We start from the raw sequence: 57523 nt of genomic DNA, 5'->3' as shown, positions 1-57523 counted from the left end.
ACCGGTCCAGATCCTCCAGATCGGAATAGAATTCCAGGCGGCAGTAGCCGGGATGCTTGAGATCGCGATGAGCGGCGTACCAGGGCACGTCGCGCTCGAGGAATGTGACGTCATGCCCACGGTCCGCAAAGGCCCTCAGCAAGGCGCGAAAGGTCGTCGCGTGACCGTTTCCCCACGAAGAGGACAGACTCAATCCCAGGACAACGACACGGAGCTTGGTCACGCCACGCTCCTCTCACGTTTCTGAGAAGCTTCCTCCCGCAGGATGACATCCACCTCTGCGCCGCGCCTTGTATAGGTGTGCTCGGCCATGATCCGTGCACGTGCGGCATCGCCGATGGCGCGGGCACGTCCGGGAGTCAGCGCCTCGACATGGTCGGCGACATCCTTGCCGTCGCGTGCCACCAAAACCTCCTCATCCTCCTTCAGGAACAGCTCGAGGCCGATCCAGGCATCGGTAATGAGACACGCGCCTGCTCCTGCAGCCTCGAAAACGCGGGTCGCGGGCGAGTACCCGGTGCTTGCCATGGAATCGCGCGCGATGTTGAGAACGGCCAGCGGGCTCGTGTTGAAGGCATTATGGTCGCGCGTGTAGACATGGCCGATATGCCGCACGTTCGACGGCATGCCTTTCGTCTCCCAACCGTTGCCGCCGATCAGGAAACTGCGGTTCGGCAAACGCCCGGCCGGCTCCAGAAAGAACTGCTCCACTCGCGCCTCGCGGTCAGGCAGGCGATTGCCGAGGAAGGACAGATCGGCCCTGAAGCGTCCATCGGCCGGAACAGGATGGTGGGTCGTCGGATCGCAGGCATTGTAGATCGGGACGCAGCGACGCGCGCCAAAACCCTCATAGGCTTCGATCACCGGAGGGCCGCCGCCATAGGTAAGCACGAGATCGAGTGCCTGCATGGTGCGATGAAGCGGATGGTCGGGACTCTCGCGCAACTCGGCCAGGGTGGCAGGTGCGTCCACGTCCCAGAAAATCCGAACGGCATCGCTACGCGAGGCCGCCATGATTCCTTCCAGCAGTTCGTTGTCGAACACACCGACACCGGAAGCTTTCACCACGATGTCGGCCTTCGCTGCCTCGGCCACGACGCCGCGCATGGCCTCTTCCGTCGCCGGATAGACCTTCACCTCGGCCCAATCCGGCGGATCGATATCCCGGTGTTTCTGACGATCGAAAGCATCCGGCTCATAGAAGGTGATGCTGTACCCGCGGCGCGCCAGATCGCTCAGCAGGCCGCGATAATAGGTGGCGGCCCCATTCCAGTACGAAGACAGAAGGCTGGAACCATAGAAGGCGATCTTCATGCAGACATCTCCATCGGCACTGAAGCGCCGTGACTTTCAAGAATGGCGAGGAGCTGATCGGCCCGATGGAAGCAGGAGTGGCGGGTGCGAATTGCCTCAAGACCGTTCTTCACCAAGGAGCGGCGCAGATCGGCATCGTTGAGGATGACCGTCATATGGCGCTCCATCTGCGCCTCGTCCTGAGCGACCAAATAATCCATCCCCGGATTGAAAAGCCCCTCCGAGTCGTTCCAGGGCGCGGAGATCAGCGGGATGCCGCAGGCGAGAGCCTCGAAGACCCGGATCGTGGGAATGCCGGGGAGCATATCGACATAAAACCGCCTCGGCACGTGCACGGTCGCAAGATGCTTCGCGAACACCTCGGGCGCGCGGGCATTCGGCAACCAGCCGCGATAGGTCACGCGATAGCGGGCAAGCATATCAAGGGCTGTTTCCGGGTAACGGACACCATAGATGTCGAGAGGAAGGCCGACCGTCTGCGCGGGGCGAAGGAGAAAGCTTTCCAGTTCTGCGCTTCTTTCGTCGTCCCCCCAATTGCCGATCCAAACGAGTCCCTCCCGATCCGTTTCTTGAATCGGAGGATGGAAAAGCCGCGTATCGGCAGCTTCGTGCCAGACGTGAACTCGCGTGCCCCAGCCCCAGCGGCGATAGACCTCCGCGAGCGTCTCACCAAAGGCGAGGACGCCGTCATAACCGTCGAGATCGAACTGGCGGATGGCATCGGGATCGCTCACCGCCCTGTGGTGCGTGTCATGGAAAAGAAGCATGAACCGCCCACCCTGTCGCCGCACCTTGCCGATGGCGGCAACGAGCCAGGGATCGTTCCATTCGTGGACGATCACCACATCCGCATCGGAGAGGGTCTCTCCAAGGTCGATATCCGGATCGAAGACCGTTGAGGACAGTTCTGGGTAAAGGCCACGATAAGCGTCCAGCCCGGCCTCTCCGTGATCCCTCAGGAGATTTTCCAGGCTCCAGGCGCCGCGTGGCTCATACGCCATGACCTCATGGCCGCGGTGAACGAGCTCGCGCAGGACTCCACGCAGGAAATGCGCATTGCCGTGATTCCAGCAGGAGGCGAGGGAATGCGTGAAATAGATGAACTTCATGCAGCGGCTCCCTCGAGGGATGATCCCTGAGATTTCATAGGCAGGACGGAATGGTAGGCGCTCAGAACGCCCGCGCTCATGGCATCGACGGTGTAAGCAGCGGCCCGCTCTTGCGCGGCGCGCCCCATTGCGGCGCGGGATTCCCGGTCCTGCAGAAGCCGGTCGATCTCCGCAGCCGCCGCCCTCTCATCATCGGGCGCAACGAACGATGCGGCGCCCCCCCACAATTCACGGAATGTCGGGATATCGGATAGAACAAGCGCGCATCCCCGTTGCGCGGCTTCAAGGACCGCAAGGCCGAAAGGCTCATATCGGGCCATCGAGAGAAAGATCGGCTCCCTGTTCAGGTGCCGGGCAACCTCTGAATCGCTCAAACGGCCAAGTGGCCTCGCATGAGACACGTCAACGTGCGTTCCGTTCGGACCGTCGAGCGGACCGGCCGCAAGGACCGGCACCGTGAGCCGGGATGCGATCCGGTCGATGGCGGCGAAATTCTTGCCCTCGTCCCAGAGGCGGCCTGCCGTGAAAACGAAGTCTTCACCGGGTGCCGATTTGCTCGCCATCACGGAGCGTCTGCCGTTCCTGACGACATGCGGCGCCTGAACGAGACCATAGACCTGAGCCGTCGCCTGCGCGAAGGCCAGGGTCGGCGCGAGCAAACGGTCCGCGGAAGCATAACTTTCTGCCACGAGTTCCGTACGCCACACGAACTCCTCCGGCAAAGGTCCACCCTTGACGGCCTGCCACCACGTCGCGACGCAGGAATGACAGACCGCCACGACAGGGATGTCGAACGAGGTATGGGCTGCAAGTGCCGGAGAATTGAGATGAATGATGTCCGGCCTGATCTGTGCCGCGATGCGAGCGATTGCCAGCCCGGTCTCCTCGACCTCGCGCGCATTGCCAGCCGTCCAATCGAGAGGAAGACCTGTCAGGATAAGCCTTGCACCAATGGCATCGGCCATGGCCTGCTGGTCTGCCGAGGGAGACGGCCCCAGCACTGCCATGGTCGTCCTGACGCCCTCCGAGCGCAGGCCTTTCGCGAGATCCAGCGCGTATTGCCAGACTCCGCCGACCGCATCTGCCGTCATGAGCACATGCAGACCTGCGGCTTTGTCAGACCATTCCATGGCTGACCTCGATTCTCCGCAACGCGGAGGCGCCATGACCTCTCATCACAAGGCCTCTGCGTTCTGCAGACGTGAAGGCAACGCGCCCGAACGTGCGAGCCCCCGCTCCTCCTGCAGCCACTGTGCCAAAGCAGCAACGCCCTTGAGCCAGCTGATCGGCTGCTTCAACCCGAGTTCTCGGGTTGCGAGGCGCGCATCGGAAACATAGTACCGCTGATCGCCGGCGCGCCAGTCGTTGTAGATCGTCTCGACTGGATGGCCAACGACCTCTTCGATGTGAGTGATGAGCTGGCGCAGGCTGATGGCATTGGACGGACCGCCGCCAAGATTGAAGGCCCTGCCTTGGACTGCATCGATGCGCTTCCATGCGGAGGCATAGGCGGAAACGGCATCGGATATATCGAGCACGTCGCGAACTTGGCAGCCATCGCCGTATATGGTGATGGGTTCACCGTGAAGAGCACGGATCAGGAAATGAGCCACCCACCCCTGATCCTCGGTTCCCATCTGTCGCTGGCCGTAGATGCAGCTCATCCGCATCACGCAGGTCGGAATTCCGAACGAGCGGGCATAATCCAGCACGTACTGATCGGCTGCGCCTTTCGAACACCCATAGGGCGTGTGAAAGTCGAGAGGACGGTCCTCGCCGATCCCGGCACTTCTGATCGTAGGATCGCGCGGCTTGTAGGCGTCGTTGGTCTTCTCCAATTCCACGTCCGCGAGATCGCCATAGACCTTGTTCGTGGAAGCGAAGATCAACGGAACCCGCTCGCCGCGCTGTCGGAGCGCATCGAGCACGTTCAGCGTCCCGCGAATATTGATCTCGAAATCCTCGCGAGGGTCGACGAGACTGGTCGTCACGGCGACCTGCGCGGCCATGTGGAACACGGCCTGTGCGTCCCGAACGGCATCGCCGACGGCCGCCTCGTCGCGGATGTCACCGACAACGCTGGTAATCTTGTTGGGATGGCGTCTTTTGAGCCATTCGAGATTCCGGTCGACGCCGGAGCGTGCCAGAGCGTCATAGATCAAGACATCGTGGCCCTCGCTCGCGAAACGATCGGCGAGGTTGGAGCCGATGAAGCCCGCGCCTCCTGTCACCAGGACGGGGCGGCGACGGAGCACGGCCGGCGCGGCCGCCGATGCGTCAGACGCCGTCATGCCACCAAGCCTCGGGCTTCGAGCTCCTTCCGAGCCTCGTTGACGAGATCCTTGGCTTCCTGCTTGGCAACCCATTCGGCGAGTTCTGCCAAGCCCTCCGCAAAATCCCTCCTCGGCTTGTAACCCAGTTCCTGCTGGATCTTCCCGATGTCGGCGATGCAATGGCGAATATCGCCGATGCGAGCCTTGCCGGCGATCTCCGGCGCCATCGGGCGGTTCATCGCCCGGGATAGAAGTTCCGCCACTTCGGATACGGTACGGTCCTGCCCGCTTCCGACATTGTAGACTCCGCCTGGAGCGTTCTCATGTTCAAGCGCCAGAACGAATGCCTGCGCCACATCTTCCACATGGACGAAATCGCGCCGTTGCTGGCCATCCTCGAAAATCATCGGCGGCTGCCCGTTGTGAAGCCTCGATGCGAAGATCGCGAGGACGCCGGTGTAGGGATTGGACAGGGCCTGTCCAGGACCATAGGCATTCCACAATCGAAGCGCCACGCCCTCCATTCCGTAAGCCGGACACAGGGTCAGTGTCAGCCGCTCCTGGACATATTTTGACAGTGCGTAGACCGAGGCCAACGCGGGCTTCTTCCACTCGGGCGTCGGAACAGGAATGAGCGGCCGTCCGTGCTCGTCCAGCGGATCCCAAGGATCGTTCTCGCTCCTGCGAGGCGTCCGAACGACATCCTCATGGATTCCACCTTCCGCGTCCTTATACAGACCTTCGCCGTAGATGCTCATGGATGAAGCAACGACCACCCGCTGCACCGGATTGTCGATAAGTTGCTGAAAAAGCACGGCCGTGCCGTAGTCATTAACGGAGACATAGCGATCTACAGCATACATGCTCTGGCCGACACCAACCTCGGCAGCAAGGTGGACGACTTTCGTGGCCCCCTTCAAAGCTCGAAGAAGCGCAGCCTCATCACGCACGTCGCCGACGATAACCTCCACATCAGGATCGAGACCCTCGCTCTGAGTTCTGTTGCCGTGAACCTGCTCGATGAGGCTATCGAGTACGCGCACCTTGTGGCCGCGCTCCAAGCACGCCTGCGCAACATAGCGTCCGATGAAGCCTGCACCGCCCGTAATGAGGATCGTATCCGTCACAAGATGTCTCCAGATTGGTTTCTGGTCTAAGCGCCGATGGATCAGACAGGAGACGGCAGCCCATCCCCAAACTGGAAATGCGACGCGAAACATTCACATCTTCCAGATTGGGAACAGGCCCTGAAGCGGACCTCGCCAAACGAGGCCTGCGCTATATATCCCCTTCGAAAGCTTGAGTTTGCGTAGAGGAAACTACGCATCTTCATCTTTGTTCCTGAGTTGAACACAGTAGTTTAGGCGCCTGGCGGGGAAGACAAGAGTCACAGACCCGGAATCCGGGCGGAACAACAAACCTTCTTCAAACGTTGAAAGCCACGCTTTGGAAAATGGTCGAGGCCGGATGCCTGCGGCCGGCAGATGCGCTTTGCCTGAAAAGAAAACACCCAGCGGGCCATACAAGGGAGTTTAATCATGGGTACGAGGAAGGTCCGCGTCGGCATCGTGGGCGTCGGCAACTGTGCCTCGTCCTTCGTGCAGGGCCTCTCTTATTACAAGGATGCAAAAGGCAATGAGCCGGTGCCCGGCCTGATGAACGCCGAGCTGGGCGGTTATCATGTCAGCGACATTGAAGTTTCCGCTGCCTTCGACGTGAACGTCTCGAAAGTGGGACGCGACGTCTCCGAGGCAATTTTTGCCCAGCCGAACAATACGCAACGTTTCGCTGCCGTTCCCTCGAGCGGGATTATTGTCCATCGAGGCAAGACACTCGATGGGCTTGGTAAATATCTCCACGACGTGATCGATGAATCTCCCGATGACGAAGCCGACGTGACGGAGATTCTGCGCCAATCGAAGACGGATGTTCTCGTCTCCTATTTGCCTGTCGGCTCGCAGAAGGCAACGGAATGGTACGCCGAGCGCGCACTCGAAGCCGGCTGCGCCTTCGTGAACTGCATCCCCGTCTTCATCGCGTCGGACCCGGAATGGCGCAGGCGGTTCGAAGAGCGTGGCCTGCCCATCGTGGGCGACGACATCAAGAGCCAGGTGGGCGCCACCATTGTTCATCGGGTCCTCGCCAATCTCTTTCGTGAGCGTGGCGTGCGTCTCGACCGCACCTATCAGCTGAATTTCGGCGGCAATACCGACTTCCAGAACATGCTGGAGCGCGAGCGTCTCGAATCGAAGAAGATCTCCAAGACGCAAGCCGTCTCGAGCCAGTTGGATATCCCCCTTCCCGCAGGCGATATCCATGTGGGGCCAAGCGACCATGTTCCGTGGCTTACCGACCGCAAATGGGCCTACATCCGCTTGGAGGGGACTACCTTCGGCGGCGTTCCGCTGAACATGGAAGTGAAGCTCGAGGTCTGGGATTCGCCGAACTCCGCCGGCATTGTGATCGATGCGGTGCGCTGCGCGAAGCTCGCCATGGATCGTAAGATCGGGGGCGCCCTCACCGGTCCGTCCAGCTACTTCATGAAGTCGCCGCCGCAGCAATTCACCGACAACGAGGCCCGCGAGAGGACGATCCGTTTCGTCAACGGTGATGAGGAATAGGGCGCGGGAGGGCCGAGGTGACCACCACGTTCTTTCTTGTGCGCCATGCGATCCATGATCGGGTGGGAACCGTTCTCTGCGGCCGCATGGCTGGCGTCCATCTCGGATCCGCAGGGAGAGCCCAGGCGGAGCGTCTGGCCCATCGCTTTGCCGACGAGAGTGTCGCCGGCATTTACACAAGTCCTCTTGAGCGTGCCTTGGAAACGGCGCAGCCTATTGCATCCCGCCTCGAACAACCTTTTCAAGTTTGCGATGCGATCAGCGAAATCGAATTCGGCCGCTGGTCCGGCATGAACTTTGAAGCTCTGGGCCGAGATCCGCTCTGGTCTTCCTGGAACGCTTCGCGTGGCACCAATCGCGCTCCCGAAGGCGAGACGATGCTGGAGGTTCAGGGGCGCATTGTCGGAGCGATGGAACGGATGCGCGGCCGTTATGTGGATTGTTCGATCGTTCTCGTAAGCCACAGCGACGTCATCAAGGCTGCGCTCCTCTTTTACCTCGGCATGCCTATCGACGCCTATGCCCGCATCGAGGTGGAGCCCGCCTCGGTCAGTACTCTCGTCGTGGGCGAATGGGGCTCAAAGCTTCTCCGATTGAACGAAGTGGTGGCCGCATGAAGATCGTCATATTCGGCCTGACCATCTCCTCATCCTGGGGCAACGGCCACGCAACCTTGTGGCGCGGTCTGTGCCGGGCGCTCACCAAACGAGGGCACAGAATTGTGTTCTTCGAGAAGGACGTGCTCTACTACGCTGAGAACCGGGACCTTGCCGGAATCCCCGGCGGCGATCTCGTTCTCTACAAGGACTGGGAGGGTGTTCGCGCTCGCGCCAAAGTGGAACTCGACGATGCGGACGTAGCACTCGTCACGTCCTACTGCCCCGACGGCATCGCGGCCGGCGATCTCCTGCTTTCTGCACCGCGCGCCGTTCGCGCATTCTACGATCTCGACACGCCGGTCACCTTCTCGCGCCTCGATGCAGGCGAGCCGATCAGCTACATCGGCTCACGAGGGCTCGGAGATTTCGACATCGTCCTGAGTTATACAGGCGGCCGGGCTCTTGAGAGGCTGCGCACGGACCTCGGCGCAAGACGCACTGCTTCCCTCTATGGTCACGTTGATCCTGATGTGCACCGGCCTGTGCCTTCCATCCGACATTATGTTTCCGATCTGTCCTATCTCGGCACCTATGCGGAGGACCGCCAGGATGCTCTGCAGCGCCTCTTCATCGAGCCTGCCGCTTGCCGTCAAGATCGGCGCTTCCTGATCGGCGGTGCACAGTATCCGGCGGATTTTCCATGGCGACCCAACATTCATTTCGTCCGGCACCTGCCGCCGCAGGAGCACCCCGCGTTCTTCTCATCCTCGCGCCTCACGCTCAACATCACGCGGCAAGCCATGGCCGAGATGGGATGGTGCCCCTCGGGACGCCTGTTCGAGGCGGCAGCCTGCGGCGCGCCCATTCTCTCGGATTGGTGGGAAGGACTCGATAGTTTCTTCGCGCCCGGCAGGGACATCCTGATTGCAGGACACGCGGATGAAGCCGTCGCGGCCCTCGATCTGACGGACGCCGAGTTGACCCGAATTGCCAAGGCGGGTCGTGAGAGGACACTCGCGGAGCACACGTCGGAGCACAGGGCGAAGGAGCTTGAGATCCTGCTTGAGGGCTCCACTTCCTCTATGCCCTCGACCGGCGGCTCCGCTGCCATGATGGAGGCCTGACCATGTGGGGAATCATACCTGCTGCGGGCATTGGCAGCCGCATCCAACCCCTCGCCTTCTCGAAAGAGCTTCTGCCCGTGGGAAGCCGCCTCGATAACGGTATCGAGCGCCCCTGTGCCGTCAGCGAATATCTCGTCGAGCGGATGATTCACGGTGGAGCGGACAAGATCTGCTTCGTCATCTCTCCCGGTAAGTCGGACATCATGGAATATTACGGTGCGAGCTATGGCAGCGCTTCCATCGCCTATGTGGTTCAGCCGGCGGCTCGTGGCCTGTGCGATGCGATTTTCCAGGCGGTTCCGCTCATTCCAGCCGATGAGAGCGTGATCGTCGGCCTGCCGGATACGGTCTGGTTTCCCGAGAAGGCTCTGGCGGAACTGCCGAATGGCTCTCTCTCATTCCTACTCTTTCCCGTGGACAATCCGGAAGTCTTCGACGCGGTGATCCTGGACGAGACGATGCAGGTTCAGCAGATCCAGGTGAAACAGGCCGATGCCGCTTCGCACTGGATCTGGGGCGCGTTCAAGATGCCGGGCCACGTCCTGAAGGCGCTGCACCAGCTCTGGATATCGCGCAATCGCGACGATGAATATTTCGGCACGCTCGTGAATGCCTATTTGGCCAAGGGCGGCAAGGCCATCGGCGTGAGAGCAGGTGAATCCTATGTCGATGTGGGGACCTTGCACGGCTATCGCGCCGCCATCGGCCTGCTGAGCGATGCGGCCCAGCATGAAACCGTTACCGGTGCACGCGTCGCTCTCGGCTGGCCGGCTGGTCGGCTGCCACGTGGACTTCATGACTTGAACAGGGAGTAATCGTCACGATGAATGCCATCGATCCCATTCCACCTGACGAAATCCGCCGTAAGGCCGAAGCGCTCGGACCCTGGTTTCACAATATCGAGCTGAAGGGCGGCGTCTGGACTGCGCCGAACCATTTTCTCGGCAATTACCCTGCCGTTAAATGGCAGCGATTTTCCGACGCGATACCGCACGACCTCACAGGAAAGAGCGTGCTCGATATCGGCTGCAACGGCGGCTTCTACTCCATGGAGATGAAGAAGCGCGGCGCGGAGCGCGTGCTCGGGGTCGACTTCGACGAGACCTATCTCGCTCAGGCGCGCTTTGCCGCGCAGACGATGGGCTACGACATCGAGTTCCGCAAATTATCCGTCTACGACCTGGGACAGCTCGGCGAGCGCTTCGATGTCGTGCTCTTCATGGGCGTGCTCTATCACCTGCGACACCCCTTGCTGGCACTCGATCTCATTCACGAGCACGTCGCCAAGGATCTCCTCGTGTTCCAGTCGATGCAGCGTGGGTCCACGGAGGTCATGCCTGTCGAGGAAAACTACACCTTCTGGCAGACAGATCACTTCGATGACCCGCGCTACCCGAAGATGCACTTCATCGAACATCGCTATGCCGACGATCCCACCAACTGGTGGGCGCCGAATTCCGCCTGCGTCGAGGCCATGCTCCGCAGTGCCGGGTTCGAGATTGTCCAGCATCCTGAAACCGAAGTTTACATCTGTCGCCGTGTCGATGCTCCACCCGGTGCGGGTGCGGTCTACCCGGCGCAAGGGAGACATGCATGATCGAAGCCGCAATGATCTGGAACGAGCCCAATAACAAGTCTCATTGGGACCCGGAAATCGATCCGGATTGGAAGCTCTTCTCCGACATGGTGATTGCCGCCGGTCAGGCGATCAAGGCCGAGAATCCAAACCTTCCGCGCGTCCTCGGTGGCATCTCGCCCATCGACCCCGGCTTCATCAGGAAGCTGGAAGAACACGGCGCTCTCGATCACCTGGATGTCGTAGCCGTTCATGGCTTCCCTCTGGATTGGAACCTGTGGCAGATCCATGAATGGCCCACGAAGATCGACGAGATCCGCGCCGTGACGGACAAGCCCATCTGGGTCAGCGAAGTCGGCATCTCGACCTTCGGAGCCGAGGAAGTGCAAGTCTGGGGCTTGAATAGGACCGCCGAGCTCCTGATCGGCAAGGTGCCGAAGATCCATTGGTACAGCCTCTACGATCTTCCCCGTGCCTGGGAAGCCACGACGCGGCACAGGGAAGCCGAGGGCTCGTCCTATTACCGGCACTTCTACATGGGCCTCCTGCGTGAGGACGGCACGCCGAAGCCTTCTCTCGAGGAATTCGCCAAGTACACGCCGCAGATGGGCCTGTGCCAGTGGTTCCATTATGAGGACCACCGACTCGACGATGCCGTGGCATGGATGAAGCGCCTGGGCGTCAAGTACCTCCGCACCGGCTTGTCATGGGCCGACAGCTTCCGCCCGAATGCGTTGGATTGGTTCGACCGGCAGATGGAGGCGCTCGCGGATTTCGACGTGACGGTGACCTTCTGCTTCACGCCGGAGCATCGCGGGATTGCGCCGCACCATACCAGTGCGCCTCAGGTGAAGGAGGAGTTCGCGGAGTTCTGCGCCAGCATGATCCGCCGCTATGCACCTGCAAGCCCATCTGTTCAAGCGAGCAAGGTTCTAGAGGTTCTCTGAGGCGGAATTTGTTTTCGGAGATGACGCTCTCCCACGTCATGGCGGGCTTGTGCCGGCCATGACGTGGGGTGGGATCGTCCGAACCGCCGATGACGACAGCGCAATTCTCTATCTGATTTTATCGGCCATAAATCCGATCGAGCACCTTTGCGACGTCGACCAGTTGCTCCGCGGCAGGATCGAAACGCTCCCCCGCCGCCAGGCGTGAGGCCCAGTCGGCCGCCGCGCGCCCGCCCCATTCATCCGGCGGCACGGTCAACGTCTCGCGCGACGTGCCCCAATACCGCTCGGCCGTAAAATCATAGAACGAGCCGTTGACGTTGCGCAGGGACAGGCCGCCCTGTGTTCCGTAGAACGTGGCGGAGATGATGGCGTCGCATCCTGCCTGGAGGCGCCAGGAACAGGCGAGCTGCACCACGGTGCCTGTCTCCAGCTCGACGGTCGCGACGGCATAATCCTCCACCTGCGACGCAGAGTCCTTGAGTGGAGCGCCACCGGCAAAGAGCTTGCCCGTGACGCTCCCGATGCCGGGGTTGTTCAATGTCCAAAGGGCGAGATCGACCAGATGCACGCCGAGATCCATCACGCAGCCGCCGCCGGACAGTGCTGGATCGTAAAACCATGGCTTGTCCGGGCCATAAGCGTTGTGAAAAACGAGATCCACGGCATAGATGTGTCCAAGTTCGCCCGAATCGATGATATCGCGAATGCGCTGCATGCCCTCGGTGAAGCGGTAGGAGAGATCGACGCTCAGCAGCCGGTCGGCCCTTCGCGCTGCATCGACCACCGACTCTACCTCTGCCGCCGTTCGCCCAAGCGGCTTCTGGCAGAACACGGCAACACCGCGCTCGAGGGCCTGGATCGACTGTTCGGCATGCATGGCACTGGGAGTTGCAATCACGACGCCATCGACACCGAGGGCAAGGATATCATCAAGACTGGAAACCAGCTGCGCGTCGGGCGCCAACTTCCCGGCCTCGGCGGCCGTTTCCGGCGACGGATCTGCGATCGCTACGACTTCGGTGGCTCCGGTGCCGAGAATCGCCTGCATGCGATGCCGGCCGATCCAGCCGACACCGAGAAAACCGATACGCGGGCGTGCGAGTGAGGTTTCGGAATTCGTCTTGAGCACAGCCTGTCGCACCATCAATACGTCACCAGGGCCTTGAGAAAACCGTCGGGGCGGTCACGGGTGGCGTTGAGCGCTTCGTCGAGCCGGTCCAAAGGGTAGGTGTGGGTGTAAAGAAAGCTCGGATCGAGGCGCCCCGACGCGATGGCGTCCACGGCCTCGCGCAATCCCTGCACGTAAATCTTCGGATCACGTTCATGCGCGTTGATCACATCGATGCCGCGCCAGTTCCAGAGCCACATATTGACCTGCCGCGGACCGTCCTGGTGGTAGCCGGCGACGATCAGCTTGCCACGCTCGCGGGTCAGTTCGCCTGCGAGATCGAGCGGCCATTGCTTGCCGACCGCCTCGATCACCCGATCGCATAACGTACCGCCGGTCAGTTCCTTGACCCGCTCGATGATCCCTTGGTGATCCTCCATGGGGATCGTCTCGGCCGCGCCCATGCGGCGCGCGAGGTCGAGCGAGAATGGCCGTCGCGAGATCGCGATGACCCGCGCACCGGCATCGGAGGCGAGCTTGGTGAGAATGGCGCCGAGAAAGCCGATGCCGATGATGGCGATCATCTGCCCGGGCTCGATATCGCTGCGTTGAAAGATGTTCATGGCGCAGCCGAGCGGCTCGCCGGGAAAGGGCTGGCCCGCCAGGGCGTCCGGCAGGGGCACGACGGCCTCGGCCTCCGCCAGATCGTATTCCGCATAGGATTTGTAAGAGAGAGCCGCGACCCGGTCTCCGACCGACAAGCCTTCCACGCCCTCGCCGACAGCGTCGACGAAGCCCCAGGCCTCATGTCCGAGTGCGCCCGGCTCGGTAGGGTACTGCATCCATTCAGGGCCAGCCCACGGGGTCAGGTTCGAAGCGCACACGCCGCAGCCTTCCAGGCGGAGCCGCACCTGTCCCCGCCCCGGCACCGGACGTGCAACGTCGCTGATCTCGATCTGCCCGGGTCCCGTGAGGATGGCGGCCCGCATGGTTCCTGGAGCCCTGGATCGCTCATCGCTCCCCTTTGTCAAAGAAGCGGAAATATCGCTGCTGGCACCATTCTCGTTCAGCAATTTTCTCCCTCCACCATACCGCCCGAGCAACTAGAGACGGGGGAGGAGACTTCAAGGCTTGGCTATTTGTGGCGGGCGCTTCCGGCTCACGCTGATATCCGGGCGCATATTTCCGTGGCGTATGTCGTGCGCGCCTTGCTGTCGGGCTCCAGGCCCTGTTCCTCGCACCACGTCGCGAACACATCGGGCTCGATCATGATGCGTTCAATCCGAAGTCCCGCCTGCTGACCGACGAGCTCGTTGTTCACGGCCGAGGCCAGCCAGGCCTCATAGGTCGAGGCGAGATTGTGCCGGTCGGTCATCATAGCGCGGATGCGAGGATAGTCCTCCCGGCTGTACCAGGGCAGTCCGATCCGGCGAGGCGGCGCATCCGTCATTCATCCAATCTCCGAACGATCGGCACCGGGCCCGCTGATCAGGAGGCTCGGTGCCGCAGGATTCTTTCAGCTCAGCAGGTAGAACACTGCCGGGGCGGCTGTGAGCAACCCGGCTGTCGTGAACAGCATGAGCCGATGATCGGGGTTCGCGATGCGATGGACCTTCCGTGCCGTGGAGCCAGCTTCCATGCTCCAGCCGTTCATGCAGGAGCAGAGAAGGCGATGGGAGGCGCCCTCCGACAATTCGAAAAAGTCCATGGCGTCCCCGAGCGTGTCGCCCTTCAGGCCGGCAGCGCGCAAGACCGGATCTTCGAACGCGACCGTGATGGGGGATTCGTCCGACCTCATCTCCGGCCGCTTGTCCTTCGGGACGAATTCGATCTCACCCAGCGACCTCAAGCGCCGTTTCGGCTGGCGCTCCAACACTTCGGCCCAACGCTCGAGGCGTTCGCGCCGCGACAGGAAACCTTGGCTCAACTCATGCACTTCAGCGACGCTACGCAGCTTCTCTACAGGCTTGTGTTCCATAGGTATTCTCCTGCAAGGGAGCCGACCCTCGAAACCAGGGCCGAGCCCAGGGAACCCTATGGTCGCGTGAGTCCCAGGCTTTTTTGCGTCAAAGTATCTTTTTTAGAAGAGGGTCTCGTGTGGGTGCGCCACGTGCTCCTGGAAGATCGCCCCGGTGGCCGGCTCCACCTCTTTCAGCACCACCGCATAGCCCCAGAGATTGGCCACCATCTGAAGAACCCGCTGGGCGTCGTCCTTGTGGAGCAGGGTCCGGTTGAGGACGTGATGGTGCAGGATCAGGCGCCTGTCTCCGGCGAGATCCACATCGACCACCTGGATGTCGGGATCGCTCCAGCCGACGTCGTAATGGCGAGAGAGCGAGCGCCGCAGGCGCCGATAACCCCGCTCGTCATGAATCGCCTCGATCATGAGCTCAGGCCGCTCCGGGTCATCGACGAGATGGAACATCCGCCATTGCCGGATCAGATGCGGGCTCAGAAATTGCGAGATGAAGCTCTCGTCCCGGTAGTTCGCCCAGACGTCGCGCAGCACCGCCATGGCGTCACCGCTGCCCGCGATATCGGGGAACCAGTCCCGATCCTCCGCCGTCGGCTCGGTACAGATGCGCTCGATGTCCTGCATCATGCCGAAGCCGAGGGCATAAGGGTTGATGCCGCCGTAATGCGGATCGTCGAATTCCGGCTGCCGGGTCACGTTCGTGTGCGACTGCAGGAATTCCAGGAACGAACCGTCGCTGATCTGCCCCGTCTCGTGCAGGCGGGTCATGATGCGGTAATGGCAATAGGTGGCGCAGCCCTCGTTCATCACCTTGGTCTGGCGCTGCGGGTAGAAATACTGCGCAATCTGGCGCACGATGCGCAGGATCTCGCGCTGCCAGGGCTGTAGGCGCGGCGCCGACTTTTCCAGAAAATACAGGATGTTTTCCTGCGGCAATTCGAGCAGGGCACGGCGACGCTCCTCACTGAGCTGCGGCTTGGCGGCCGCCCCCTTGGTCGGCACCGTGCGCCACAGGTCGTTGAAGGTCTGCTCCTGGTGAAGATGGCGCTCCCGCTCCCGGCGCTCCTCCGAGCGAAGGTCAGGGCGCTTCTTGCGTGGATAGCGGTGCACGCCGTGGGACATCAGGGCATGGGCAGCATCGAGAACGCGCTCTACGGCCGCATGTCCGTAGCGCTCCTCGCAGCGCGTGATGTAGCCCTTGGCGAATTCGAGATAATCGAGGATCCCGTCCGCGTCGGTCCATTCCTTGAACAGGTAGTTGTTCTTGAAGAAATGGTTGTGGCCGAAGGCCGCGTGGGCAATGACGAGGGTCTGCATCGTCGCCGAGTTCTCCTCCATGATGTAGGAGATGCACGGGTTCGAGTTGATGACGATCTCATAGGCTAGGCCCATGAGCCCTTGACGATAGCTCGATTCATGCAGGGCAAAGCGTTTGCCGAAGGACCAGTGCTTGTAGAACAGGGGCATGCCGATCGACGCATAGGCGTCGAGCATCTGCTCGGCGGTGATGACCTCGATCTGGTTCGGATAGACGTCGAGCCCCAGCTCGCCGACTCCGACGGCCTCGACGGCGTCATGGATGCGCTGGATCGTGCCGAAATCCCAGTCGGCTCCATGGAAAAGCAGGTTATCGTGCAGGGTCACGCTCATGGAACCCTCGCTCCTGCTTCCGCATCGCGCCGGCGGAAGAGCTCGCGGAAGACCGGATAGATCTCGCGGCGGTGGTTCACCTTGCGCATGGCGAGGTTCGCTCCCTCCTCCAGGAGCGCCTCGTAGGTCTGCCACAGGGACGTCTTATGGTTGATGAACCCGGTCTGCATCCGGTCGCTGTCGCTGCCGACCTCGAGATAGGCGTAGTACTGGCAGACCGGCAGGATCACGTCCCGCAGCAGGGCGGCGCTGGTGGTGCCGTCGTTGGGCGAGTTGTCGCCGTCGGAAGCCTGGGCCGCGTAGATGTTCCACGCGTCCGGCGAATAGCGTTCCTCCACGATCCGCTGCATTTCGCGCAGGGCCGAGGACACCACTGTTCCGCCGGTCTCGGGGCTGTTGAAGAAGGTCTCCTCGTCCACCTCCTTGGCCTCGTGGGTGTGGCGGATGAAGACGATCTCCACGTGCTTGTAGCGCCGCGTCAGGAAAATGTAGAGCAGCATGTAGAAGCGCTTGGCGAGGTCCTTCATGTGCTCGGTCATGGAGCCCGAGACGTCCATGAGGCAGAACATGACGGCCTGGGCGACGGGTTTCGAGACCGGCTCGAAACGGCGATAGCGCAGGTCGATGGGATCGATGTAGGGGAAGCGCTTGGTCCGCAGTTGCAGCTGCTCCAGCTCCTCGCGCAGGGCGGTCAGCCGCTCGGACGGGCCTTCCTGCTCCTCGAGCCGGGCGATCTCCTCCTGAAGGCGGATCAGGTCCTCGGATTTCGGCCGCCGCATGGCGATGCGACGGGAGAGAGCGTTGCGCATGGAGCGCAGCAGTGCGAGGTTTACGGGGGATCCGGTGACCGTATATCCGGCCCGCCGCACCCCTTGCGTCTCCACCGTCGCGACGCGCCGCTTGGCAAGATCCGGCAATTCCAGATCGTCGAGGAAAAGGTCGAGAAACTCGTCGCGGGTTAGGACGAAGCGGAAATCGTCCTCGCCCTCGCCGCTGTCGCCGCCCGCCGCGCTGCCGCCCCCTCCAGGCGGCCGTTCGATGGTATCGCCTTCCACGAAGCGCTTGTTGCCTGGTAGGATGTGATCGTGCACTCCGCCCTCACCGGATCGCCGGAAGCTGGGCTCGCGCACACCATCAGCCGGGATCGAGACCTCCCCTCCCCGTTCGAGATCGGTGATGTCCCGATCGCCTGCGGTCTGGCGTACGGCCCGCTGGATCTGCGCCTTGGCTCGGCGCAGAAAACGTTGGCGGTTGGCCAGACTCTTGCCCCCTGGGTTGAGGCGCCGGTCGATGATGTACATAGGAACGCCTGATATGCCTCCGTCTTCCGTCAGCCCGCCTGCTTCACGCGCATGTACCATTCCACCAGACGCCGTACTTGGCGCTCGGTGTATCCGCGCTCCATCATCCGCTCCACGAATTCTCCGTGCTTCTTCTCGGTCTCGCTGTCCTTCTTGGAGCCGAAGCTGATCACGGGCAGCAACTCCTCCACCTGCGAGAACATGCGGCGCTCGATCACGTCCCGGATCTTCTCATAACTCGTCCAGGACGGGTTACGGCCCTGATTGCCGGCCCGCGCACGGAGAGAGAACTTGACCACTTCGTTGCGGAAATCCTTCGGATTGGCGATGCCGGCGGGCTTCTCGATCTTGGTCAGCTCCTGGTTCAGGAGCTCCCGGTTCAGGAGCTGGCCGGTATCGGGATCCTTGAAGTCCTGATCCTCGATCCAGGCATCCGCATAGGCGACATAGCGGTCGAAGAGATTCTGGCCGTAATCGTGGTAGGATTCGAGATAGGCCTTCTGGATCTCGTGACCGATGAAATCCGCATAGCGCGGCGCCAGCTCGGCCTTGATGAACTCCAGATAGCGCCGCTCCATGTCCTGCGGCAGTTGCTCGCGCCGCAGGGATTGTTCGAGCACGTACATGAGATGGACCGGATCCGCGGCAACCTCGATGGTATCGTGGTTGAACGTGGCGGACAGGACCTTGAAGGCGAAGCGGGTCGAGACGCCGTCCATGCCTTCGTCGACTCCGGCCGAATCCTTGTATTCCTGCAGGCTGCGCGCCCGAGGATCGACTTCGCGCAGGCTCTCGCCATCATAGACGCGCATCTTCGAGTAGAAATTCGAGTTCTCGTGTGCCCGCAACCGCGACAGGACCGAAAACCGGGCCAGCATTTCCAGCGTGGCCGGGGCGCAGGGCGCCCCTGCGAGTTCCGAGCCTCGGATCAGCTTCTCATAGATCTTCTGCTCCTCCGTGACCCGCAGGCAGTACGGCACCTTGATCACGTAGATGCGATCGATGAAGGCCTCGTTGTTTTTGTTGGTGCGGAAGGTTTGCCACTCCGCCTCGTTGGAATGCGCCAGGATGATGCCGCTGAACGGGATGGAACCGATATTCTCGGTACCGACATAATTCCCCTCCTGCGTGGCAGTGAGCAGGGGGTGCAGCATCTTGATCGGCGCCTTGAACATCTCGACGAATTCGAGAATGCCCTGATTGGCGCGGTTGAGGCCGCCGGAATAGCTGTAGGCGTCGGGGTCGGCCTGGGACAGGGTCTCGAGCTTGCGGATATCGACTTTACCCACGAGGGACGAAATGTCCTGATTGTTCTCGTCGCCGGGCTCCGTCTTGGCGATGGCGATCTGCCGCAGGCGGGACGGGCTGATCTTCACCACCCGGAACTTGGAAATGTCGCCCTTGAACTCGTCGAGCCGCTTGATCGCCCAGGGGCTGAGCAGGTTGGTCAGGCGCCGGCGCGGAATGCCGTACCGCTCCTCGAGCATAGGCCCCATCTGTTCGGAGTCGAAGAGGCCGAGCGGGCTCTCGAAGACGGGGCTGATCTCGTCGCCCGCCTTGAGCACGTAAATCGGGTTGACTTCCATGAGCGCTTTCAGGCGCTCGGCAAGGGAGGATTTTCCGCCTCCAACGGGGCCGAGCAGGTAGAGGATCTGCTTGCGCTCCTCCAGTCCTTGGGCGGCATGGCGGAAGAAGCTCACGATCATCTCGATCGTCTCTTCCATGCCGTAGAATTCGGAAAAGGCCGGGTAAACCCGGATCGTGCGGTTCATGAAGATGCGGCCGAGGCGGGCATCCTTCGACGTATCGACAAGCCGGGGCTCGCCTATGGCCGCCAGGATGCGCTCGGGAGCGCTCGCATACATCATGGGATCGGTGCGGCACCCTTCCAGGTAGTCCGCCAGAGACATCTCCGCCTCGCGGCGGGTTTCATAGGTCTTCAGGAAACTCGAGAACAGGTCGTCGGAATGAAGCATGGCGCCACCGAAATCCAATCCCTCTCAGAGACAACTATTGTGCACCGCTAAGGTTGCTCAGACCAGCGATACTCGCGATGCGGTCAAATGATGCGGCGTACTCCTTTTGTCATGGCGGGATAAAAAGCAGGTCGTGACAGGTTCGGCTCTGTCCGGGTCAACCCGTTCGACTTGAAGATAGGCCCGCCCTCGACATCTAGCCTCGCGGATTGCGGGCAGGACAGCAAGCTAAAGTTTCTGGCAGCCATCCGAAAATCCACTGTGCCGCATTCCCACCTGCACATGATGTGGTGGTCGGCCATGCATTCCTGCAAGGCTTTCAACCGCAGGCAGCCCATCAATTGAGCGTTACCGTCATTTAATCGCGGTGGTTCTTAACCGAGGCTGAATCCGCTTCCGATCCACGAGCGGCACAGCATCCATGTCTCTGGCCGGGAGAACGTCTCGAACAAACATCTCGTTCATCGGTTGACGCGGGCTCGGTCGAACCTATCGTCTGTTGCGCTTGAGTGCATTTCGGTGTCCTTGCGCCGTGGCAGGACCTGCTCTTTTCGACGATCGAGAACTCGGAGAACTTTCCCGTGATCAAAGCTTTCGGCTATGCCGCCCAGGATGCGGCCACCCCACTTGCCCCCTTCAGCTTCGAGCGCCGGGAGCCCCGCGAAAACGACGTCCAGATCGAAATTCTCTATTGCGGCGTCTGTCACTCCGATCTGCACACCGCGCGTGAAGAATGGGGTGGCACTCTCTATCCCTGTGTGCCAGGCCACGAGATCGTCGGCCGCGTCACGCGCGTCGGACCGGGCGTACAGAAATTCAAGGAAGGCGACCTTGTCGGCGTAGGCTGCATGGTCGATTCCTGCCGCACCTGCCGCAGCTGCCGCGAAGGCTTGGAGCAGTACTGCGAGGTCGGCTTCACCGGCACCTATAACGGCCCCGAGCAGGGCACGGGTGCCAATACCTATGGCGGCTATTCCGACAGCATCGTCGTCGATGAGAGCTTCGTCCTGAAGGTGCCCGAGGGCATGGACCTCGCCGCCGCGGCGCCTCTTTTATGTGCAGGGATTACCACCTATTCCCCCCTGCGCCGCTGGCGTGTGCAGCCCGGACACAAGGTGGGCGTTGTCGGCCTCGGCGGCCTGGGCCACATGGCCGTCAAGCTCGCACGGGCCATGGGCGCGCACGTGGTGCTGTTCACCACCTCGCCCAACAAGCGGGAGGACGCGCTCGCCCTGGGAGCCCACGAAGTGGTCGTCTCACGGGATCCCGAAGCCATGCAGGAGCACGTGAACAGCTTCGATTTCATCCTCGACACCGTCGCCGCCCCGCATGACCTGGACAGCTACCTCGTGCTGCTCGCCCGCGATGGCGCCATGGTGCTCGTCGGCGCCCCGGCAGAGCCGCATCCGGCCACGACCGTATTCAACCTGATCATGAAGCGGCGCCAGCTTGCCGGCTCCTTGATCGGCGGCATCGCCGAGACCCAGGAGATGCTCGATTTCTGCGCCCAGCACGGCATCACCTCCGAGATCGAGATCATCCCGATCCAGAAGATCAACGAGGCCTATGAGCGGATGCTGAAAAGCGACGTGAGATACCGCTTCGTCATCGACATGGCCTCGCTGAAGCAGGAGGCGGCAGCGTAAGCGGGGCAGCGCGCATCACCATGCTGGTCTACGGCGACGTGGAACATTCCGTAACGGTAGGCGCCAAGCAGGCCGCTATCGCGGACACCCTGTCGGAGATCAATTCCATGCCGCCCGGAATCGCGCGGCATGGGACATTGGTGACGGCTTTCGTCGACACCGGTGAACTGGTCCAGGGGCTTATCGACGCCGAGTTTCATGAGCTCCGCGTCGATACGCTTTCGACCGTCCATCGGAACGGCATGCAATGCCTTTCTCTTCTGGCCGAAGCTGTCGATCGATCATGGCGAAGTGGGTTCAGGGACGGCTCCCTGCCACGTGAACTCCTCGATAAGCTTCTCAGCTTCGATCCCTCGCGGAGGATCCACGTCAAGCAGGCGGAAGGCTACGCATTCTACGCCCTTTATCCGGAAAGCTATCTGGAAGCCGCCAGAGCTTCGGGGTTGGGCGCCGATACCCAGGTCATCGGCATCCGCAGCATCGGCACGGGCCTCAGCGCCCTCGTGGCGGCCGCCATCGGGGCTTCCCCACCTTTCACCCTTCGTCCCACGGGCCATCCTTTCCGGCGGGAGGTGAAGGTGGACCCGGGGCTTGCGAAGAAACTGACAGATCGGAACGGGGCGTTCGCCATCGTCGACGAAGGTCCCGGCCTGTCCGGGAGTTCGTTCGGGGCCATTGCCGACTGGCTGGAGGAGGCCGGCGTTCCACGCAGGAGGATTCACTTCTTCCCAAGTCACGAGGGCACGCTCGGGCCTCAGGCCAGCCTCCGTCACCGGGAGCGATGGAGCGAGGCTCCGCGCCACGTCCGCACCATGGACAGCCTCCTGCTTGGCGGGGGGCCCCCTCATCGCCTTGAGGCCTGGGTGGAAGACCTCGTCGGACCGCTGGATGGCCCTCTCGAGGATATATCGGGCGGGGAATGGCGTCGGCGTCGCTACCAGGACGAAGCGTGCTGGCCGCCGTCCAATCTCCAGCAGGAGCGTAGGAAATTCCTGGCACGGGCCAAGGGCGCATCCTGGCTGGTAAGATTCACAGGCCTGGGAGAGATCGGAGCCAGGAAACTCCGGATGGCCCGGCATCTGCACGAGGCGGGGTTCGCGCCGGCTGCCGTGGGCTTGCGCCATGGCTTTCTCGTGCAAGGCTGGCATGAGGATGCGCGAGGCCTCGATCAGATAGCCTTCGACCGAGACCTCCTGATCGAGCGGATGGGAGCCTATCTGGGCTATCGCGCACGCCACTATCCTGCCGCAGGACATCCGGGCGCCTCGTTGGACGAATTGCGCCACATGGCAGTCTACAATGCTCAGCAGGCCTTAGGAGACGACGCCGGGGCGATCCTGGACCTGTCCCTGCCGCCTGCGAGCGGCCTCGAAGGCAAGGTCCGCCGGGTCTGGTCCGACAACCGGATGCATGCGTGGGAATGGCTGGTATCCGGCAACCGTCTCATTAAGGCCGATGCCCTGGACCACAGCGCCGCCCACGATCTGATCGGTCATCAGGACATCGCCTGGGATATCGCCGGAGCAGTCGTCGAATTGGAGCTGTCTGGACCGGAAACCGCCCGGCTCTGCGCCGCTGTCGAACGGGAGAGCGGGCATCCTGTTTCCCACGAACTGCTGGCATTTCTGCTTCCCTGCTATTGCGCCTTCCACCTGGGCGCCCACCTCATGGCCGCAGGCTCGCTCGGGGGCGGGGAAGAGGCCCGTCTGCGCAGGGCGGCAGGCCGCTATGGACAGCTTCTGCGGCGACATCAAAGCTTGGGCCTCGGATTTCAATCTTAACAGGAACAAGGGAAAGTTCCTGTCCGTTAACGGCCAAGGCAACACATTCACCATGCCGGCCCGCCCGGCAGAATCGGTCCCTGGATGTTCTCCGACACTTGGCGGCTCTTGAAGGTGGCATTCGCGGGCTGGTGGAACGACCGCGCCATGAGCCTCGGCGCGTCCATTGCCTTCTTCACCGTCTTCTCCCTCGCCCCGATGCTGCTCGCCGCCATTGCCGTTGCCGGGCTGGCCTTCGGGCGTGAGGCCGCGCAGGGCGCCATCGTCGGGGAGCTTGGGGGGTTGATCGGGAGCAAAGAGGCTTCCGCTCTCGAGGCCATGATCGCGAGCGCCAGCAATGTGGGCTCAGGCCTCATCGGCAGTACGATCGGCATCGTGACGTTTCTTCTCCTGGTAACTGGCGCTGTCGTCGAGCTCCAGGACGACCTGAACATCATCTGGAAGGCGAAACCGCCCGCGAGCTACGGGATCCTGGACTTCGTCCGCACGCGGCTCGTCAGCCTCGCGTTGATTCTGGGGATCGGCTTCCTGCTGCTCGTGTCGCTGGTCATCGACACGGGATTGACGGCGATCGGACATTATCTCGAGTCCAATTTCTCGGGCGCGACGATCATCCTGCGCTTCCTGAACAGCCTCGTGGCATTCGCCATCGCGACGCTCCTGTTCGCGATGATGTTCAAGATGCTGCCGGCCGTGGACCTGAGATGGAGCGACGTGTGGACCGGCTCCCTGGTGACCGCCCTCCTGTTCACCATCGGCAAGTTCCTGATCGGGTACTATCTCGGCAAGAGCAACGTCGCGTCGAGCTACGGCGCCGCCGCCTCCATCATCACGATCCTGCTCTGGATCTACTACTCGTCCCTGATCTTGCTCTTCGGGGCCGAATTCACGAAGGCCTATGCCGAGAGCCGTGGAAGCCGGGGTCAGGGGCGGTCCCCGGAACTCGAAACGGAAACGGGCCGGGAGGTCCCGACCCGTTCCCCTTCGACCATGGCCTGAGCCTATTCGGCCGCCTGACGCGCTGCCGGCTCCGTCGGCACGTCGCGCATGCCGCCCAGCACCTCCTCGGCCGAGGCCTTGTAGTTCTTTACGGAGCTCGTCCACTGACCCCATACGGTCGGGTCGATCTTGTCGCCGTTCCTGCCGAGATTCTGCAGGCGGCGCTTGTCCTCGTCGGTGAGGACCTGCTTCGACAGCGGCTGGAGATGCTTCACGTCTTCAGGCTTGATGCCCAGCATCTCGCCGACACGGGTTCCGTAATCGTCATGGATCAGGAGAAGATGCCACACCATGCGCTCCTGCACGTCCCGCTCGCACTGGCCCAGAAGCGCGCCCAGGTTGAGGACGAGATCGTCGCGCTCCCAATCCATCATGGTGCAGTAGCGGCCCCGGGCGTGGATGTAGTCGTTGCGCCGTTCGATCACGCTGCGTGTCAGCCGACCGCGGATCTCCGGAGGATTGTTGGGCTCCTCGCGGGGCGATTCATGCAGGCCGTTATGGATCGACGGTTCGAAGTTGATGTGCGGGTTCTGGCCAGGGGCGAGATCGCGGCGGTAGGACATCTGCCCGCCATTCAGGTTGGTCGAGACCTTGGCATTCTTGGCCTGGTTCACCGGCAGTTGCAGGTAGTTCGTGCCGACGCGGTAGCGCTGGGTATCGGAATAGGAAAAGGTCCGGCCCACCAGCATCTTGTCGTCCGAGAAATCGAGCCCGTCCACAAGAACGCCGGTACCCATGGCGATCTGTTCGTTCTCGTTGAAGTGATCCTCCACATTGCGATTCAGGGTCATGACGCCCACGTGCCGCAGGGGGAAATCCTTCTCCGGCCAGATCTTGGTGTCGTCCAACGGGTCCCAGTCGAGTTCCGGATGATCATGGTCTTCCATGATCTGCACGTACATGTCCCATTGGGGATGCTCGCCGCGCTCGATGGCTTCGTAGAGATCCTTCGAGGCCGAGCCGAGATCCTGCCCCTGCACCTTGGCGGCCTCCTCCGCCGTCAGGCTCGCCAATCCGCAGCGGGGATGGAAGTGGTACTTGACCAGCACGGTCTCGCCTTGGGCATTGACCATCTTGTAGGTGTTGACGCCAAAGCCCTCCATATGCCGATAGCTCGCCGGAATGCCGCGTGGGCTGAACAGATGGGTCAGCATGTGCATGGATTCGGGCGTCTGGCTCATGAAGTCGAAGATGCGGTTCGGCTCCTGGCGGAAGGTGACGGGATCCGGCTTCAGGGAGTGGATGACATCTGGAAACTTGACGGCATCGCGTATGAAGAAGACTGCCAGATTGTTGCCGACGAGATCCCAGTTGCCGTCCTCGGTATAGAATTTCACTGCGAAGCCGCGCGGATCACGTGCCACTTCCGAGGAATCACGACCACCGATCACGGTCGAGAAGCGGATGGCCAGCGGCGTCTTCTTGCCGGCAGTCTGGAACAGCTTGGCGCGGGTATATTTCGACGCCGGCTCGTCGCCGATCTTGCCGGTCACCTCGAGTTCGCCATAGCACACGAAGCCGCGGGCATGGACAACCCGCTCCGGGATGCGCTCGCGGTCGAAATGGGTGATCTTTTCGAGGAACTGATAGTTCTCCAGCGTGGCCGGGCCACGGCTGCCCACGGTGCGCTGGGACTGGTTGTTGGTGATAGGATGGCCCTGCCTGTTCGTCAGGACCTGATCCGACGTTCCCGACGGCGCGTGAGGGTTCTTGGCCATGGCGATCTCCCTTGAATGACCGGTTGATAGCGACACGCCCCCAACTCGGATCGTACGGACGAAGGGCAATCAGCGCCAATCGATATTCCTGACCGGCATGATCAGATTATCTGATTGAACGCTGCTTGCGGCGGGAGCACGTTGCCGGAGGCAACATCCGGAAGTCGCAATGGTTGCGCGGGAGCCGATTTCACGCGGGCAGATGCCGCGCTACTCAACGGAAGACCCGGTCGCCCTGTTCGTCGATGATCTGCTTGCCCTTGGCAATCGCGAACGCGGCGGCTTCATCCTTGCTGGGATGCGTCTCGGCCCGCACGAACCGGTGTTCCTTCATGCCGGTATCGAAATCCTTCTCGATCACGCCGGCGGTCTGATATCCCCCCTTGGCGGAATAGGGCGCCGGCCGGATGCGAAATCCCTTGTACTCCACCGCCTCGGCGGCAGGCTCCTCACGCTCGCCTGTATTGCCTCCGCCCGACAGGCGGTTCCAAAGGTCCTTCAAGATCGATGCCATCGCTGTCCCTGAACAAGGGTTGATTCGAAGGACGAAGCATAGCCGGGACACGGCGGGGGAGCGAATCTTCGGGACTTCCATCACGATCCGATGATCGGGACCAATCCCGTCTTCAGGCAGCTTGACGCCCCGCCTCCTGCGGCGAAATCTGACCGCATGCTCCGGCTGAAGATACAGGACCCCACCATGAGATTTCCTCTGTTCGGACTATGCATCTCCGGAGCTCTCCTGACCGGCGGCGTCGCCTACGCCCATCACGGTTGGGGCGGCTACGATGCGAGCCGCCCCATGACGATCACCGGAACTGTCGAGCGGGTCGAGTGGGAGAACCCGCATGTCATGATGGTCATCCCGTTTCAGGGAAAGAGCTGGGAGGCGGTGCTCGCGCCTCCATTCCGGATGAGCGCACGCGGCCTGAGCCCCGACATGATCAAGCCCGGAACCCAGGTCAGGCTTGACGGCTATCCATCCACGCGCAACGAGACGGAGCTGAGAGCCGAGAGGATCGTCGTCAGCGGCAAGACATACGAACTGCGGTAGGCCGTTATGTATCTCGATCTGCTTGCCGCGTTGGAGAGCTCCTGGCTTGGCCATGCAGGGCGTCATTCCGCTTGGCTCTATACGGTCGCTAATCTCCTCCACGTTCTCGGTTCTGCCTTCGTGGTCGGCGGCATTGCAGTCTTCGACCTGAAGGTTCTAGCAGAGCACGGCAAGCGTGCATGGGAGGTCGGACGCTATGCCATTCCGCTCGCCGCCGCCGGGTTGGCACTCCAGCTCCCGACCGGGGCCATTCTCCTCGCGGCAGAGGCGCGTTCGCTCGGCGTCAATCCTGCCTTCTACGTGAAGCTCGGCTTCATTGCGCTGGGGCTCGCCAATGTCGCGCTCTTTCATCTCCGTTTCGGAAAGGTGCTGCGGACGGCCGCTCTACCGACGGAGGCTCGCATCTACGCGATTGTTTCTCTCATCGCCTGGATCATTGTGCTCTTGGCAGGACGAATGATCGCCTATCTCTAGCTTGGCACGTCGCTTTCATTCGTTTGCTTCTCAGTTTTCCGAGCGGGGTCCTTCATGCGCTTCCGGCTGGCGCTTTGCGGAATTTTTCTCTGCTGCGGCACCGCGATGGCCAATCCTGGAACATCGTCCGAGAGTGTCGGGCAGGCCCTCTGCCGGTTGATCGAGGGCGCCGCGCGCAATCAGCGAATCCCCCACGATCTCCTCACCAAACTGATCTGGCAGGAAAGCTCGTTCCGACCCAATGTCGTCAGCCCTGCGGGCGCACAAGGTATCGCCCAGTTCATGCCTGGAACCGCCCGGGAACGGGGATTGACCGACCCTTTCGACCCCGAACAGGCAATTCCCAAGGCCGCCGAGTTCATCGCGCATCTGTCGGAGCAGTTCGGCAATCTGGGCCTCGCGGCAGCCGCCTATAATGGAGGACCTGCGCGGGTGACCTCATGGCTCGCCGGCCAGGGAGGGTTGCCCATCGAGACCAGAAACTACGTCATTGCCGTCACGGGCCGATCCGCCGAGGATTGGGCCGCCGATGCCAAGGAGCGTAAGAAGGCCGATTGGGATTCATCAGGGCAGACCTGCCAGCAGATCGTCGCCACTCTGCGCATTCCCGGACGTAGCGACACCATCGAGGCTCCCTTCGCTCCTTGGGGCGTTCAGCTCGCAGGAAACTTCTCGAAGGAGCAGGCTCTCGCCACTTTCAGGCGAACGAGCCAAGCCTATGCTTCTCTCCTGAAGGACGTCCGCCCGATGATCATCGGAACGCGGCTACGTTATCGCGGGACGCGCACTTTCTATCGCGTCCGTGCGCCGGCTGAAACGCGGCAGGCGGCCGAGCAATTGTGCCGCAACATTCGCACGGCAGGCGGCAGCTGCATCGTCCTGCCGAGCTGAAAAAGCCTGCACCACGGGAATGATGCAGGCTCTTGAACGTAAATCCGTCTGGAGCGACGATCAGCGACGCTGAGGCCGCAGCGAACGGGCCAGCTCGCGGATGACATTGTCCTCGATGTTGAGGTTCAGATCATTGTCATCGCCAGCTTCGTCATCCCCGAGATCCGCATCGGCCGCGGCAGCAGGCCTGGACAGAACGCCCCGTTGCGGCTGCGCCGTTCTTTCACCACTCTGCGCGGGAGCCGGCGGCGCATTGCGCTGTCCAGCTCCGGCTTCAACCGGGCTTCGCGCAGGTGCGTGCGGTGTATAACCACGTGGCGTGGAATAGCGATTCTCAAGCGTGTCGAGCAGGCTGTTGAGGGCGGCGTTCGACATCGGGACATCGGGAGCTTGAGGCGCTCCTTCCAGGGCGATGGACCGATTCTGGTAAGCCACTTCCGTCGTGACATCCGAGCCGAACCACGACAGGGGACGGAAATCTCTGGCCTCTTCCTCACTCTCGAACGGAACGGAGATCAGGTCCAGCGGTCCCGGTGTGACGAAGCGGACGATCTGGATGTCGCGCGTGCCGACGGTGAGATGGGTGAGCAGGTAGTCGAGCTTGCCGGGCGTCACGTCGAGAAGAGCCTCGGCGTGGGCTCGCGGCACTTCGGTGCGCTCTTCGATCGGCCCGTTTGACCCCGAATGAAGCAGAACAAGGCTACCCTTGTCGCCTTCCACCACCACGAAGGAGCTGCGATCGGCCTGATTGGGGAAGTGGCCTTCCGTGACACGATTGCCTCCCCTCTCCTTGCGGATCAGACGCGCAAGCGAAGAAGCAATGAGATAACGTCTGGAAGTAACCATATTAAGTTCTCTACTATTGATGGAGTGCCGCTCACCGGCTCGCAGAACTAGCAGCATCCATTTTCAATAGAACGAAACTGCAATTCAAATCTCTACGCCGTTAAGCTTCGATTTGAATGCAACAACGTTTACCACTGCAGGATTTCGAGCCTGTAAGTACCGGTTCTCTTGATAGCCTATGATGGCGTTCCCATGGCAAAGTTCAATGCATGGTACCAAAAGCTGCCTGAGTTTTGTCGATAAAGTTAACGCTGCTCCGGAGCAGCTCGGACGATACCACGGAAATCGAAAACACGATTGCCGCCCCGGCAGAAGCGAGGCGGCAATTATGCGCGTTGAACTATCACATAAGTTAATGGCCCCGGCATCTCGATCGACGAGATGCCGGGGCCATGCGACGCATGCTGGAAACCGCGTTACTCGCTGGACTTCGTCTTCGGCACGTAAGGGCCGTTGCCGTCGAATGTGTAGGCGGTCTTCACCGTGGTGTAGAACTCCTGCGCGTAGCGGCCCTGCTCACGCGGACCGTAGGACGAGCCCTTCCGGCCACCGAACGGCACATGGTAGTCCACGCCCGCCGTCGGCAGGTTCACCATCACCATGCCGGCTTCCGCATTGCGCTTGAAGTGCGAGGCATATTTCAGGCTCGTGGTGCAGATGCCGGACGACAGGCCGAACTCTGTATCGTTGGCGAGTTCCAGAGCCTCATCATAATTCTTCGCGCGGGTAACGGTCGCCACCGGTCCGAAGATCTCCTCGCGGGCCACGCGCATCTCGTTGCTCACCTCGGTGAACAGAGCCGGCGCCAGGTAGAAGCCGGGCGTGTCGCGCTTCAGCAGCTCGCCGCCGGCGACCAGCTTGGCGCCTTCCTCCTGGCCGATGCGGATGTACTTGAGATCCTGATCGAGCTGGCTCTGGTCGACGACCGGGCCGATATGCGTGCCGGCCTTCAAGGCATCGTCGATGACCAGTCCCTGCATGCGCTCCTGCATGGCGGCGACGAACGCGTCGTGAATGCCCTCGGTGACGATCAGGCGCGAGGAGGCCGTGCAGCGCTGGCCGGTGGAGAAGAAGGCGCTGTTGACCGCGCATTCCACCGCCACCTTCAGGTCGGCGTCGTCGAGCACGACCATCGGGTTCTTGCCGCCCATCTCGAGCTGAACCTTCTTCATCGGATCAGCCGTGATGCAGGTCTGGGCCACCTTGCGGCCGGTCGGCACCGAACCGGTGAACGAGATGGCGGACACCTTCGGGCTGTTGAGCATCGCTTCGCCGACCACCGAACCGCGGCCCATCACCAGGTTGAACACGCCCGCCGGCACGCCGGCGCGGATGATGATCTCGGACAGCGCATGGGCTGAGCCCGGGACGAGGTCGGCCGGCTTGAACACCACCGTGTTGCCGTAGGCGAGCGCCGGAGCGATCTTCCAGGCCGGAATGGCGATGGGGAAGTTCCAGGGCGTGATCAGGCCGACGACGCCCACCGGCTCACGGGTGATCTCCACGTCGATGAAGGGCCGCACGGACGGCACCTTCTCGCCGGCCATGCGCAGGCACTCGCCGGAGAAGAACAGGAAGATCTGCGCCGCGCGGGTGACCTCGCCGATGCCCTCCGGCAGGGTTTTGCCCTCCTCGCGGGAGAGCAGGCGGCCAAGCTCTTCCTTGCGGGCCAGGATCTCGTCCCCGACAGCCTTGAGGATATCGTGACGCTGCTGGATCGTGGAGCGCGACCAGGCCGGGAAGGCATCGTAGGCGGCGGCAATGGCACGCTCCGCCTCGGCCGCGGACGCGCGGGCGTACTCGCCGACCACGTCGGTCGTGTTGGACGGGTTGATGTTCGCCGAGGCGTCCGTGGCTGAGATCCACTCGCCGGCAATATAGTTCTTCGTCATCGTTAACCTGCCTGTCTGGTGTTGAGAAGGCCCCGCTGGGCCAGGTTCGACATGAAAGCTGCAAGGCCGAAGGTCCACGGCTCGCATTCGGAGCTCGGCTTCATGCGGTTCACGAGCGCCCCAAGCTTGGGCGCCGCAATGGTGACGATGTCGCCGCGCTTATGCGTGAAGCCCATGCCGGCATCGTCCCGGTCCTGCGTGGGAGCGAACATCGTTCCAAGGAACAGGGCGAACCCGTCCGGATACTGATGGTGAGTGCCGACCGTCTGCGCGACGAGATCCTCGGGATCGCGGCTGATCTTGGTGATCGAGGACGAACCTTCGAGCCTGAACCCGTCCTCGCCCTCCACGGTCAGCGTCACGTCGGTCCGGCGGACATCGTCGAGGGAGAAGGTCTCGTCGAAGAACCGGATGAACGGACCGACCGAGCAGGACGCGTTGTTGTCCTTCGCCTTCGAGAGGAGCAGCGCCGAGCGGCCCTCGAAATCGCGAAGGTTCACGTCGTTGCCCAACGTCGCGCCGACGATCTTGCCTTCGGCGGTAACGATGATCACCACCTCGGGTTCGGGATTGTTCCAGGTGGATTTGGGATGCAGGCCCGCATCCATGAACGCCCCCACGGCCGAGAGGGTCGGAGCCTTGGTGAAGACCTCCGCATCAGGTCCGATGCCCACCTCCAGATACTGGCTCCAGGCTCCCTGGGCGACGAGAACCTCCTTCAGGGCCATGGCTTCGGGCGAGCCCGGCTTGAGACGGCTCAGGTCGTCGCCGACGAGGCGCAGAACCTCGGCCCGAATGGCCGCGGCCGCGCTGGCATCGCCCCGGGCCCGTTCCTCGATGACACGCTCCAGCATGGAAACCGCGAAGGTGACGCCGGCCGCCTTGACGACCTGGAGGTCGATGGGGGCGAGCAGCCACGGCTTCGACGGATCCCGACGATCGGGGGACGTATTGCCGGCAATCTCTTCCAGAGACCCGACACGCTCGCCTTTGGCGGCCTTCAGGACGCCCGCCGGATCGTCCAGGGCGGCCAGGCCGCTGACCGTGGAGCAGGTGGCGGAGATGTCGAAGAGGCCGTCCTTCCTCACCGCCACGACCGAGGGTCCTATGCCGGGACGCCACACACGTCCGACAAGGGCGCCTTGGAACCCATCCGTCGGCAGAATACGGGCTATGTTCGTCGAAGACAGGTGATCCATCGGCTGGCGCTCGCTTTCCGTTTCGCTGTTCAGCGTCGTTTCCCCAGAGCACCGGCCCAACGGGTCCGATGCCCCCTTGTCATTGCGCATGGTTCGGTGCGGAACCGGGGTCCGCACGACGCGCTTTGCGTCCTTGATATAACCGTCGGGGCGCAAGGGGCCATAGGGAAAATGACATTCTCCGTCTTCGGGCGGGGAAAGAGTAACCCCGCGCTCTCACCCATTTCGCATCCTGGTCACGACGTTCGAGCCCGCGGAGCCGTCAGCCCCCTGAGAGCCATTTGCGGATCCGTCCGGAAAAAGGAGAGTTAACCCGGCCTTGAAAGTGTGCTTTGTGCGGGGCCTGGGCCCAAGGAGTTTCCTTCATGAACGACGACAAGCCTTCGAACGCGGCCAATATCGCCTCGCCGTCCTACAGGCTGGCCGCGATGGATCAGGATTTTCTCCTGGGTGATTCCATGCGGGGTGTCCGGTTCATGCTGGAATACGCCAAGGCGGAGGACAGCCTGCGGATCTGGGGGGTGCGCTCGACCATCGTCGTTTTCGGCAGCGCCCGCGTGCGGGAGAACGGTCCTGGAAAGCATCCGTTCTGGTACGGACAGGCTCGCGCCTTCGGGGCCCTTGCATCACAGCGCGGCGGTGCCCTGACCGACAACGGCGGCAAGCGGGACAACGTGATCGCCACCGGCGGCGGCCCGGGCATCATGGAGGCGGCCAACAGGGGAGCATTCGACGTCGGTGCTCCCTCCATCGGCTTCAACATCACCCTGCCCCACGAGCAGGAGCCCAATGCCTATTCGACCCCGGACCTGACGTTCCGTTTCCACTACTTCGCCATGCGCAAGATGCATCTGGCGATGCGGGCCAATGCCCTGGTGGTGTTCCCCGGCGGATTCGGCACCCTCGATGAATTGTTCGAGCTCCTGACCTTGCGCCAGACCGGCAAGGCGCCTCCCCTGCCGATCGTCCTCTTCGACCGAGCCTATTGGCAATCGGTGATCAAGTTCGATGCGCTGCTCGAACACGGCATGGTGAGTGAGAGTGACCGCAGGCTCGTGAACTTTGCCGAGACCGCGGAGGATGTGTGGCAAACCCTCATCGATAACGGCCTCATCGTGCAGACTCTGGAACGGAAGCCTGATGCGGAGCTCTAGCAAGGTTGGGCATCCTGTCGAATTGATTTGACAAAAACCGGGGCTTGAATTGTGATTGGTCTCATGGGGACCGCGATCTCCCCACGAGGCGACATGCCCAAGCATCGCATCCGCTCTGAACCTTTACGGATGCAACCATGTCGTCATTCAACACCATCTCGCCTGAAAAACTTGCGCGTCTCATCGGCACGCCCAAATGCCCTCTCCTCATCGATGTGCGCACTGATGAGGACTTCGATGACGATCCCCGCCTGATCCCCGGCTCCAGGCGCAGATCATTCGACGCCGTCACCGATTGGTCTCATGAGCTTGATGGACAGCCTGCTGTCGTGATCTGCCAAAAAGGCCTGAAGCTCAGCCATGGGGCGGCCGCCTGGCTGCGCCATGCCGGATCGGCGGCAGACTCCCTTGAAGGCGGAACGTTGGCCTGGGCGCAGGCCGGTCTGCCTATGGTACCGGCCGACCGGGTTCCACCACGTGATTGCCAAGGGCGAACCATCTGGGTGACGCGGTCGCGGCCCAAGATCGACCGGATCGCCTGCCCCTGGTTGATCCGCCGCTTCGTCGACCCCGATGCCGTTTTCTTGTTCGTCCCGACCTCCGAAGTCCAGGGCGTGGCGGAACGCTTTTCGGCCACACCGTTCGACATCGAAGGCGAAGGAGTATTCTGGAGCCATCGTGGCGAACTTTGCACCTTCGACATCATGGTCGAAGAATTCGGCCTTTCCACCGAGCCTCTGAAGCACCTCGCAACCATCGTCAGGGGAGCCGATACGGCACGGCTCGATCTGGCTCCGGAGGTGCCCGGCCTGCTCGCCGCCTCTTTAGGCCTGTCGCGGATGTATGCGGACGATCTTGCCCAGCTCGAAGCCGGGCTTCTGCTCTACGATGCCTTCTATCGCTGGTGTCGGGATGCAACTGATGAAACCCATAACTGGCCCTCGAAGAAGCTGGAGATCTGACGTGACGGACATCGCTCAGAACTCGGACAAGCGTGTCGATCAGGTTCCAGCGGAGCATGGCGTCTCGCTCGGCGAGGCTTTCCGCGTCTGGCTGCGCGTCGCGGCCTTGAGTTTCGGCGGGCCTGCCGGGCAGATCGCGGTGATGCACCGGATCCTGGTCGAGGAGAAACGCTGGATTTCCGAGAACCGGTTTCTCCATGCCCTCAACTACTGCATGCTGCTGCCGGGCCCGGAGGCGCAGCAGCTGGCCACCTATGTGGGCTGGCTCATGCATCGCACCCTCGGCGGCCTCATGGCGGGCGGATTGTTCATCCTGCCCGGCATCGTGGCCATCATGGGACTGAGCTGGATCTATGCCCTCTACGGCAAGGTCGGCATCGTTGCGGCGCTCTTCTTCGGCCTGAAGGCAGCCGTGCTCGCCATCGTGCTCGAAGCGGTGCTGCGGATCGGCAGGCGGGCCCTCAAGAACCGCATTCTGATCGGCCTCGCGGCGGCAGCCTTCGTGGCGATCTTCTTCCTCGGTGCACCCTTCCCGCTGATCGTGTTCGCAGCCGGTCTGATCGGCCTTCTCGGCGGGCGAGCAGGCCTTCCGCAGTTCCAATCGGGTGGGCAGGACAACGGCGCAGGGGAACGAGGCAATCTCCTGGGCGAGCATCTTCCGGCCCACGCGTCCCCGAACGTGAGACGAAGCGTGTATGTGGCGGCGATCTGGCTGGCTCTCTGGCTCGCGCCCGTTCTGATGCTCGTCCTGATCTTCGGCAGAGGCGACGTCTTCAGCCAGATCGCGATCTTCTTCTCCAAGATGGCGATGGTCACCTTCGGCGGCGCTTACGCGGTTCTGGCCTATGTGGCGCAGCAGGCGGTGGACACTTATGGCTGGCTGCGCCCCGGCGAGATGCTCGATGGTCTCGGCATGGCCGAGACGACGCCCGGACCGTTGATCATGGTGCTGCAATTCGTGGGCTTCATGGCGGCCTTCCGGGAGGCTAATGCGCTCAATCCGCTGCTGGCCGGGACCTTGGGCGGTCTTCTCGCCACCTGGGTGACCTTCACGCCCTGCTTTCTCTGGATCTTTCTCGGCGCCCCCTACATCGAGGTCCTGCGCGGCAACCGGGCTCTGGGCGGAGCCCTCTCGGCCATCACGGCCGCCGTCGTCGGCGTGATCCTGAACCTAGCGATCTGGTTCGGCATTCACACGATCTTCGGCAATGTTCAGACCGTGGAATGGGGGCCGTTCCGTTTCGCCGCACCAATGTGGGACAGCGTCAACCTTTGGGCGCTGGTGCTCTCGGGTGCTGCAATCCTGGCCATGTTCCGCTTCCACGCCGGGATGCTGCCGACGCTTGCCGCGACATCGGCGGCGGGAATCGCCATTTATTGGGCGGGGATCATCGCTTGAGTGAGGTGAGGCGGGAGGCCGCCTCACCTTCGAATTTTTTCGGCTTCAGGTCGTGGACGAAATCTGCCCACCGTCGACGCGCAGAATCGAGCCCGTCATGAACGAGGCCTTCTCACTCGCGAGGAAGACGGCCGCGGCTGCGAACTCCTCGATCTCACCGTAGCGGCCTGCCGGAATGCCGGCACGCGCAGCAGCCGCCACATCCTCGACTGAGCGGCCGGTGCGCTCCGCATTTGCGGTATCGAGCTGCTTCAGGCGATCGGTAGCGATGCGGCCCGGCGCGATGGCGTTTACTGTCACGCCCGAAGATGCCACTTCGCTTGCGAGCGTCTTGCCCCAGCCCACCAGCGCGGGCCGGATGGCATTCGAGATGGCGAGATTCGGGATCGGCTGGATCACCCCGGAGGAGATCACGGAGATGATGCGGCCGAACTTGCGCTCGATCATGCCGGGAAGCAGCTGATCGGCAATCCGCACGAGATTGACGAACATGGCATCGAACGACTGGCGCCACTGGTCGGACGAAACGCCCTGCGCCTTGCCGGGCGGCGGGCCGCCACTGTTAAGCACGAGAATATCCACGCCACCGAGCGCGGCCGTTACATCCTTCACCAGCGCGTCGACCTGATCGACCTTGCCGGTGTCGCAGATGAAGGGAAGAACGTCCCTGCCGATCTTATCGGCCGCCGCCTTCGAGCCTTCCATCGTTCGGCTGGCGATGGCGACGCGCGCGCCCTCCTCCGCCAACCCTTGAGCGATGCCGAAGCCCAGCCCCTTGCTCGCGCCGAGAACGAGCGCGCGCTTTCCTTTCAACGCTGTTTCCATTCGTGAAACTCCCCTTGTTTAGATTACGAGCGCTCGATGCGCTCCATCAGCCATTCGATTTCGGCAATGGTTTCCGGGCTCAGCTTCGGCCCTGGCTTGCGCAGCGTGTCGGACGCGATGATGCCGCGTCGCTTCAGCACGTATTTGCGCACGGCGAGCCCCACGCCGGGCTGCGTTTCGTAACGCACCAGCGGCAGGTGGCGGTCGAAGAGATCGTGCGCCTCCTTCCGCTTGCCCTGGTTGATGAGATCGACCACGCCGACCAGCATCTCCGGATAGGCATAGCCCGTCATGGCGCCGTCGGCGCCGCGCTCCATCTCGAAGGGAAGGAACATGCCGCCATTGCCGCAGAGAATGGACACGCGGCGCACCTGACCGGCGTCGCTCGCGCGGCGCAGCGTCGTGATTTTGTCGAGGCCCGGCCAATCCTCGTGCTTGAGCATCACGCAGGAGGGGCTCTGTTCGATGATCCGCATAATCACCTTGGGCGTCATGACAACATTGGTCGTGAGCGGGTAATCCTGGATCACCCACGGCACGTTCGCCCCGATGGCTTCCACCGCATCGGCATAGTAGGAGACAATCTGGTCGTCGGTCTTGAGGGTCGAGGGTGGAGCAATCATGACGCCGGCTGCGCCCGCGTCCATCACCTTGGAGGACAGGCCCGACATGGCGGCGAAGCCCGCGGCCGAAACGCCGACGATGACAGGAACGCGCCCGGCCACCGTGGCGATGACCTGACGGGCAAAGGCAAGAGCTTCATCAGCCGCCAGCTTGGGCGCTTCGCCCATGATGCCGAGAATCGTCAACCCGGTGGCGCCGGCTTTCAGGTATGCCTCGACCATCCGGTCGGTCGAGGCGACGTCTACACGCCCATCGCTCTCGAAAGGCGTGGGACAGATGACATAGACGCCGGCGGCAGAACTCGTGAGCAAGGCTTCCTCCATGGCAGGATGGGGCAGGAGAGATCAGGGTCCCTCCATACACCCGCTTTCCGCCTGGTGCACTACCTTAGCTGCAGCCGGCCCTCATACCTTTAGCGGTGGCCGGAACCGCCCTTCTTGCCGCCGCCGTCCTGCTTGTTGACGGTGGCCCAGGCACGCCGCTCGGCTTCCTTCTCCGAGACGCCGCGGTTTTCGTAACCTTCCTCGATATGTTCGGCCTTGCGCTTCTGCTTGTCGGTATAGGCGGACTTGTCACCGCGGGACATGAATTTCTCCTCTCACGCTTAAATCCAGTCGCGCACCCTGCCGGGATGCGCCCAAGGACTAAAACCGAGTAGGTTCGACCAGGTTCCGAAACTCTGTTTCCTATCCGCTGTTGCGCAGACCGGCCGCAATGCCGTTGATGGACAGGTGAATACCCTGAACGACCTGCTCGTCCGCATCGCCTGAACGGTGACGCTTCAGCAATTCGATCTGCAGGTGATTCAGCAGATCGAGATAGGGGAAGCGATTGCGGATCGAGCGGGCGAGAAGCGGATTGCCGTCGAGCAGGGATTGCTGCTGCATGATGGCGAGCAGCTGCTTGATCGAATCCTCCCATTCGTGGCGCAGGCGCGGGAAGATGGCCTCGCGCAAACTGTCCTCCTCGACGAGCTTCGCGTAGCGCGACGCGATGGCGATATTGCTCTTCGCGAGCACCATGTCCATGTTCGACAGAAGCGCCTGGAAGAATGGCCACTCGCGATACATCTCCTGCAGCAGCGCCAAGCCGGTGTCGGGCCGCTTTTCGAGCCACTCGTTGACAGCCGAACCGAAGCCGTACCAGCCCGGCAGCATGAGGCGGCATTGCGCCCAGCCGAACACCCAGGGAATGGCGCGCAGATCCTCGATGCGCCGTGAATTGGTACGCGAGGCGGGCCGGCTGCCGATGTTCAGGTTGGCGATCTCACCGATCACCGTCGATTCCCAGAAATAGCGCTCGAATCCTTCGGTCTCGTAGACGAGCGCCCGGTAGGCCTTGAAAGCGCTGTCCGACAGTTCCTCCATGGCATTCAGGTATTCCTCGCGCGGAGCGGATTGCCCGGAATGCAGCAGTGACGCTTCAAGCGTCGCGGCAGCCAGGATCTCGAGATTGCGTCGCCCCAGATCCGGATTGGAGTATTTGCCCGCGATCACCTCACCCTGTTCCGTGATGCGGATGGCGCCCTGCACGGCGCCCCCGGGCTGCGCGAGGATTGCCTGATAGCTCGGCCCGCCGCCACGGCCCACCGACCCGCCGCGACCGTGAAAGAGCCGGAGAGCCACGCCATGGCGCTTGAACACCTCGATCAGCTCGATTTCCGCCTTGTAGAGTTCCCAGCCGGACGTGAGGAAGCCGCCATCCTTGTTGCTGTCGGAATAGCCGAGCATCACCTCCTGCGCCTGATCTCGGCTGCGCAACAGGCGCATGTAATCGGGCAGCGCAAAGAGCGCATCCATCACGCCGCTGCAATGGCGCAGGTCCGCTATGGTCTCGAAAAGCGGAATGATATTCACGTCCATCTCGCCGTCGCGTGGACGCAAGAGACCCGCTTCCTTCAGGAGAAGAGCCACTTCCAGAATGTCTGACGGATCGCTCGCCTTGGAGATGACGTAGTTCGGCACGGCCGCGCGGCCGTAGCGCCGGTGCGCTTCGGAAGCCTCGTGAACGATGGCGAGTTCGGACGAGGTTTCCGGCGAGTAGTCGAGATAGGGCGAGGTCAGGGGGCGCGGTGTCGCGAGCTCTTCCAGGAGAAGGGCGACACGTTTGTCCTCAGTCAGTCCTTCGTAATCGGTGCCGGGAATCGCCTTCTCGAAGAGTTCCGCGACCACGCGTTGATGAACGTCGGAGTTCTGCCGCATGTCGAGGCTTGCCAGATGGAAGCCGAACACGTCGACGGCGCGGCGCAGTTTGCGCAGGCGCCCACGCGACAGGGAACCCGATCCGTTCGCCCGCAGGGAGCGGTGCAGGATCGACAGATCGCCTTCGAATTCCTCGACATCGCCATAGGCCGGCGCATCGCCCACCGCGTGACGCGCCACGTCGCCATGTCCGAGCCGGGCGGCGGTTGAAGCGAGGCGCGCATAGATGCCCGTGATAGCCCGGCGATAAGGCTCGTCCTGGCGATGGGGCGATGGATCGGGAGACGCTTTGGCGAGTTCCTGAACCTCATCGGAAACGTTCACATAGCGCCCATCAAGCGACAACTCGGCGCCCAGGCAATGGAGTTCTTCGAGATAGAAGCCGAGCGCATGCTTGCTCTGCAGCAGCAGAGCCTGACGCAGAGCGTCCGCCGTCACGAAGGGATTGCCGTCACGGTCGCCTCCGATCCAGCTCCCCATCCTCAGGAAGGAGGGAAGCTCCACGCTTTCCCAGACCGGATCCATGGCCGCGAGCTGATCCTCCAGGGCCGCATAGACACGGGGCAGCTCCTTGAAGAACGTGTAGTCGTAATAGGAGAGGCCATTGTTGACCTCGTCGATCACCTTGAGCCTGTTCCGGCGCAGGATGCTCGTCTGCCAGAGGGTGAGGATGGCGCGGCGGAGGCCCTCCTGGCAGGTCGCCTCCTCGTCCGGCGTCAGATGCTGCCGGTCGCGTTGCGCCAGGATCTGAGAGATCTCCATCTCCCGATCGATGGTGCTCTTGCGGCGCACCTCGGTCGGATGCGCGGTCAGGACGGGACAAACGAGTGCGGAGCCGAAGAAGGCCTGCAGCGCGTTGTGGCTGATGCCCGACTCCCGGATGAGCTTGAGGGCCCGTGCCAATGTTCCCTCGCGCGGCGCCGACGCCTCCATGGCGTGCGCACCGGCCATCGCATGGGCACGGGAGCGGCGAACATGGTGCTGGTCCTCGGCGATGTTCGCCAGATGCGAGAAATAGCTGTAGGCCCGAATGATCTGATTGGAACGCCCCCGAGAGAGGCTGTTCAGGATCGTCTCGAGCTCGCGGCGGGCGATTTCATCCTCATCACGATGGAAGCGGATCGAAGTCTGGCGGATGCGCTCCACGATCTCGTAGGCCGCTTCGCCTTCCTGCTCTCGGATCGTGTCGCCGAGGATGCGCCCCAGAAGCCGGATGTCGTCGCGAAGGGGAAAGTCCTTCTCGGGCGTGACGTCGCGATTGATCAGGGACATGGGAAAGCTCCCGCTTCATGTGCATATGTTGCACTGCGAAATAAAACCCTTTGATACCCCACTGCAAGCGTAATTTTATTCTAAATTCGACCTAGTTTCCAACTGCCCAGCGGTCTGGCGCCTCCGATTGGCCGATGAGAGCCAGCCCATAGGCGATCGACTCGAACTGGTCCGCGGATGTCAGCCTCGTCTCGCCGAATCGGTCGACGAACAGGCGGCGGATCGCTGGGACGAAAGACGTACCGCCGGTGAGGAAGACCCGTTCGATCTCACCGGGCTTCACACCGGCTTTGGCAAGCGCCTCGTCGACCGTCTGGGCAATCCGGCCGACATCCTCGGCGATCCAGGACTCGAAATCGGCCCGGGAGATCCTTGCCTGTATGTCGACACCCTCGCCTTGGAAGCGGAAATCCGTCTCCTCATGGTTGGAGAGCGCCACCTTGGCGGAAGATACCGCTCGATAGAGGGCAAAGCCCAAATCGTATTCGATAATATCGATGAATTTCTCTAGCGGCTCCGGCTCCAGGGCGACGCGGGCGAGTTCCCGAAGCTCCTTCAGATCGCCGCTGCCCTTCATCATCGCGAGCTGGTTCCAGCGGGCGAAGTTGGCGTAGTAATGGTTGGGGATCGACAGGATCTTGTCCATGGAGCGATAAAGCCCGCCCTTGCCGAGACGCGGCGACACGACCCTGTCGACGATCCGGTAATCGAAGGCATCGCCCGCAAGGCCGATGCCTGCATGTCCCAGCGGCTCGGCGCGCAGCGCGCCGCCGGCCTTCGAGAACCGCATCACCGAAAAATCGCTGGTGCCTCCGCCGAAATCCGCCACGAGGACGGTGGCGTCGTGATCGAGCTGTCGTGCATAGAAGAAGGCCGCACCGACCGGCTCATAGACATAGCGGGCCTGCTCGGCCCCCAGCCGTCCGAAGGCGGTCCGGTAGCGCCGCATGGCGAGATCGTCGTCCGGATTGTAGCCCGCGAACTGGACCGGCCGGCCGATGACGACATTGCCGGCACCCCAGTCCAGCCGGGAGCCGCCGTGATGCGCGAGCGTGCGCAGGAATGCGCTCAGCAGGTCCTCGAAAGCGTAGCGCTCCCGGAAGATGCGGGTTTCCTTGAAGGTGGCGCTGGCCGCGAAGGTCTTGAAGGACTGAATGAAACGGTGGGCATGGAGCCCCTCGAGGAACTGCTCGATGGCCCAGGGACCGCCCTCCACTTCCGTGCGCAGGCCGTTGCCGTGCCGCTCGTCCCAGAAGCAGAGCGCCGTGACATAAACCTTGAGGCGTTCTCCCCCATGCTCGAAGGTGAGCGCCTCCACATTCCCGTCCGGATCCGCGATGGCCACGACCGTGTTGCTGGTTCCGAAATCGATGCCGATGGAAAAATCAGGGGATGGGGGCATGGGCACCTCGGAGGACGGCTTGAAGGGCCGGACGGTCTATACGCCAAGGCCAGACAAGCCAAGGGGAAAAGTCAAACACCTCATTCCCTAACGGCACTGCGACCCCGGGGCTGTGGACGGCCCGTTGACCGGGAGGCGCCCGGCACCGTAGAAGCCGCGCCTTATGCTTTTTCGGAGACTTTCATGCTATCCATCGGTCAGCGCATTGCGAACGAACTGAATGTTCAGGAATGGCAGGTCAAGGCAGCCGTCGAGCTGCTCGACGGCGGCTCCACCGTTCCCTTCATCGCGCGCTACCGCAAGGAAGTCACCGGCACCCTGGACGATGCCCAGCTGCGCACACTGGAGGAGCGCCTGCGCTACCTGCGCGAGATGGAGGACCGCCGCAAGACGATCCTCGACAGCATCCGCGAGCAGGGCAAGCTTAACGACGAGCTGGCACTCCAGATCAACAATGCCGACACCAAGGCACGCCTCGAAGATCTCTACCTGCCCTACAAGCCCAAGCGGCGCACGAAGGCGCAGATCGCCAAGGAGGCGGGGCTGGAACCCTTGGCCGATCTCCTCCTGAGCGAGCCCGCCCGCGATCCGAAGGACGCGGCCGCTGCCTTCGTGAACGCCGAGAAGGAGGTCGCCACGCCCGAGGCTGCGCTGGAAGGGGCTCGTTCGATTCTCGTCGAGCGCTTCTCGGAAAACGCCGAGCTGCTGGGCTCCTTGCGCGACATCTATTGGGAGCGCGGCAGCCTCACCTCCAAGGTCCGCGACGGCAAGCAGACGGACGGGGCGAAGTTCTCCGATTACTTCGATTTTGCCGAGCCACTGACGAAGCTTCCTTCCCACCGCATCCTCGCGCTGTTTCGTGGTGAGAAGGAAGAGATCCTCGATCTTCGCATGGAGGAGGACAAGGATGCTGCCGAGCCCGGCTACGTCAGCCGGTATGAGGGCCGCACCGCGCTCGCCTTCGGCATCGTCGACCAGGGCCGTCCGGGCGACAAATGGCTCCTGGAAACCGTGCGCTGGGCCTGGCGTACGAAGCTGCGGTTCTCCATCGAACTCGACATGAAGATGAAGCTCTGGCAACTCGCGGAAGACGAGGCGGTGAAGGTATTCGCGGGCAACCTGCGCGACCTGCTGCTCGCGGCTCCCGCCGGCGCGCGCCCGACACTCGGCCTCGATCCAGGCTTCCGCACCGGCGTGAAAGTGGCCGTGGTGGATGCGACTGGAAAGGTCGTGGCAACCGATACCATCTACCCGCACGAGCCGAAGCGCCAATGGGATGAGTCCATCGCGACGCTGGCGCGGCTCTGCCGCGTGCACAAGGTCGAACTCGTCGCCATCGGCAACGGCACGGCCTCGCGCGAGACCGACAAGCTCGCGGCCGAGCTGGTGTCGAAGCACCCGGACCTGAAGCTCACCAAGATCATGGTCTCAGAGGCGGGAGCCTCGGTCTATTCCGCCTCTGCCTTTGCCAGCCAGGAGCTGCCGGATCTCGACGTGTCCCTGCGCGGCGCCGTCTCCATCGCGCGCCGCCTGCAGGATCCGCTGGCGGAGCTCGTGAAGATCGACCCGAAGTCCATCGGCGTCGGGCAGTACCAGCACGACCTCGCGGAATACAAGCTCTCCCGCTCCCTCGATGCAGTGGTGGAGGATTGCGTGAACGCGGTCGGCGTCGACCTCAACACTGCCTCCGCGCCGCTCCTCTCCCGCGTGTCGGGCCTCGGCGAGTGGGTGGCGAAGAACATCGTCGAGCACCGCGATGCCAACGGGCCGTTCAAGACCCGCAAGGCGCTGACCAAGGTTTCGGGTCTGGGCCCCAAGACCTTCGAACAGGCCGCGGGCTTCCTGCGCATTCCGAACGGCGACGACCCGCTCGATGCCTCCGGTGTTCATCCGGAAGCCTATCCGGTCGTGCGCCGCATTCTCGAAGCCACGAAGAGCGACATCAAGGTCGTGATCGGCAACGGGGCCGTCCTGAAGAAGCTCAACCCGCAGGCCTTCACGGACGAGAAGTTCGGCGTGCCGACCGTGAAGGACATCCTGAGCGAACTCGAGAAGCCCGGTCGCGACCCGCGTCCCGAATTCAAGACCGCCACCTTCATGGAAGGCGTGGAGAAGATCAGCGACCTGAAGCCCGGCATGGTGCTGGAGGGCGTCGTCACGAACGTGGCCGCCTTCGGCGCCTTCGTCGATGTGGGCGTGCACCAGGACGGGCTCGTGCATATCTCGGCACTGGCCGACACCTTCGTGAAGGATCCGCGCACCGTCGTGAAGCCGGGCGACATCGTGAAGGTCAAGGTGCTTGAAGTCGACGTTTCGAGGAAGCGCATCTCGCTTTCCATGCGCATGAGCGATCCTGCCGAGAAGCGGCCTCAGGGCCGCCAGGACGACAACCGGTCGGCGTTCCAGAAGCACCGCTCCCAGAACGAACGGAAACCGGCCCCGCAGGCTTCAGCCTCAGGCGGCGCTTTGGCCGATGCCCTGCGCCGGGCCGCAATGGCCGGCGGCAAGGACAAGGGCAGCCGGAAATAAGCGCGACCGGGGCGGCTTGTGGCCGCCCCTGAATTGCCAAGCGCATTGTGCGGATCCCAAAAGTGGCTTCCACTTTTGGGTCCGATGCTCTAGAAGCAAAGCGTCTCACGGGGAGCCCATCCAGGGCTGAGAGGTGGCAAGGCCGCCGACCCGTCGAACCTGATCCGGGTCATGCCGGCGGAGGGAATGAGCATGCGACATCGCCAGAAAAGCCATGCCCCGTGCAATCTGCGCCGCCGGTTCGGCCTGCCTCATGCATGGGAGCGCTCCTGATGTTACGCCGACTGTTTCTCACCCTCGCGACATTTGTGCTCGCGACAAGCCTTGCCCAGGCCCAGACCAAACCGACGCTCACCGTCTACACCTACAGCTCGTTTGCCGGGAAATACGGTCCCGGCAAGACCGTCAAGGAGCGCTTCGAGGCGACCTGCGGCTGCGAGCTGAACTGGGTCACGGCCGAGGATGCCGGGAGCCTGCTCGGGCGGCTGCGGCTCGAAGGCGAGAACACCAAGGCCGACGTGGTGGTCGGTCTCGACATGAATCTCATGGCGGAGGCCAAGTCGCTCAACCTCTTCGCGCCCCACGGCGTGAATGGTAGGGATCTGACACTTCCTATCACATGGAGTGACGACACCTTCCTTCCATTCGACTGGGGCTATTACGCCTTCGTCTACGATGCCAACAAGCTCGCCAATCCGCCCAAGAGCCTGAAGGAGCTGGTCGACAACCCCAACGGGCCGAAAGTGGTCCTGCAGGATCCCCGCACCAGCGCGCCGGGGCTCGGCCTGCTGCTCTGGATGCAGAAGGTCTATGGCGACCAGGCCGGTGAGGCCTGGGGCAAGCTCAAGCCACGCATCGTCACCTTCACCAAGGGCTGGTCCGAGGCCTATGGCCTGTTCCTGAAGGGCGAGGCCGACATGGTGATGTCCTACACCACCTCTCCGGCCTATCACGTCGTCGCGGAGAAGAAGGACAACTACAAGGCCGCCGCCTTCGCGGAGGGACATTACCTTCACGTGGAACTGGCCGGCATGACCCGCACGACGAAGCAGCCGGATCTTGCCAAGACGTTCATGGCCTTTATCCTCAGCGAGCCGTTCCAGTCGGCCATGCCCGAGGGCAACTGGATGATGCCGGCCAAGACGCCCGCTTCCGGCCTGCCCGATGCCTTCAAGAACCTCGTGCAGCCGGACAAGGCGCTTCTCTTCACCCCCGAGGAGGTGCAGCAGAACCGCCGTGCCTTCACGGATGCCTGGCTCAACGCCACGGCGCGCTGATCGCCGATCATGGTTCTGAAGCTGCCCCATCCCGGAAGCCTGGTGGCCTTCGCCATCGTGTGTCTGGTCGCGGGCGGCTTCGTCGCTCTGGCCACGGTCGACGGAGGGACACCCGCGCTTCTCTCCATCGGCCCCTATCTCGGGCGCGTTCTCGCCTTCTCCATCGTTCAGGCGCTGCTCTCGACCGCGCTGTCGCTTGCTCTCGGGATCGGCCTGGCGCTCGCGCTCGCACGCCGTCGGTTTCCGGGACGCGATCTCGTCCTGGCAACGTTGAGCACCACGATGGTGCTGCCGACCATCGTGGCCGTGTTCGCGGTCTTCGCCGTCTATGGCCGCAGCGGATGGCTTGCCGACATGCTGGCCTTCTTCGGACACAGCAGCAGTTTCAGCATCTTCGGCTATCCGGGAATCCTGATCGCCCATGTGTTCCTGAACGGACCCTTCGTGGCGCGGATCACCCTCGACGGATTGAATCAGGTGCCTGCCGAGCACTGGCGGCTTGCCGGCGCTTTCGGCTTCACGCCGTTCCAGATCTTCCGCCATCTCGACTGGCCGGTGCTGCGGGCGGAGCTGCCCGGCATCGCGGGCCTCATCTTCCTGATGTGCTTCAAGAGCTTCGCCATCGTGCTGGCGCTCGGCGGAGGTCCCAGCCGCTCCACGCTCGAAGTGGCGATCTACGAGGCGCTCAAGATCGATCTCGATTTCGGCCGCGTCGCCTGGCTCGCCCTGATCCAGCTCGTGATTTGCCTCTCGATGACGGGTCTGCTCCACTGGGCCTTCACGCGCCCTCCGGTCGGCCATACGATCCGCAGCCTCGTTCGTCGCCCCGATGCGAAGAACCAACGCCTCAAGACCCTCGACGCCATCGTGCTCGTTGTCAGCGCCCTGTTCATCGGACTGCTCGCGTTCAGCGTGCTGACGGGCTTTCGCAGCCTGCCCGCCGTGCTCGATGCGGATCTCCTCCGCGCCTTCGTCACGAGCCTGACGATTGCGAGTGCGGCCGCCATCCTGGCATGCCTCCTCGCTTATGCGCTCGCTTCCGCCGCGCGGCGGAGGCGCATCGCCCTGCGCTCGCCGCGGATCGCCGCCTTCTACGATCTCCTGCCCGACACGCTTCTCGCCGTTCCACCCTTCGCCCTGACCGCCGGCCTGTTCCTGCTGATCCGACGCTTCGGCGATCCCTCGATGGCGGGCCTCATCCTCTTGCCGCTCATCAACGGCCTCGCCGCCGTGCCCTTCGCCTATCGCTATGTGGCGCCGCATCTCCTCACCATCGAGGAACGCTACGGCCGCGTTGCGGCATCTCTCGGCCTCACCGGCTGGTCGAAGCTGACCATCATGGACTGGCCCGCCCTCAAGCGCCCGCTCGCGGCGGGTTTTGCGCTCGCCATGGCCCTGTCCTTCGGCGATTTCGGCATCATCGCTCTCTTCGGCGGCACGGAACTGGTAACCCTGCCCTATCTTCTCTATGAACGCCTCGGAGCCTACCGGCTCGACGAAGCGTCGAGCATCGGCCTCGTCATCGTCCTTTTCGCCGTTCTGCTCGCTCACGTGTCCGGTCGATTGTCCCATGCTGGTGATTGAGAAGTGCCGCCTGACCTGGCCCGATTTTGCGGCCGATTACACGCTGACTGTGCAGGCGGGACAGCTCTGCGCCGTCATCGGCCCGTCGGGCGGCGGCAAGACCACCCTGCTCCACATGATCGCCGGGTTCGAGGTCCCTGAGAGCGGCACCCTGACTTTCGACGGCCGGGACCTCCTTCCGCTGGAACCGGCCAAGCGCCCGGCGGCCATCGTGTTCCAGGACCACAACCTGTTCCCGCACCTAAGCGCGGCGCAGAACGTCGCCCTGGGCCTGCGCCCGTCTCTGCGATTGAGCGCGGATGAGAAGCGCCTCGTCAGCGAGATACTGGACGCGGTCGGCCTCGATGGCTTCGAGGATCGCAGGCCCGGCGAGATGTCGGGCGGGCAGCGGCAGCGCGTGGCGCTGGCGCGCGCGCTGGTCTCGGGACGCCCGCTCATTCTTCTCGACGAACCTTTCAGCAGCCTCGATCCGGCGCTCCGCCGCGACATGATCCTGCTCGTCGACGCATTGCGGCGCAAACGCCCCGTCACCATCCTCATGACGATCCACACACCCGAGGACGTGGCCGATGTGGCCGACCAGATGGCCTTCGTGGCCGACGGGCAGGTCGTGGCGTCGGGAAAGCCCACTGATATTCTCACCAGCGCGCTTGCCCCAAGGATCGCGTCGGCTGTGTCGGATTCGTGAAAGTGCATACCGAGCACCCTCGTTCTCTCATGCTATTGAGATAGACACCTTCGCTCGTCATCACTGGCCTTGTGCTGGTGATCTCGATCATGTGAGGCGCTAGAGCTTCGAACGCAAAAGTGGGAACCGGTTTTGCGTGCAAAGATGCAGGGAAACAAAAGCTTAGAGCATTGGACGTGAGTTCGAATTTGCGTCCGATGCTCTAAGGTGTCATTCCCGGCCGGAGCGCAGGGGAAGGGAATCCATAGCGCTGAGTGTGATCGTAGATCCCCTTCCCGGTCCTTTGGACCGCCGGGGATGACGACGGAGCGCTTCCTGGAAATGGCTGCAAGTGGGTGGCTGGATTGTAGGCCGCTGCATTTCCACGTACCTTCGGCAGACTTCGAGGACGTAGCGAGAGAGGATCCTGCATGGCGAGGCTCGTCTTTGCATTGAATCAGTCGCTGGACGGCTATGTCGACCACGATGCATTTTCGCCTGATCCTGCGGTTTTCCGTCATTTCATCGATGACGTGCGCAGCGTCGCCGGCACCGTATACGGTCGCCGCATGTACGAGGTGATGCGGTATTGGGACGAGGATCGCTCCGAGTGGGACGAGGCCGAGCGTGATTATGCGACGGCGTGGCGGAGCCAACCAAAGTGGGTCGTGTCGCGCTCGTTGGGGTCGGTTGGCCCGAACGCCACTCTTATCAAGGATGATGTGGAGACGACGATACGCCGGTTCAAAGCTCAGTTCGATGGAGAGATTGAAGTTTCCGGTCCGGAGCTCGCGGGATTTCTGACCGACCTGGGCCTTGTCGACGAGTACCGATTGTACCTCCATCCCGTCGTGCTCGGCGGCGGCAAGCCGCTCTTCGCCGGGCCGCGCCCTCGACTTCGCCTCCTGGCGAGCGATCGTATCGGCGAGGACGTGATCAGGCTGACATACGTTCCAGCATAGTCACGGCGAATAGCTTGGCGGACAGATGAGGAAGAGGCTTGTTGGATCGGGAACAGCCGCCCTCGGTGCATCCTTTCGGATCAAGCTCGGCTCTACGAAGCACTCACCCCCGCCCGGCGAGAACCGACACGCCCGACGCATCGAACACGTGCAGGGCCCGGCGCGGCACGTGGGCCGTGTAGGAACCGCCGGGCGCCGCATCGGTCTCACCCGGGGCGCGGACGATCACGTCGTCGCCGCTCGCGAGCTTCATGTAGACATAGCTCGACTCGCCCAACTGCTCGACCGCGTCGATGGTGCCGCGCAGCGAGGCTGCGTCGCCTCCGCCCTCTTCCATGTGCTCGGGCCTGATGCCGATCGTGACATGGTCGCCGGCCGACAGGCTGCCTGCCTTCACATCGACTGACGTCTCCGTACCGGCGAAGCCGACAATGGCGCTGCTCCCCTCGACACGCAGGACCTGCCCCTTGATGAAATTCATCCGTGGCGAGCCGATGAAGCCGGCGACGAACAGGTTGCGCGGATAGCGGTAGAGTTCCAGCGGCGCACCCACCTGCTCGATCCGGCCATGGTTCATCACCACGATCTTCGACGCGAGCGTCATGGCCTCGACCTGATCGTGGGTGACGTAGATCATCGTGGCGCCGAGGTCGCGATGCAGCTTGGCGATCTCGAGCCGCGTGTTGACGCGCAGCGCTGCGTCGAGATTGGAGAGCGGTTCATCGAACAGGAAGACGCTCGGGTTGCGCACGATGGCCCGGCCGATGGCGACGCGCTGGCGCTGGCCGCCCGACAGCTCCCGCGGCTTACGGTCGAGGAGCGGAGTGAGCTTCAGAATTTCCGCCGCCTGCCGCACGCGGCGGTCCACCTCCGCCTTGTTCGTCTTGGCGAACTTCAACCCGAAGGCCATGTTCTTGTAGACGTTCATATGCGGGTAGAGCGCGTAGGATTGGAACACCATCGCGATCTTGCGGTCCGCCGGCGGCAGCTCGTTCACCCGCCGGCTGTCGATCCTGATCTCGCCGCCGCTCACCGTCTCAAGGCCCGCGATGATGCGCAGCAGCGTGGACTTGCCGCAGCCGGACGGGCCGACGAAGACGACGAACTCCCCGTCATCGACCGAGAGATCGATGTCGCGCAGGATCTCCGTCGCGCCGAAGGACTTGGCAACACCGTGCAGGGAAACATCAGCCATCGCGTTCAATTCCAACCATGAGGCGTCATTTCACGGCGCCGGCCGTGAGGCCGCGCACGAGATAGCGCGAGAAGACAAGATAGAGGACGAGGACGGGAGCGATCGCCAGGGTCAGCGACGCCAGCACGGCGTTCCAGTCCGTCACGTATTGGCCGATGAATTGCTGGACGCCCAGGGTGATCGTCTGCTTGCCATCGCCGGGCGCCAGGATCAGCGGGAACCAGAGATCGTTCCAGACCGGCACCATGGTGAAGACGGCGACCGTTGCGACGGCCGGGCTGATGAGCGGCAGGATGATGCTGAAGAAGATCCTGTACTCGCTCACCCCGTCGCAGCGCGCGGCATCGCGCAGGTCCTTCGGAATCTGCTGGATGAACTCGCCGAGGATCAGGATGGCGAGCGGCAATCCTTGCGCCACATAGACGAGGATGAGCGCGGTGAGCGTGTTGACGAGATTAAGCTCCACCATCATGCGCAGGATGCTGACGCTCCCGAGGCGGATCGGCACCATGATGCCGATGGCAAGATAGAGGCTGAGCAGGGTGTTGCCGGGAAACCTGTATTCCGTCAGCGCCCAGGCGGCCATGGCGCCGATGAGCACGATCAGCACGAGGGAGACCAGCGTGACCGTCAGGCTGTTGAAGAAATAGAGACCGAAATCCGCATTGGCGAAGACCCGGTCGAACCCGATGGTCGTGAATGTCTGGCCGTTGGGAAGCCCGAGCGGATCGGCGAAGATCGCGCGCCGCGTCTTGAAGGCGTTGACCAGGATGAGCAGGATCGGTCCCAGCGCCAGGATCGTGTAGAGGATCAGGGCGATGTGGACGGCGATGCGACCGGGCCTGACAATTGTTCCTCTGACGGTTGGTCCCATGGCGCCCTCAGAACGTGTGCCGCTGCAGCCGCCGCTGCACGCCGAACAGATAGATCAGCACGCCGATCAGGATGATGACGAGCATGGCGGTGGCCACCGCCGCCCCCATGGTCGGGCTGCCGACCTGAAGCTGGAAGCCGAAGAAGGTGCGGTAGAAGAACGTGCCGAGAATGTCGGTCGAGAAATTCGGACCCGCGAGCGCGCCCTTGATCGCGTAGATCAGGTCGAACGCATTGAAGTTGGCCACGAAGGTCAGGATCGACACGACGCCGAGCGTCGGCAGGATCAGGGGCAGGCGCACGAACCAGAACACGCTGAAGGGCCCTGCCCCGTCGACGGTGGCGGCATCGAGCAGATCGTCGGGAATGTTCAGGAGCGCGGCATAGATCAGCATCATAGGAATGCCGACGAACTGCCAGACCGAGATGAGGGAGACGGTGAGCAGGGCCGTCGATTCCTGGCCGAGCCATGGGCCGAAGAGACTTCCCAGGCCCACGGCTTTCAGGAGGCTCGGCGCGATGCCCCAGAGCGGATTGAGGATGAGCTGCCAGATGAAGCCGATGATGACGACGGACAGCATGGTCGGCAGGAAGATGAGCGTGCGGTAGACGCTGCCGCCGGTGAGCCGCGGCAGGCTGAGCAGCATGGCGAGCCCCAGGCCGATGCCGTTCTGCACCACCATGTGAATGGCGAAAAAGATCAGGTTGTTGCGCAGCGCGTTCCAGAACTGGCCCGACCAGTTGGGATCGGCCAGAAGGGTCCGGAAGTTCTGCAGGCCGACGAAGCTGCGGATCCCGGCCTCGTCGCCCGCGTAAAGGCTCAGGCGGATCGTGTCGATCAGGGGATAGATCGAGAACAGCGTGTAGATCGCAACCGCCGGCGCGAGGAAGACCGCGATGTGGACGGGAAAGCGCGAGCGAGCCGGCACCGCGCCCGTCGACTGAACCTGTGAAGCCGTGAGATCCGTCATGCTGCTCCGGGCCGAAGGAGAAGGAAAAGCGGGCCGCCTTTCGGAAGCGGCCCGCCCTGTCGTTGTCGGCGCTTACTTCTTGTGCGGCTCGTACCAGCTGGCAAGGCCGTCCTCGGCCTTCTTGGCGGCCTCCTCCGGCTTCATGCTGCCGTTCATCACCTGGGCGCTCACGTTCCAGAGCTCGTTCTCGAGACTCGGCGTGCCGCGGGCCAGGATCTGGTAGGAGTTGCGGATCGAGCTTTCGCAGGTGCCGCGCCAGCCGACGAACTTCGCCGCGACCGGGTCCTTCACCTCGACCTTCGCGTTGGAGAGCGGGAAGAAGCCCGGCAGCTCGTTGGCGTAGATCTCGGCGAATTCAGGGGATGCCACCCAGGACAGGAAGGTCTTGGCCGCCTCGACATTCTTCGATTTGGCATTGATACCAATCGCAATGTCGGTGTGGTCGCTGATGTAGCACTTGTCACCGGCCTTTACGACGGGCGGCGGGAAGGCGTCGAACTGGAAATCGGCCTGCTTGCGGAAGATCGGAACGTCCCAGGAGCCGGCCGGGTAGATCGCCGCGCGGCCCAGCGTGAACAGGTTCTGCGTGTCCGGATATTTCTGCGACTTGTAGCCGTCGCCCATGTAGGGAGCCCAGCTCGCCAATTCCTTGAACACGTCCACATAGGCCGGGTCGGTGAATTTCTGCTTGCCCTCGATGAGCGCCTTGCGGCCCTCCTCGCCCTTCCAGTAGTTCACGCCGATGTTCTGGAAGCCCATGGTGGCGGCTTCCCATTGGTCGGCCGTGCCCATGGCGATCGGCGTGTACTTGCCGTCGGCCTTGATCTTGTCGAGCACCGCGTGGAACTCGGCCATGGTCTTCGGCGGCGTGAGCTTGAGCTCGTCGAAGATTTCCTTGTTGTAGACGAAGCCGTGGATGACCGAGGCCATCGGCATGCAGAAGGTGGTCTTGCCGTCGTCCGTGGACCAGGCGCTCTTGGCCACGTCGGAAAAGTTCTCGATGCCCTTTACGTCGTTGACGGAAACCAGGTTGCCCTTCTTGAACAGGTCCAGGGAGGCATCGAACGGGCGGCAGGTGATGAGGTCGCCCGCCGTGCCGCCGGCGAGGCGCGCGTTGAGGGCGGCGTTGTACTCGGTCGGCGGATCGGCCTTGAACTGCACCTTGATGTCGGGATGCTTCTTGTTGAAGGCCGGAATGATCTTGGTGTTCCAGACATCCGCGTCGTCGTTGCGCCAGCTCTCGATGGTGAGCGTCTGGGCCGACGCGGCATGGGCGAAAGCAAGAGCCGTCGCGGCCACCGAGGCGCCCGCGAGCAACCGCCCTGCACGGCGCAGGAAAGCTTTCGAGTGGAGTTTCTTCATCGTTTTCGTCCTCCGTGACCGAGAGGCGTTCCGAACGCCCCCGAATTGATGGCCCTCTGATTGTCCCGTGCCGATTTTATCGCATTCTTGTGCTTTCCCACGGTCTAGTCTGACTGTTCCACCGGAAAGCCCTTTGGACAAGTGACCTCATATTGGTATCGGCAAAATGCAAAGACAACTCCTCTTTGCGGACACCACGCACAATTTGCCGGCTCTGCATTTTCGACGCTTTGCACTCTGGCCGGATGATCACCCTCAGGGCTGTGGACAACACGGCCGGAGTTTCCATGCCGGCGCCTCTTCCCGAACTGGACATTAAGTGGCATGGTGCCTGTCCGTAAGATCGACTCCGAGATCCCTTTCAGAGATCCCTTTGCATGACCGACCTGTTGTTCCTTGGCATTGACGGCGGCGGCACCAAGTGCCAGGCGCGGCTGCGCGATGCGAAAGGAACGCTCCTGGGCGAGGGAACGGGCGGGCCGTCCAACATCCGCCTCGATCCCGATCTGGTCTGGACCTCGCTCCTGACCGCCTGCCGCGAGGCGCTTGCACAGGCGGGGCTTCAGGAGAGCGATCTCGAGCGCATTCACGCCGGCATGGGGGCGGCCGGCGCCGGGCAGACCAGCGCGGTCGAGCGCCTTCTGTCGCGCGCCCACCCATTCGCCTCCTTCGAGATCGAGACGGATGCCCACACGGCCTGGCTCGGTGCCTTCAAGGGCGGCGACGGCGCCATCCTGATCGTCGGCACCGGCTCCTGCGGCTATGGCGGCACCAGCGGCCAGTGCCATTATGTCGGCGGCTGGGGCTACGAGATATCCGACGAAGGCAGCGGCGCCGCCATCGGGAGGGAATTGCTGCGCCGCTGCATCTGGGCCCATGATGGCCGCATCGCCTCGACGCCGCTCTCCGATACGGTCCTGGCCGAGTTCAAGAACGACCTCGAGATCCTGATCGACTGGGTCGGCAAGGCCCGCCCGGCCGATTACGGGCGCTATGCGCCGCTCGTCCTGCAGCATGCGGAGAAGCGCGACCCTCTCGGCATCGCCATCATCGAGAATGCGGCCGCCGGCTTGAGCGCGATCGGCATGCGCCTGCTCGACCTCGGCGCCCCCGCCATCTGCCTTTTCGGCGGATTGTCGGAGCCGCTCCGCCCCTGGCTGTCGCCTCCCATCCAGCGAACCATCACGGAACCCATGGCCGACGCGCTCGACGGGGCCATCCTGCTGGCCCGCACGGCTCTCCAGGAGCCTCGGCCATGAACGAGCAATCCAGCGAGCCGCTCGCCTTCGTACCCCTCGATGAAGGCAACCCCACGCCGCTCTATCTCCAGCTTCAGCAATCCATCGAGGAGGCGGTCCGCAAGGGAGCACTCAAGGCGGATGCGGCGCTTCCGGGCGAGCGGGACCTGGCCAAGCAGCTCGGCATTTCGCGCGTCACGGTGCGCAAGGCCATCACCGGGCTGGTGCAGAAGGGCGTGCTCGTCCAGCGCTGGGGATCGGGCACCTTCATCGCCCCGCAGATGCGCCTCGAACAACCGCTGTCCCGCCTGTCGAGCTTCACCGACGACATGTCGGCGCGCGGCCTGAGCTCATCGGCCGTGATGCTGAGCCGCTCGACCGGACCGGCCTCCACGGACGAGCTGATGGCGCTCGGCCTCTCGCCGGGAGATCTGGTGAGCCGCGTCAACCGCCTGCGCCTCGCCAACGGCATTCCCATGGCGATCGAGAACGCGGTCATCCCCTCGAAGGTCTTGCCCGATCCCTCCCTCGTCAGGCAATCGCTCTATGCGGTGCTGCACGAGCAGGGCTTCATGCCGACCCGCGCCCTGCAGCGCCTCCACGCGGTTCTGTTGAACGAGGAACAGGCCTCGCTGCTCGGCGTTCCGCCTCAGAGTCCCGCGCTCTACATCGAACGTCGCTCGTTCACAGCCACGGGCGAGGTCGTCGAGTTCACCTCGTCCTATTACCGGGGCGATGCCTATGATTTCGTGGCCGAGCTGACCATCAGCCAGCCCGAACGGATGCACAATGATGACACCTGACACGAATGCTTCTTCCCCGACGGCCATGCTGCGCGAGGCGCAGGAGGCGCCGCAGGTGGTCGCGCGTCTCCTCGAGAGCAACGCGCCCCTGTGCCGCGAGCTCGGCGAGCGCCTGCGCGCCTCGCCGCCGCCCTTCGCCGTGACCTGCGCGCGCGGCAGCTCCGACAACGCGGCGACCTTCGTCAAATACCTGCTCGAGATTCATTCCGGCCTCGTCACCGCGTCCGTCGGCCCGTCCGTGACCTCCGTCTACGAGGCGCGCCCGCGCATGCGCGACGCCCTGTTCCTCGCCGTGTCGCAATCGGGCCGCAGCCCGGACATCCTCAACCTCGCCCAGGCTGGGCGTGACGACGGCGCCCTGACGGTGGCGCTCGTGAACGACACGACATCGCCGCTCGCCTCCACCTGCGAGGTCGTGCTGCCGTTGCATGCAGGCCCCGAGAAGAGCGTCGCGGCCACGAAATCCTTCATCGCGGCGCTCGCGGCAGGATTGCAGCTCGTGGCGCACTGGTCGCAGGATCAGGAATTGCTGGCGGCCCTCGACACCCTGCCGGATGTGCTGGCCCGCGCGTCCGCGACCGATTGGTCGGCGGCGCTTCCCGAGTTGTCGGACGCGAACAACCTGTTCGTCGTCGGGCGCGGCGTGGGCTTCGCCGTCGCGCAGGAAGCCGCCCTCAAGCTCAAGGAGACCTCCGGCGTCCACGCGGAGGCGATGAGCGCCGCCGAGCTGATGCACGGCCCCTGGACGCTGGCGGGCGACCACTTCCCGATCCTGGTGCTCAGCCAGCGCGACGAGACCCTGAGCGGCGTCAATGATCTCGTGACGAAGCTGCACGAGCAGGGCGTTCCCGTCATCGTCGCCGGTGCCGCGGAGGGCCGGGCGAGCGTCGCCCTGCCGGGGATCGAGGATGCGCATCCCTATCTGGCGCCCATCGCGCTCATCCAGAGCTTCTACCCCCTCGTGAATGCCATTGCCTTGGCGCGCGGCCGCAATCCCGACAACCCGCCGCGCCTGCGCAAGGTGACGGAGACCGTCTGATGCCGATCGCCCTCGTGGGAGCCCGCCTGTTCGATGGCGCGCACATGCTCGCCGGCCGCGCCGTCGTGATCGAGAACGGCCGCATCCTCGGCCTGCCGCACGAGCAGGATCTGGGCACCGGCATCGAGCGCCACCGGATCGAGGGCCTGCTCGCCCCGGGCTTCATCGACGTGCAGGTCAATGGCGGCGGCGGCGTGCTCTACAACGACGTGCGCAGCGTTGAGGGCATCCGGACGATTGCCGAGGCCCACAGGACTTATGGCACCACCGGCCTTCTGCCGACCTTCATCACCGATACCCGCGAGACCATGGCGGAAGCCGTGGAGGCCATGCGCGCGGCCCTGGCCGCCCGCGTGCCCGGCGTTCTCGGCATCCATCTCGAGGGCCCCTTCATCAGCCCCGAACGCAAGGGCGTGCACAACCCCGCCTTCATTCGCCCGATCGAGGATGAGGACATCGCGATCCTGACCTCACTCACCGAGGGCCGCACGCTCGTGACGCTGGCGCCCGAGCGCACCGGCATGGAGGCGATTGCCCGCTTGGCCGCTTCAGGCGTGCTGGTCTGCGCCGGGCATACCGCCGGCGATTACGCGACCATCATGGAAGCGGCGCGCCACGGGCTGCGGGGTTTCACGCATCTCTACAACGCGATGCCGCCCATGGCCGGGCGCGATCCGGGCCCCGTGGGCGCGGCGCTCGACAGCCCGGACACCTGGTGCGGGCTCATCGTCGACGGGCACCACGTGAGCGATGCGGCTCTGCGCGTGGCGATTGCCGCCAAGGGCACGGAGCGGATGATGCTCGTCACCGACGCCATGTCGGTGACCGGCACGGACCTGACGAGCTTCGACCTGCACGGCCGCACGATCTATCGCCGGGACGGCAGGCTCACCACGGAGGACGGAACGCTTGCAGGCTCCGACCTCGACATGGCGAGCGCGGTGCGCAACAGCGTCGAGCGGCTGGGGCTTGCCCTGCCGGACGTGCTGCGAATGGCATCGCTGATCCCCGCTCAATTCCTGAAGCTCGATCACGAACTGGGCCGCATCGCGCCCGGCTATCGCGCCGATCTCGTTCTCCTCGACGAGGGCCTGCAGGTGCGGCAGAC

Annotated in this window: 51 protein-coding genes and 1 riboswitch (1 of these 52 cut by a window edge); of the genes, 24 read left to right on the top strand and 27 right to left on the bottom strand. The window is 63.0% G+C overall.

The window, feature by feature from the left end:
• The 6 genes in view from DDF70_RS05950 to DDF70_RS05925 are tightly spaced (at most 45 nt apart) and all read right to left on the bottom strand, a layout consistent with a single transcriptional unit that may run on beyond the window.
• Window positions 1-223, bottom strand: the 5' end (the start) of a protein-coding gene (locus tag DDF70_RS05950) for a CgeB family protein (protein ID WP_114943948.1). The gene continues 887 nt to the left of window position 1, outside the view; only the first 223 of its 1110 coding nucleotides appear in the window; it begins with the start codon at window positions 221-223; the stop codon falls past the left edge of the window.
• Window positions 220-1314: a CgeB family protein gene (locus DDF70_RS05945; protein ID WP_114943947.1), complete on the bottom strand. Its 1095-nt coding sequence runs from the start codon at window positions 1312-1314 to the stop codon at window positions 220-222. Before DDF70_RS05945 ends, DDF70_RS05950 begins: the two co-directional genes overlap by 4 nt.
• Window positions 1311-2423, bottom strand: a complete 1113-nt coding sequence (locus DDF70_RS05940; RefSeq protein ID WP_114943946.1) for a CgeB family protein — start codon at window positions 2421-2423, stop codon at window positions 1311-1313. Before DDF70_RS05940 ends, DDF70_RS05945 begins: the two co-directional genes overlap by 4 nt.
• Window positions 2420-3553 (bottom strand): glycosyltransferase family 4 protein, encoded by a 1134-nt coding sequence (locus tag DDF70_RS05935; protein ID WP_205772400.1) that lies wholly within the window; start codon window positions 3551-3553, stop codon window positions 2420-2422. Before DDF70_RS05935 ends, DDF70_RS05940 begins: the two co-directional genes overlap by 4 nt.
• Before the next feature lie 45 nt (window positions 3554-3598).
• Window positions 3599-4714: an SDR family NAD(P)-dependent oxidoreductase gene (locus DDF70_RS05930; protein ID WP_114943945.1), complete on the bottom strand. Its 1116-nt coding sequence runs from the start codon at window positions 4712-4714 to the stop codon at window positions 3599-3601.
• Complete coding sequence (locus tag DDF70_RS05925) at window positions 4711-5823, bottom strand: NAD-dependent epimerase/dehydratase family protein (protein ID WP_114943944.1); 1113 nt, start codon at window positions 5821-5823, stop codon at window positions 4711-4713. Before DDF70_RS05925 ends, DDF70_RS05930 begins: the two co-directional genes overlap by 4 nt.
• Before the next feature lie 411 nt (window positions 5824-6234).
• Between DDF70_RS05925 and DDF70_RS05920 the strand changes: the two genes are divergently transcribed.
• From DDF70_RS05920 to DDF70_RS05895, 6 genes are read left to right on the top strand one after another with little or no spacing between them, the layout of a single operon-like run.
• Window positions 6235-7317: an inositol-3-phosphate synthase gene (locus DDF70_RS05920; RefSeq protein ID WP_114943943.1), complete on the top strand. Its 1083-nt coding sequence runs from the start codon at window positions 6235-6237 to the stop codon at window positions 7315-7317.
• A gap of 17 nt (window positions 7318-7334) precedes the next feature.
• Window positions 7335-7934, top strand: a complete 600-nt coding sequence (locus DDF70_RS05915; protein ID WP_114943942.1) for a histidine phosphatase family protein — start codon at window positions 7335-7337, stop codon at window positions 7932-7934.
• Window positions 7931-9040 (top strand): CgeB family protein, encoded by a 1110-nt coding sequence (locus DDF70_RS05910; protein WP_114943941.1) that lies wholly within the window; start codon window positions 7931-7933, stop codon window positions 9038-9040. The genes DDF70_RS05915 and DDF70_RS05910 overlap by 4 nt, the downstream gene beginning before the upstream one ends.
• Before the next feature lie 2 nt (window positions 9041-9042).
• Complete coding sequence (locus DDF70_RS05905; protein ID WP_114943940.1) at window positions 9043-9855, top strand: nucleotidyltransferase family protein; 813 nt, start codon at window positions 9043-9045, stop codon at window positions 9853-9855.
• A gap of 8 nt (window positions 9856-9863) precedes the next feature.
• Window positions 9864-10637, top strand: a complete 774-nt coding sequence (locus DDF70_RS05900; RefSeq protein WP_114943939.1) for a TIGR04290 family methyltransferase — start codon at window positions 9864-9866, stop codon at window positions 10635-10637.
• Window positions 10634-11563, top strand: coding sequence for a glycoside hydrolase 5 family protein (locus DDF70_RS05895; RefSeq protein WP_114943938.1), 930 nt, complete (start codon window positions 10634-10636; stop codon window positions 11561-11563). The genes DDF70_RS05900 and DDF70_RS05895 overlap by 4 nt, the downstream gene beginning before the upstream one ends.
• 118 nt (window positions 11564-11681) lie before the next feature.
• Here the strand turns inward: DDF70_RS05895 and DDF70_RS05890 are convergent, their stop codons facing one another.
• From DDF70_RS05890 to DDF70_RS05860, 7 genes are all read right to left on the bottom strand, one after another.
• Entirely contained in the window at window positions 11682-12710 is a 1029-nt protein-coding gene (locus DDF70_RS05890; protein WP_114943937.1) for a Gfo/Idh/MocA family protein, read from the bottom strand.
• Window positions 12710-13663, bottom strand: a complete 954-nt coding sequence (locus DDF70_RS05885) for an MDR/zinc-dependent alcohol dehydrogenase-like family protein (protein WP_114943936.1) — start codon at window positions 13661-13663, stop codon at window positions 12710-12712. Before DDF70_RS05885 ends, DDF70_RS05890 begins: the two co-directional genes overlap by 1 nt.
• 170 nt (window positions 13664-13833) lie before the next feature.
• Entirely contained in the window at window positions 13834-14124 is a 291-nt protein-coding gene (locus DDF70_RS05880) for a hypothetical protein (RefSeq protein WP_114943935.1), read from the bottom strand.
• Between the two features lie 66 nt (window positions 14125-14190).
• Window positions 14191-14652, bottom strand: a complete 462-nt coding sequence (locus DDF70_RS05875; protein WP_205772399.1) for a hypothetical protein — start codon at window positions 14650-14652, stop codon at window positions 14191-14193.
• Window positions 14653-14754: 102 nt separating this feature from the next.
• Window positions 14755-16299, bottom strand: a complete 1545-nt coding sequence (locus DDF70_RS05870; protein ID WP_114943934.1) for a SpoVR family protein — start codon at window positions 16297-16299, stop codon at window positions 14755-14757.
• The gene (locus DDF70_RS05865) at window positions 16296-17600 is read right to left on the bottom strand and encodes a YeaH/YhbH family protein (RefSeq protein ID WP_114943933.1); all 1305 of its coding nucleotides are present in this window, start codon (window positions 17598-17600) and stop codon (window positions 16296-16298) included. The genes DDF70_RS05870 and DDF70_RS05865 overlap by 4 nt, the downstream gene beginning before the upstream one ends.
• Window positions 17601-17629: 29 nt before the next feature.
• Window positions 17630-19576 carry a PrkA family serine protein kinase gene (locus tag DDF70_RS05860; protein WP_114944128.1) on the bottom strand — a complete coding sequence of 649 codons (1947 nt, stop codon included), beginning with the start codon at window positions 19574-19576 and terminating at the stop codon, window positions 17630-17632.
• Window positions 19577-20157: 581 nt separating this feature from the next.
• Here DDF70_RS05860 and DDF70_RS05855 point away from each other — a divergent pair.
• The 3 genes from DDF70_RS05855 to DDF70_RS05845 all read left to right on the top strand — a co-directional run bounded on the left by DDF70_RS05855 (window position 20158) and on the right by DDF70_RS05845 (window position 24002).
• Window positions 20158-21222 carry an NAD(P)-dependent alcohol dehydrogenase gene (locus DDF70_RS05855; RefSeq protein WP_114944127.1) on the top strand — a complete coding sequence of 355 codons (1065 nt, stop codon included), beginning with the start codon at window positions 20158-20160 and terminating at the stop codon, window positions 21220-21222.
• Between the two features lie 20 nt (window positions 21223-21242).
• Complete coding sequence (locus DDF70_RS05850; RefSeq protein ID WP_114943932.1) at window positions 21243-23003, top strand: hypothetical protein; 1761 nt, start codon at window positions 21243-21245, stop codon at window positions 23001-23003.
• A gap of 84 nt (window positions 23004-23087) precedes the next feature.
• The gene (locus DDF70_RS05845) at window positions 23088-24002 is read left to right on the top strand and encodes a YihY/virulence factor BrkB family protein (RefSeq protein ID WP_114943931.1); all 915 of its coding nucleotides are present in this window, start codon (window positions 23088-23090) and stop codon (window positions 24000-24002) included.
• 2 nt (window positions 24003-24004) lie between these two features.
• On the opposite strand, the gene DDF70_RS05840 is transcribed toward DDF70_RS05845, so the two are convergent.
• Together DDF70_RS05840 and DDF70_RS05835 are read right to left on the bottom strand one after the other, a co-directional pair.
• Entirely contained in the window at window positions 24005-25720 is a 1716-nt protein-coding gene (locus DDF70_RS05840; RefSeq protein WP_114943930.1) for a catalase, read from the bottom strand.
• A gap of 214 nt (window positions 25721-25934) precedes the next feature.
• Window positions 25935-26234, bottom strand: coding sequence for an HlyU family transcriptional regulator (locus DDF70_RS05835; RefSeq protein WP_114943929.1), 300 nt, complete (start codon window positions 26232-26234; stop codon window positions 25935-25937).
• 186 nt (window positions 26235-26420) lie between these two features.
• Between DDF70_RS05835 and DDF70_RS05830 the strand changes: the two genes are divergently transcribed.
• Genes DDF70_RS05830 through DDF70_RS05820 form a run of 3 tightly spaced genes read left to right on the top strand, consistent with a single transcriptional unit; the run spans window position 26421 to window position 28139 of the window.
• Window positions 26421-26774, top strand: coding sequence for a DUF6152 family protein (locus tag DDF70_RS05830; RefSeq protein WP_114944126.1), 354 nt, complete (start codon window positions 26421-26423; stop codon window positions 26772-26774).
• A 6-nt stretch (window positions 26775-26780) separates the two neighbouring features.
• Window positions 26781-27248 (top strand): hypothetical protein, encoded by a 468-nt coding sequence (locus DDF70_RS05825; protein WP_114943928.1) that lies wholly within the window; start codon window positions 26781-26783, stop codon window positions 27246-27248.
• Between the two features lie 54 nt (window positions 27249-27302).
• On the top strand, window positions 27303-28139 hold the full coding sequence (locus tag DDF70_RS05820) for a lytic transglycosylase domain-containing protein (RefSeq protein ID WP_114943927.1): 837 nt from the start codon (window positions 27303-27305) through the stop codon (window positions 28137-28139).
• Between the two features lie 60 nt (window positions 28140-28199).
• Here the strand turns inward: DDF70_RS05820 and DDF70_RS05815 are convergent, their stop codons facing one another.
• From DDF70_RS05815 to DDF70_RS05805, 3 genes are all read right to left on the bottom strand, one after another.
• Window positions 28200-28985, bottom strand: coding sequence for a CYTH domain-containing protein (locus DDF70_RS05815; RefSeq protein ID WP_114943926.1), 786 nt, complete (start codon window positions 28983-28985; stop codon window positions 28200-28202).
• 416 nt (window positions 28986-29401) lie between these two features.
• A complete protein-coding gene (locus tag DDF70_RS05810) occupies window positions 29402-30877 on the bottom strand; it encodes an aldehyde dehydrogenase family protein (RefSeq protein ID WP_114943925.1) in 1476 nt (491 codons plus the stop codon).
• Window positions 30878-30879: 2 nt separating this feature from the next.
• Window positions 30880-32076, bottom strand: a complete 1197-nt coding sequence (locus tag DDF70_RS05805; protein ID WP_114944125.1) for a fumarylacetoacetate hydrolase family protein — start codon at window positions 32074-32076, stop codon at window positions 30880-30882.
• Window positions 32077-32441: 365 nt separating this feature from the next.
• Here DDF70_RS05805 and DDF70_RS05800 point away from each other — a divergent pair, with 365 nt between their 5' ends.
• From DDF70_RS05800 to chrA, 3 genes are all read left to right on the top strand, one after another.
• Entirely contained in the window at window positions 32442-33230 is a 789-nt protein-coding gene (locus DDF70_RS05800; RefSeq protein ID WP_114943924.1) for an LOG family protein, read from the top strand.
• 137 nt (window positions 33231-33367) lie between these two features.
• Window positions 33368-34192 carry a chromate resistance protein ChrB domain-containing protein gene (locus DDF70_RS05795; RefSeq protein ID WP_114943923.1) on the top strand — a complete coding sequence of 275 codons (825 nt, stop codon included), beginning with the start codon at window positions 33368-33370 and terminating at the stop codon, window positions 34190-34192.
• Between the two features lies 1 nt (window position 34193).
• Window positions 34194-35591 carry a chromate efflux transporter gene (gene chrA / locus DDF70_RS05790; protein WP_245435384.1) on the top strand — a complete coding sequence of 466 codons (1398 nt, stop codon included), beginning with the start codon at window positions 34194-34196 and terminating at the stop codon, window positions 35589-35591.
• A 45-nt stretch (window positions 35592-35636) separates the two neighbouring features.
• Here chrA and DDF70_RS05785 read toward each other — a convergent pair whose 3' ends face one another.
• The 5 genes from DDF70_RS05785 to DDF70_RS05770 form a co-directional block, all read right to left on the bottom strand.
• On the bottom strand, window positions 35637-36416 hold the full coding sequence (locus DDF70_RS05785; protein WP_114943921.1) for an SDR family oxidoreductase: 780 nt from the start codon (window positions 36414-36416) through the stop codon (window positions 35637-35639).
• A gap of 23 nt (window positions 36417-36439) precedes the next feature.
• Window positions 36440-37363: a dihydrodipicolinate synthase family protein gene (locus DDF70_RS05780; RefSeq protein ID WP_114943920.1), complete on the bottom strand. Its 924-nt coding sequence runs from the start codon at window positions 37361-37363 to the stop codon at window positions 36440-36442.
• Window positions 37364-37452: 89 nt separating this feature from the next.
• Window positions 37453-37626, bottom strand: a complete 174-nt coding sequence (locus DDF70_RS37330) for a hypothetical protein (protein WP_009493188.1) — start codon at window positions 37624-37626, stop codon at window positions 37453-37455.
• 100 nt (window positions 37627-37726) lie between these two features.
• Window positions 37727-40513 (bottom strand): phosphoenolpyruvate carboxylase, encoded by a 2787-nt coding sequence (gene ppc, locus DDF70_RS05775; protein ID WP_114943919.1) that lies wholly within the window; start codon window positions 40511-40513, stop codon window positions 37727-37729.
• Between the two features lie 91 nt (window positions 40514-40604).
• Window positions 40605-41915, bottom strand: coding sequence for an Hsp70 family protein (locus tag DDF70_RS05770; protein ID WP_114943918.1), 1311 nt, complete (start codon window positions 41913-41915; stop codon window positions 40605-40607).
• 183 nt (window positions 41916-42098) lie between these two features.
• On the opposite strand from DDF70_RS05770, the gene DDF70_RS05765 reads away from it, so the two are divergent.
• The 5 genes from DDF70_RS05765 (at window position 42099) to DDF70_RS05745 (ending at window position 48934) form a co-directional block, all read left to right on the top strand.
• On the top strand, window positions 42099-44444 hold the full coding sequence (locus tag DDF70_RS05765; RefSeq protein ID WP_114943917.1) for a Tex family protein: 2346 nt from the start codon (window positions 42099-42101) through the stop codon (window positions 44442-44444).
• Window positions 44445-44542: 98 nt separating this feature from the next.
• A riboswitch (TPP riboswitch) is annotated at window positions 44543-44648 on the top strand.
• Window positions 44649-44716: 68 nt separating this feature from the next.
• Window positions 44717-45721, top strand: coding sequence for a thiamine ABC transporter substrate binding subunit (thiB, locus tag DDF70_RS05760; protein WP_114943916.1), 1005 nt, complete (start codon window positions 44717-44719; stop codon window positions 45719-45721).
• Between the two features lie 9 nt (window positions 45722-45730).
• The gene (locus DDF70_RS05755; protein ID WP_114943915.1) at window positions 45731-47305 is read left to right on the top strand and encodes an ABC transporter permease subunit; all 1575 of its coding nucleotides are present in this window, start codon (window positions 45731-45733) and stop codon (window positions 47303-47305) included.
• Complete coding sequence (locus DDF70_RS05750; RefSeq protein ID WP_114943914.1) at window positions 47292-47993, top strand: thiamine ABC transporter ATP-binding protein; 702 nt, start codon at window positions 47292-47294, stop codon at window positions 47991-47993. Before DDF70_RS05755 ends, DDF70_RS05750 begins: the two co-directional genes overlap by 14 nt.
• Window positions 47994-48403: 410 nt before the next feature.
• Window positions 48404-48934, top strand: coding sequence for a dihydrofolate reductase family protein (locus DDF70_RS05745; protein ID WP_114943913.1), 531 nt, complete (start codon window positions 48404-48406; stop codon window positions 48932-48934).
• A gap of 103 nt (window positions 48935-49037) precedes the next feature.
• Here the strand turns inward: DDF70_RS05745 and DDF70_RS05740 are convergent, their stop codons facing one another.
• The 4 genes from DDF70_RS05740 to DDF70_RS05725 form a co-directional block, all read right to left on the bottom strand.
• Window positions 49038-50129, bottom strand: coding sequence for an ABC transporter ATP-binding protein (locus DDF70_RS05740; RefSeq protein ID WP_114943912.1), 1092 nt, complete (start codon window positions 50127-50129; stop codon window positions 49038-49040).
• A 25-nt stretch (window positions 50130-50154) separates the two neighbouring features.
• Window positions 50155-51003: a carbohydrate ABC transporter permease gene (locus tag DDF70_RS05735; RefSeq protein WP_114943911.1), complete on the bottom strand. Its 849-nt coding sequence runs from the start codon at window positions 51001-51003 to the stop codon at window positions 50155-50157.
• 7 nt (window positions 51004-51010) lie between these two features.
• Window positions 51011-51973: a carbohydrate ABC transporter permease gene (locus DDF70_RS05730; RefSeq protein ID WP_170316036.1), complete on the bottom strand. Its 963-nt coding sequence runs from the start codon at window positions 51971-51973 to the stop codon at window positions 51011-51013.
• 72 nt (window positions 51974-52045) lie between these two features.
• A complete protein-coding gene (locus DDF70_RS05725; RefSeq protein WP_114943910.1) occupies window positions 52046-53335 on the bottom strand; it encodes an ABC transporter substrate-binding protein in 1290 nt (429 codons plus the stop codon).
• A 377-nt stretch (window positions 53336-53712) separates the two neighbouring features.
• Here DDF70_RS05725 and DDF70_RS05720 point away from each other — a divergent pair, with 377 nt between their 5' ends.
• The 4 genes from DDF70_RS05720 to nagA form a co-directional block, all read left to right on the top strand.
• Window positions 53713-54594 (top strand): glucosamine kinase nucleotide-binding domain-containing protein, encoded by an 882-nt coding sequence (locus DDF70_RS05720; RefSeq protein ID WP_114943909.1) that lies wholly within the window; start codon window positions 53713-53715, stop codon window positions 54592-54594.
• Entirely contained in the window at window positions 54591-55376 is a 786-nt protein-coding gene (locus DDF70_RS05715) for a GntR family transcriptional regulator (protein WP_114943908.1), read from the top strand. The genes DDF70_RS05720 and DDF70_RS05715 overlap by 4 nt, the downstream gene beginning before the upstream one ends.
• On the top strand, window positions 55363-56415 hold the full coding sequence (locus DDF70_RS05710; protein WP_114943907.1) for an SIS domain-containing protein: 1053 nt from the start codon (window positions 55363-55365) through the stop codon (window positions 56413-56415). Before DDF70_RS05715 ends, DDF70_RS05710 begins: the two co-directional genes overlap by 14 nt.
• Window positions 56415-57523 (top strand): N-acetylglucosamine-6-phosphate deacetylase (gene nagA, locus DDF70_RS05705; protein ID WP_114943906.1); only part of this gene is annotated, 1109 nt, incomplete at its 3' end. The genes DDF70_RS05710 and nagA, both read left to right, overlap by 1 nt.

The sequence above is a fragment of the Microvirga calopogonii genome, from assembly GCF_003347665.1.
GTDB classification, from domain to species: Bacteria; Pseudomonadota; Alphaproteobacteria; order Rhizobiales; family Beijerinckiaceae; genus Microvirga; species Microvirga calopogonii.
Note: the sequence above shows the minus strand (reverse complement) of the source record. Positions and strands in the feature narration are given on the sequence as shown.

Excerpts from the sequence above, each read along its gene's own strand:
- DDF70_RS05795 (WP_114943923.1), top strand. The coding sequence starts at position 33,368 with ATGTCGTCATTCAACACCATCTCGCCTGAAAAACTTGCGCGTCTCATC.
- DDF70_RS05900 (WP_114943939.1), top strand. The coding sequence starts at position 9,864 with ATGAATGCCATCGATCCCATTCCACCTGACGAAATCCGCCGTAAGGCC.
- DDF70_RS05735 (WP_114943911.1), bottom strand. The coding sequence starts at position 51,003 with ATGGGACCAACCGTCAGAGGAACAATTGTCAGGCCCGGTCGCATCGCC.
- DDF70_RS05835 (WP_114943929.1), bottom strand. The coding sequence starts at position 26,234 with ATGGCATCGATCTTGAAGGACCTTTGGAACCGCCTGTCGGGCGGAGGC.
- DDF70_RS05785 (WP_114943921.1), bottom strand. The coding sequence starts at position 36,416 with ATGGAAACAGCGTTGAAAGGAAAGCGCGCGCTCGTTCTCGGCGCGAGC.
- DDF70_RS05870 (WP_114943934.1), bottom strand. The coding sequence starts at position 16,299 with ATGAGCGTGACCCTGCACGATAACCTGCTTTTCCATGGAGCCGACTGG.
- DDF70_RS05810 (WP_114943925.1), bottom strand. The coding sequence starts at position 30,877 with ATGACGAAGAACTATATTGCCGGCGAGTGGATCTCAGCCACGGACGCC.
- DDF70_RS05800 (WP_114943924.1), top strand. The coding sequence starts at position 32,442 with ATGAACGACGACAAGCCTTCGAACGCGGCCAATATCGCCTCGCCGTCC.
- DDF70_RS05820 (WP_114943927.1), top strand. The coding sequence starts at position 27,303 with ATGCGCTTCCGGCTGGCGCTTTGCGGAATTTTTCTCTGCTGCGGCACC.
- DDF70_RS05895 (WP_114943938.1), top strand. The coding sequence starts at position 10,634 with ATGATCGAAGCCGCAATGATCTGGAACGAGCCCAATAACAAGTCTCAT.
- DDF70_RS05710 (WP_114943907.1), top strand. The coding sequence starts at position 55,363 with ATGATGACACCTGACACGAATGCTTCTTCCCCGACGGCCATGCTGCGC.
- DDF70_RS05805 (WP_114944125.1), bottom strand. The coding sequence starts at position 32,076 with ATGGATCACCTGTCTTCGACGAACATAGCCCGTATTCTGCCGACGGAT.
- DDF70_RS05885 (WP_114943936.1), bottom strand. The coding sequence starts at position 13,663 with ATGCGGGCCGCCATCCTCACGGGACCCGGGCAGATCGAGATCAGCGAC.
- DDF70_RS05830 (WP_114944126.1), top strand. The coding sequence starts at position 26,421 with ATGAGATTTCCTCTGTTCGGACTATGCATCTCCGGAGCTCTCCTGACC.
- DDF70_RS05935 (WP_205772400.1), bottom strand. The coding sequence starts at position 3,553 with ATGGAATGGTCTGACAAAGCCGCAGGTCTGCATGTGCTCATGACGGCA.
- DDF70_RS37330 (WP_009493188.1), bottom strand. The coding sequence starts at position 37,626 with ATGTCCCGCGGTGACAAGTCCGCCTATACCGACAAGCAGAAGCGCAAG.
- DDF70_RS05815 (WP_114943926.1), bottom strand. The coding sequence starts at position 28,985 with ATGGTTACTTCCAGACGTTATCTCATTGCTTCTTCGCTTGCGCGTCTG.
- DDF70_RS05865 (WP_114943933.1), bottom strand. The coding sequence starts at position 17,600 with ATGTACATCATCGACCGGCGCCTCAACCCAGGGGGCAAGAGTCTGGCC.
- DDF70_RS05715 (WP_114943908.1), top strand. The coding sequence starts at position 54,591 with ATGAACGAGCAATCCAGCGAGCCGCTCGCCTTCGTACCCCTCGATGAA.
- DDF70_RS05890 (WP_114943937.1), bottom strand. The coding sequence starts at position 12,710 with ATGGTGCGACAGGCTGTGCTCAAGACGAATTCCGAAACCTCACTCGCA.
- DDF70_RS05770 (WP_114943918.1), bottom strand. The coding sequence starts at position 41,915 with ATGCCCCCATCCCCTGATTTTTCCATCGGCATCGATTTCGGAACCAGC.
- DDF70_RS05920 (WP_114943943.1), top strand. The coding sequence starts at position 6,235 with ATGGGTACGAGGAAGGTCCGCGTCGGCATCGTGGGCGTCGGCAACTGT.
- ppc (WP_114943919.1), bottom strand. The coding sequence starts at position 40,513 with ATGTCCCTGATCAATCGCGACGTCACGCCCGAGAAGGACTTTCCCCTT.
- DDF70_RS05930 (WP_114943945.1), bottom strand. The coding sequence starts at position 4,714 with ATGACGGCGTCTGACGCATCGGCGGCCGCGCCGGCCGTGCTCCGTCGC.
- DDF70_RS05940 (WP_114943946.1), bottom strand. The coding sequence starts at position 2,423 with ATGAAGTTCATCTATTTCACGCATTCCCTCGCCTCCTGCTGGAATCAC.
- DDF70_RS05740 (WP_114943912.1), bottom strand. The coding sequence starts at position 50,129 with ATGGCTGATGTTTCCCTGCACGGTGTTGCCAAGTCCTTCGGCGCGACG.
- DDF70_RS05750 (WP_114943914.1), top strand. The coding sequence starts at position 47,292 with ATGCTGGTGATTGAGAAGTGCCGCCTGACCTGGCCCGATTTTGCGGCC.
- DDF70_RS05905 (WP_114943940.1), top strand. The coding sequence starts at position 9,043 with ATGTGGGGAATCATACCTGCTGCGGGCATTGGCAGCCGCATCCAACCC.
- DDF70_RS05880 (WP_114943935.1), bottom strand. The coding sequence starts at position 14,124 with ATGACGGATGCGCCGCCTCGCCGGATCGGACTGCCCTGGTACAGCCGG.
- DDF70_RS05720 (WP_114943909.1), top strand. The coding sequence starts at position 53,713 with ATGACCGACCTGTTGTTCCTTGGCATTGACGGCGGCGGCACCAAGTGC.
- DDF70_RS05840 (WP_114943930.1), bottom strand. The coding sequence starts at position 25,720 with ATGGCCAAGAACCCTCACGCGCCGTCGGGAACGTCGGATCAGGTCCTG.
- DDF70_RS05945 (WP_114943947.1), bottom strand. The coding sequence starts at position 1,314 with ATGAAGATCGCCTTCTATGGTTCCAGCCTTCTGTCTTCGTACTGGAAT.
- DDF70_RS05875 (WP_205772399.1), bottom strand. The coding sequence starts at position 14,652 with ATGGAACACAAGCCTGTAGAGAAGCTGCGTAGCGTCGCTGAAGTGCAT.
- DDF70_RS05730 (WP_170316036.1), bottom strand. The coding sequence starts at position 51,973 with ATGACGGATCTCACGGCTTCACAGGTTCAGTCGACGGGCGCGGTGCCG.
- DDF70_RS05725 (WP_114943910.1), bottom strand. The coding sequence starts at position 53,335 with ATGAAGAAACTCCACTCGAAAGCTTTCCTGCGCCGTGCAGGGCGGTTG.
- DDF70_RS05910 (WP_114943941.1), top strand. The coding sequence starts at position 7,931 with ATGAAGATCGTCATATTCGGCCTGACCATCTCCTCATCCTGGGGCAAC.
- DDF70_RS05755 (WP_114943915.1), top strand. The coding sequence starts at position 45,731 with ATGGTTCTGAAGCTGCCCCATCCCGGAAGCCTGGTGGCCTTCGCCATC.
- DDF70_RS05860 (WP_114944128.1), bottom strand. The coding sequence starts at position 19,576 with ATGCTTCATTCCGACGACCTGTTCTCGAGTTTCCTGAAGACCTATGAA.
- DDF70_RS05745 (WP_114943913.1), top strand. The coding sequence starts at position 48,404 with ATGGCGAGGCTCGTCTTTGCATTGAATCAGTCGCTGGACGGCTATGTC.
- DDF70_RS05845 (WP_114943931.1), top strand. The coding sequence starts at position 23,088 with ATGTTCTCCGACACTTGGCGGCTCTTGAAGGTGGCATTCGCGGGCTGG.
- DDF70_RS05765 (WP_114943917.1), top strand. The coding sequence starts at position 42,099 with ATGCTATCCATCGGTCAGCGCATTGCGAACGAACTGAATGTTCAGGAA.
- DDF70_RS05780 (WP_114943920.1), bottom strand. The coding sequence starts at position 37,363 with ATGGAGGAAGCCTTGCTCACGAGTTCTGCCGCCGGCGTCTATGTCATC.
- DDF70_RS05825 (WP_114943928.1), top strand. The coding sequence starts at position 26,781 with ATGTATCTCGATCTGCTTGCCGCGTTGGAGAGCTCCTGGCTTGGCCAT.
- DDF70_RS05850 (WP_114943932.1), top strand. The coding sequence starts at position 21,243 with ATGCTGGTCTACGGCGACGTGGAACATTCCGTAACGGTAGGCGCCAAG.
- thiB (WP_114943916.1), top strand. The coding sequence starts at position 44,717 with ATGTTACGCCGACTGTTTCTCACCCTCGCGACATTTGTGCTCGCGACA.